Annotated in this window: 54 protein-coding genes (1 of these 54 running past the window's edge); 24 read left to right on the top strand and 30 right to left on the bottom strand. The window is 71.8% G+C overall.

Translation table 11 applies throughout. The annotated features are described in order from the left end of the window. Positions 1-125: 125 nt before the first annotated feature. From ACIBEJ_RS46260 to ACIBEJ_RS46270, 3 genes are all read left to right on the top strand, one after another. Complete coding sequence (locus ACIBEJ_RS46260; protein WP_397189371.1) at positions 126-1232, top strand: ROK family transcriptional regulator; 1107 nt, start codon at positions 126-128, stop codon at positions 1230-1232. A gap of 28 nt (positions 1233-1260) precedes the next feature. After that, positions 1261-1989 carry a heparin lyase I family protein gene (locus ACIBEJ_RS46265; RefSeq protein ID WP_397189372.1) on the top strand — a complete coding sequence of 243 codons (729 nt, stop codon included), beginning with the start codon at positions 1261-1263 and terminating at the stop codon, positions 1987-1989. Between the two features lie 222 nt (positions 1990-2211). Next, entirely contained in the window at positions 2212-3747 is a 1536-nt protein-coding gene (locus ACIBEJ_RS46270; RefSeq protein WP_397189373.1) for a long-chain fatty acid--CoA ligase, read from the top strand. A 59-nt stretch (positions 3748-3806) separates the two neighbouring features. Here ACIBEJ_RS46270 and ACIBEJ_RS46275 read toward each other — a convergent pair whose 3' ends face one another. Further along, a complete protein-coding gene (locus ACIBEJ_RS46275; RefSeq protein ID WP_397189374.1) occupies positions 3807-4595 on the bottom strand; it encodes a helix-turn-helix transcriptional regulator in 789 nt (262 codons plus the stop codon). Positions 4596-4703: 108 nt separating this feature from the next. Here ACIBEJ_RS46275 and ACIBEJ_RS46280 point away from each other — a divergent pair, with 108 nt between their 5' ends. The 3 genes from ACIBEJ_RS46280 to ACIBEJ_RS46290 all read left to right on the top strand — a co-directional run bounded on the left by ACIBEJ_RS46280 (position 4704) and on the right by ACIBEJ_RS46290 (position 8269). Continuing rightward, positions 4704-5273, top strand: a complete 570-nt coding sequence (locus ACIBEJ_RS46280; protein ID WP_397189375.1) for an RNA polymerase sigma factor — start codon at positions 4704-4706, stop codon at positions 5271-5273. A 2-nt stretch (positions 5274-5275) separates the two neighbouring features. Next, entirely contained in the window at positions 5276-5890 is a 615-nt protein-coding gene (locus tag ACIBEJ_RS46285; protein ID WP_397189376.1) for a hypothetical protein, read from the top strand. Between the two features lie 93 nt (positions 5891-5983). Continuing rightward, the gene (locus ACIBEJ_RS46290; protein WP_397189377.1) at positions 5984-8269 is read left to right on the top strand and encodes an FdhF/YdeP family oxidoreductase; all 2286 of its coding nucleotides are present in this window, start codon (positions 5984-5986) and stop codon (positions 8267-8269) included. An 18-nt stretch (positions 8270-8287) separates the two neighbouring features. Here ACIBEJ_RS46290 and ACIBEJ_RS46295 read toward each other — a convergent pair whose 3' ends face one another. After that, positions 8288-9088, bottom strand: a complete 801-nt coding sequence (locus tag ACIBEJ_RS46295) for an ABC transporter permease (RefSeq protein ID WP_397189378.1) — start codon at positions 9086-9088, stop codon at positions 8288-8290. Then, the gene (locus ACIBEJ_RS46300) at positions 9085-10029 is read right to left on the bottom strand and encodes an ATP-binding cassette domain-containing protein (protein WP_397189379.1); all 945 of its coding nucleotides are present in this window, start codon (positions 10027-10029) and stop codon (positions 9085-9087) included. The genes ACIBEJ_RS46295 and ACIBEJ_RS46300 overlap by 4 nt, the downstream gene beginning before the upstream one ends. 85 nt (positions 10030-10114) lie before the next feature. Between ACIBEJ_RS46300 and ACIBEJ_RS46305 the strand changes: the two genes are divergently transcribed. Then, positions 10115-10855, top strand: coding sequence for a TetR/AcrR family transcriptional regulator (locus tag ACIBEJ_RS46305; protein ID WP_397189380.1), 741 nt, complete (start codon positions 10115-10117; stop codon positions 10853-10855). Positions 10856-10930: 75 nt separating this feature from the next. Here the strand turns inward: ACIBEJ_RS46305 and ACIBEJ_RS46310 are convergent, their stop codons facing one another. The 3 genes from ACIBEJ_RS46310 to ACIBEJ_RS46320 all read right to left on the bottom strand — a co-directional run bounded on the left by ACIBEJ_RS46310 (position 10931) and on the right by ACIBEJ_RS46320 (position 14037). Continuing rightward, the gene (locus ACIBEJ_RS46310; protein ID WP_397189381.1) at positions 10931-11215 is read right to left on the bottom strand and encodes a hypothetical protein; all 285 of its coding nucleotides are present in this window, start codon (positions 11213-11215) and stop codon (positions 10931-10933) included. A 75-nt stretch (positions 11216-11290) separates the two neighbouring features. Next, on the bottom strand, positions 11291-11560 hold the full coding sequence (locus tag ACIBEJ_RS46315; RefSeq protein ID WP_397189382.1) for a hypothetical protein: 270 nt from the start codon (positions 11558-11560) through the stop codon (positions 11291-11293). A gap of 56 nt (positions 11561-11616) precedes the next feature. After that, a complete protein-coding gene (locus ACIBEJ_RS46320) occupies positions 11617-14037 on the bottom strand; it encodes a M4 family metallopeptidase (protein ID WP_397189383.1) in 2421 nt (806 codons plus the stop codon). Positions 14038-14441: 404 nt separating this feature from the next. On the opposite strand from ACIBEJ_RS46320, the gene ACIBEJ_RS46325 reads away from it, so the two are divergent. After that, entirely contained in the window at positions 14442-14849 is a 408-nt protein-coding gene (locus ACIBEJ_RS46325; protein ID WP_397189384.1) for a VOC family protein, read from the top strand. Positions 14850-14958: 109 nt separating this feature from the next. Further along, positions 14959-15192: a hypothetical protein gene (locus tag ACIBEJ_RS46330; RefSeq protein ID WP_397189385.1), complete on the top strand. Its 234-nt coding sequence runs from the start codon at positions 14959-14961 to the stop codon at positions 15190-15192. Here ACIBEJ_RS46330 and ACIBEJ_RS46335 read toward each other — a convergent pair. After that, complete coding sequence (locus ACIBEJ_RS46335; RefSeq protein ID WP_397189386.1) at positions 15179-15763, bottom strand: TetR/AcrR family transcriptional regulator; 585 nt, start codon at positions 15761-15763, stop codon at positions 15179-15181. The two genes, ACIBEJ_RS46330 and ACIBEJ_RS46335, sit on opposite strands and share 14 nt — an antisense overlap. Before the next feature lie 51 nt (positions 15764-15814). Here ACIBEJ_RS46335 and ACIBEJ_RS46340 point away from each other — a divergent pair, with 51 nt between their 5' ends. After that, complete coding sequence (locus tag ACIBEJ_RS46340; protein WP_397189387.1) at positions 15815-16558, top strand: SDR family oxidoreductase; 744 nt, start codon at positions 15815-15817, stop codon at positions 16556-16558. 1 nt (position 16559) lies between these two features. Here ACIBEJ_RS46340 and ACIBEJ_RS46345 read toward each other — a convergent pair whose 3' ends face one another. Both ACIBEJ_RS46345 and ACIBEJ_RS46350 read right to left on the bottom strand, forming a co-directional pair. Next, positions 16560-17219: a GntR family transcriptional regulator gene (locus ACIBEJ_RS46345; RefSeq protein ID WP_397189388.1), complete on the bottom strand. Its 660-nt coding sequence runs from the start codon at positions 17217-17219 to the stop codon at positions 16560-16562. Then, positions 17134-18255 (bottom strand): asparaginase, encoded by a 1122-nt coding sequence (locus tag ACIBEJ_RS46350; RefSeq protein WP_397189389.1) that lies wholly within the window; start codon positions 18253-18255, stop codon positions 17134-17136. Before ACIBEJ_RS46350 ends, ACIBEJ_RS46345 begins: the two co-directional genes overlap by 86 nt. A gap of 81 nt (positions 18256-18336) precedes the next feature. Here ACIBEJ_RS46350 and ACIBEJ_RS46355 point away from each other — a divergent pair, with 81 nt between their 5' ends. Genes ACIBEJ_RS46355 through ACIBEJ_RS46375 form a run of 5 tightly spaced genes read left to right on the top strand, consistent with a single transcriptional unit; the run spans position 18337 to position 23014 of the window. Then, complete coding sequence (locus tag ACIBEJ_RS46355) at positions 18337-19566, top strand: MFS transporter (RefSeq protein ID WP_397189390.1); 1230 nt, start codon at positions 18337-18339, stop codon at positions 19564-19566. Next, positions 19563-20906 (top strand): dihydroorotase family protein, encoded by a 1344-nt coding sequence (locus tag ACIBEJ_RS46360; protein ID WP_397189391.1) that lies wholly within the window; start codon positions 19563-19565, stop codon positions 20904-20906. Before ACIBEJ_RS46355 ends, ACIBEJ_RS46360 begins: the two co-directional genes overlap by 4 nt. Positions 20907-20962: 56 nt before the next feature. Continuing rightward, positions 20963-21310, top strand: coding sequence for a VOC family protein (locus tag ACIBEJ_RS46365; protein WP_397189392.1), 348 nt, complete (start codon positions 20963-20965; stop codon positions 21308-21310). Between the two features lie 58 nt (positions 21311-21368). Then, positions 21369-21980, top strand: a complete 612-nt coding sequence (locus ACIBEJ_RS46370; RefSeq protein ID WP_397189393.1) for a TetR/AcrR family transcriptional regulator — start codon at positions 21369-21371, stop codon at positions 21978-21980. Then, positions 21977-23014, top strand: a complete 1038-nt coding sequence (locus ACIBEJ_RS46375; RefSeq protein WP_397189394.1) for an FAD-dependent monooxygenase — start codon at positions 21977-21979, stop codon at positions 23012-23014. Before ACIBEJ_RS46370 ends, ACIBEJ_RS46375 begins: the two co-directional genes overlap by 4 nt. Positions 23015-23019: 5 nt before the next feature. Here ACIBEJ_RS46375 and ACIBEJ_RS46380 read toward each other — a convergent pair whose 3' ends face one another. After that, positions 23020-23568: a TetR-like C-terminal domain-containing protein gene (locus tag ACIBEJ_RS46380; protein ID WP_397189395.1), complete on the bottom strand. Its 549-nt coding sequence runs from the start codon at positions 23566-23568 to the stop codon at positions 23020-23022. 26 nt (positions 23569-23594) lie between these two features. Between ACIBEJ_RS46380 and ACIBEJ_RS46385 the strand changes: the two genes are divergently transcribed. After that, a complete protein-coding gene (locus tag ACIBEJ_RS46385) occupies positions 23595-24716 on the top strand; it encodes an FAD-dependent oxidoreductase (RefSeq protein ID WP_397189396.1) in 1122 nt (373 codons plus the stop codon). Here the strand turns inward: ACIBEJ_RS46385 and ACIBEJ_RS46390 are convergent. Further along, positions 24679-25119, bottom strand: coding sequence for a carboxymuconolactone decarboxylase family protein (locus ACIBEJ_RS46390; RefSeq protein ID WP_397189397.1), 441 nt, complete (start codon positions 25117-25119; stop codon positions 24679-24681). The two genes, ACIBEJ_RS46385 and ACIBEJ_RS46390, sit on opposite strands and share 38 nt — an antisense overlap. A gap of 98 nt (positions 25120-25217) precedes the next feature. Between ACIBEJ_RS46390 and ACIBEJ_RS46395 the strand changes: the two genes are divergently transcribed. Next, positions 25218-27992, top strand: coding sequence for a tetratricopeptide repeat protein (locus tag ACIBEJ_RS46395; protein ID WP_397189398.1), 2775 nt, complete (start codon positions 25218-25220; stop codon positions 27990-27992). Positions 27993-27994: 2 nt separating this feature from the next. Here ACIBEJ_RS46395 and ACIBEJ_RS46400 read toward each other — a convergent pair whose 3' ends face one another. Next, a complete protein-coding gene (locus tag ACIBEJ_RS46400; RefSeq protein WP_397189399.1) occupies positions 27995-28981 on the bottom strand; it encodes a hypothetical protein in 987 nt (328 codons plus the stop codon). 218 nt (positions 28982-29199) lie between these two features. Between ACIBEJ_RS46400 and ACIBEJ_RS46405 the strand changes: the two genes are divergently transcribed. Further along, a complete protein-coding gene (locus tag ACIBEJ_RS46405) occupies positions 29200-29925 on the top strand; it encodes a MarR family transcriptional regulator (protein WP_397189400.1) in 726 nt (241 codons plus the stop codon). Between the two features lie 261 nt (positions 29926-30186). On the opposite strand, the gene ACIBEJ_RS46410 is transcribed toward ACIBEJ_RS46405, so the two are convergent. Continuing rightward, positions 30187-30399: a hypothetical protein gene (locus tag ACIBEJ_RS46410; protein ID WP_397189401.1), complete on the bottom strand. Its 213-nt coding sequence runs from the start codon at positions 30397-30399 to the stop codon at positions 30187-30189. A gap of 130 nt (positions 30400-30529) precedes the next feature. Between ACIBEJ_RS46410 and ACIBEJ_RS46415 the strand changes: the two genes are divergently transcribed. The 3 genes from ACIBEJ_RS46415 (at position 30530) to ACIBEJ_RS46425 (ending at position 33745) form a co-directional block, all read left to right on the top strand. After that, entirely contained in the window at positions 30530-31969 is a 1440-nt protein-coding gene (locus tag ACIBEJ_RS46415) for a GEVED domain-containing protein (protein ID WP_397189402.1), read from the top strand. A 100-nt stretch (positions 31970-32069) separates the two neighbouring features. Beyond that, complete coding sequence (locus ACIBEJ_RS46420) at positions 32070-33218, top strand: S8 family serine peptidase (RefSeq protein ID WP_397189403.1); 1149 nt, start codon at positions 32070-32072, stop codon at positions 33216-33218. A gap of 257 nt (positions 33219-33475) precedes the next feature. Then, complete coding sequence (locus ACIBEJ_RS46425; protein WP_397189404.1) at positions 33476-33745, top strand: hypothetical protein; 270 nt, start codon at positions 33476-33478, stop codon at positions 33743-33745. Between the two features lie 224 nt (positions 33746-33969). On the opposite strand, the gene ACIBEJ_RS46430 is transcribed toward ACIBEJ_RS46425, so the two are convergent. The 4 genes from ACIBEJ_RS46430 to ACIBEJ_RS46445 form a co-directional block, all read right to left on the bottom strand. Further along, on the bottom strand, positions 33970-34521 hold the full coding sequence (locus ACIBEJ_RS46430; RefSeq protein WP_397189405.1) for a C40 family peptidase: 552 nt from the start codon (positions 34519-34521) through the stop codon (positions 33970-33972). Positions 34522-34592: 71 nt separating this feature from the next. Next, positions 34593-34895, bottom strand: coding sequence for a hypothetical protein (locus tag ACIBEJ_RS46435; protein WP_397189406.1), 303 nt, complete (start codon positions 34893-34895; stop codon positions 34593-34595). Next, on the bottom strand, positions 34886-36127 hold the full coding sequence (locus ACIBEJ_RS46440) for an NAD(P)-binding domain-containing protein (RefSeq protein WP_397189407.1): 1242 nt from the start codon (positions 36125-36127) through the stop codon (positions 34886-34888). Before ACIBEJ_RS46440 ends, ACIBEJ_RS46435 begins: the two co-directional genes overlap by 10 nt. Then, positions 36124-37128 (bottom strand): ATP-grasp domain-containing protein, encoded by a 1005-nt coding sequence (locus ACIBEJ_RS46445; RefSeq protein WP_397189408.1) that lies wholly within the window; start codon positions 37126-37128, stop codon positions 36124-36126. The genes ACIBEJ_RS46440 and ACIBEJ_RS46445 overlap by 4 nt, the downstream gene beginning before the upstream one ends. A 488-nt stretch (positions 37129-37616) precedes the next feature. Between ACIBEJ_RS46445 and ACIBEJ_RS46450 the strand changes: the two genes are divergently transcribed. Beyond that, complete coding sequence (locus ACIBEJ_RS46450; protein ID WP_397189409.1) at positions 37617-39464, top strand: glycosyl hydrolase; 1848 nt, start codon at positions 37617-37619, stop codon at positions 39462-39464. 134 nt (positions 39465-39598) lie between these two features. Here the strand turns inward: ACIBEJ_RS46450 and ACIBEJ_RS46455 are convergent, their stop codons facing one another. Genes ACIBEJ_RS46455 through ACIBEJ_RS46490 form a run of 8 tightly spaced genes read right to left on the bottom strand, consistent with a single transcriptional unit; the run spans position 39599 to position 48477 of the window. Then, positions 39599-40696 carry a glycosyltransferase gene (locus ACIBEJ_RS46455; RefSeq protein ID WP_397189410.1) on the bottom strand — a complete coding sequence of 366 codons (1098 nt, stop codon included), beginning with the start codon at positions 40694-40696 and terminating at the stop codon, positions 39599-39601. Continuing rightward, positions 40693-41796, bottom strand: coding sequence for a GNAT family N-acetyltransferase (locus ACIBEJ_RS46460; protein WP_397189411.1), 1104 nt, complete (start codon positions 41794-41796; stop codon positions 40693-40695). The genes ACIBEJ_RS46455 and ACIBEJ_RS46460 overlap by 4 nt, the downstream gene beginning before the upstream one ends. Further along, positions 41793-42437 carry a hypothetical protein gene (locus tag ACIBEJ_RS46465; protein WP_397189412.1) on the bottom strand — a complete coding sequence of 215 codons (645 nt, stop codon included), beginning with the start codon at positions 42435-42437 and terminating at the stop codon, positions 41793-41795. Before ACIBEJ_RS46465 ends, ACIBEJ_RS46460 begins: the two co-directional genes overlap by 4 nt. Beyond that, positions 42434-43564 carry a glycosyltransferase gene (locus tag ACIBEJ_RS46470; RefSeq protein WP_397189413.1) on the bottom strand — a complete coding sequence of 377 codons (1131 nt, stop codon included), beginning with the start codon at positions 43562-43564 and terminating at the stop codon, positions 42434-42436. The genes ACIBEJ_RS46465 and ACIBEJ_RS46470 overlap by 4 nt, the downstream gene beginning before the upstream one ends. Continuing rightward, the gene (locus ACIBEJ_RS46475; protein WP_397189414.1) at positions 43561-44268 is read right to left on the bottom strand and encodes a polysaccharide deacetylase family protein; all 708 of its coding nucleotides are present in this window, start codon (positions 44266-44268) and stop codon (positions 43561-43563) included. Before ACIBEJ_RS46475 ends, ACIBEJ_RS46470 begins: the two co-directional genes overlap by 4 nt. Next, entirely contained in the window at positions 44265-45809 is a 1545-nt protein-coding gene (locus ACIBEJ_RS46480; RefSeq protein WP_397189415.1) for a lipid II flippase MurJ, read from the bottom strand. Before ACIBEJ_RS46480 ends, ACIBEJ_RS46475 begins: the two co-directional genes overlap by 4 nt. After that, positions 45806-47089, bottom strand: coding sequence for an O-antigen ligase family protein (locus ACIBEJ_RS46485; RefSeq protein WP_397189416.1), 1284 nt, complete (start codon positions 47087-47089; stop codon positions 45806-45808). Before ACIBEJ_RS46485 ends, ACIBEJ_RS46480 begins: the two co-directional genes overlap by 4 nt. Next, the gene (locus ACIBEJ_RS46490) at positions 47089-48477 is read right to left on the bottom strand and encodes an exopolysaccharide biosynthesis polyprenyl glycosylphosphotransferase (RefSeq protein ID WP_397189417.1); all 1389 of its coding nucleotides are present in this window, start codon (positions 48475-48477) and stop codon (positions 47089-47091) included. The genes ACIBEJ_RS46485 and ACIBEJ_RS46490 overlap by 1 nt, the downstream gene beginning before the upstream one ends. A 619-nt stretch (positions 48478-49096) precedes the next feature. Here ACIBEJ_RS46490 and ACIBEJ_RS46495 point away from each other — a divergent pair. Continuing rightward, on the top strand, positions 49097-50017 hold the full coding sequence (locus ACIBEJ_RS46495; RefSeq protein WP_397189418.1) for a hypothetical protein: 921 nt from the start codon (positions 49097-49099) through the stop codon (positions 50015-50017). A 512-nt stretch (positions 50018-50529) separates the two neighbouring features. Continuing rightward, complete coding sequence (locus tag ACIBEJ_RS46500; protein ID WP_397189419.1) at positions 50530-51525, top strand: hypothetical protein; 996 nt, start codon at positions 50530-50532, stop codon at positions 51523-51525. Between the two features lie 134 nt (positions 51526-51659). On the opposite strand, the gene ptsP is transcribed toward ACIBEJ_RS46500, so the two are convergent. The 5 genes in view from ptsP to ACIBEJ_RS46525 are tightly spaced (at most 12 nt apart) and all read right to left on the bottom strand, a layout consistent with a single transcriptional unit that may run on beyond the window. Next, a complete protein-coding gene (gene ptsP / locus ACIBEJ_RS46505; protein ID WP_397189420.1) occupies positions 51660-53261 on the bottom strand; it encodes a phosphoenolpyruvate--protein phosphotransferase in 1602 nt (533 codons plus the stop codon). Continuing rightward, positions 53254-53532, bottom strand: coding sequence for an HPr family phosphocarrier protein (locus ACIBEJ_RS46510; RefSeq protein ID WP_397189421.1), 279 nt, complete (start codon positions 53530-53532; stop codon positions 53254-53256). Before ACIBEJ_RS46510 ends, ptsP begins: the two co-directional genes overlap by 8 nt. 12 nt (positions 53533-53544) lie before the next feature. Then, positions 53545-54540, bottom strand: a complete 996-nt coding sequence (locus ACIBEJ_RS46515) for a zinc-dependent dehydrogenase (RefSeq protein WP_397189422.1) — start codon at positions 54538-54540, stop codon at positions 53545-53547. Continuing rightward, complete coding sequence (locus tag ACIBEJ_RS46520) at positions 54537-54953, bottom strand: PTS sugar transporter subunit IIA (protein ID WP_397189423.1); 417 nt, start codon at positions 54951-54953, stop codon at positions 54537-54539. Before ACIBEJ_RS46520 ends, ACIBEJ_RS46515 begins: the two co-directional genes overlap by 4 nt. Then, on the bottom strand, positions 54946-55199 hold the 3' portion of the coding sequence (locus ACIBEJ_RS46525) for a PTS lactose transporter subunit IIB (RefSeq protein WP_397189424.1). Its footprint extends 55 nt past the window's final position; only the last 254 of its 309 coding nucleotides appear in the window; the start codon falls outside the window, past its right edge; the stop codon is at positions 54946-54948. Before ACIBEJ_RS46525 ends, ACIBEJ_RS46520 begins: the two co-directional genes overlap by 8 nt.

The raw sequence follows: 55199 nt of genomic DNA on the forward strand, positions 1-55199 counted from the left end.
CCAGCGCGCTGACGGCCAGCACGCCCAGGCACAGGGCCTTCTTGCTCATGGGGGGCTCCCTTGGCGAGTTATTAAACCCAAGGTTGTTTAATAATCTACTCCGGTTTAGCATTACGATCACTTCGGTGGCAAGAGAGGGATTCATGATCGGTGATCCGGCGCTGCTACGCCGCCTCAACGTGGTCGCGGTGTTGCGGGCCTTGCATGCCGCCGACGAGCTGACCTTCACCGAGCTGGTGCGCAGCAGCCAGCTCTCCCGGCCCACCGTCGAGGAGATCGTCTCCGACCTGGAACAACAGGGCCTGGCCGAGGAAGTGCGGCCCGCCCCGGACGGGCCTCGCCCGGTCGGCCGCCCGGCCAAGCGCTACCGCTTCCGGCCCGAGGCAGGGCATCTCGCGGGCGTGGACATCGGCCCGCACAAGGTGCTCTGCCTGGTCACCGACCTGCGCGGCGACATCGTCAGCAGCGCCAGGGCCGAGGTGGACCCCGAGATGAGCGCCGCCGACCGGCTGGCCACCGCCCGCACCGTGATCGAGCGGGCCACCGAGGGACGCGAGCTGCGGGCGCTGGGCGTCGGCACCACCGGCGTCGTCTCCGGCGGCAGGGTCGTGGTGAGCGACCGGCTGCCCGACTGGCAGGGCCTCGACCTGGCCGGCGAGCTCGGCGAGGTCGGACGCCAGGTGCTCGTCGGCAACGACACCAAGCTCGCCGCCCTCGCCGAGCACTGGCGCGGCGCCGCCCGGTCGGTCGGCGACGTCATCTACCTCCTGGTCGGCCGCAGCATCTCCGTCGGCGTGCTGATCGGCGGCCGACTCCACCTCGGCCACCACGGCGGCGCCGGCGAGATAGGCGTGTTACGCGAGGTCGGCTGGTACACCGCGCTCGACCGCGTCCGCTCCTACGGGCCCGAGCGCCTGTTCGCCGCCGTCCGTGCCGGGGATCCGGAGGCGGCCACGATCGTGACCGCGTTCGTCAAGGACCTGGCGACCGGCGTCGCCGCCACCGTCCTGACCGTCGACCCCCAGCTCGTCGTCATCGGCGGCGGCCTGTCGCAGGCCGGTGACCTGCTCGCCGAACCGTTGCGCGCAGAACTGTCGCGCCTGTGCCTGTTCCCCGTCCAGGTGGAGACCTCCGTCCTCGGCGACGAGTCCGTGGCCCTGGGCGCGGTACGGCTGGCCCTCGACCGAGTCGAGGAAGAACTGTTCAGCGTCGCCGAAATGACCCCCGCCTGACACCCCCCAACCCACGAAGGAGCACACGATGTCGTTAACCCGCTGGTGTCTACGCACGCTGGCGCCACTCACAGCCGCCGCGCTCGTCGTCACCACCGCCACCGCGGGCAACGCCGCCGTCATCTGGGCCGGCACCGCCCTACCGGGCACCGGCACCTGCCCGGACGGCAGCATCGCCTGGCAGAACGACTCCCAGCACGGCAACGTCTTCCGCTTCCGCGTCAACGACAAGACCGGCCAGAACTCCGAGCGCTGCGAGATGGCCGTCGCGCGCCGCCTGCTGAACGACGGCCAGACCGTCTACATCGGCTGGAAGTCCCGGGTGAGCGCCCCCACGACCAACACCTGGAACTACATCCTGCAGCTCAAGTGCCACGGCACGAACGTGGCCAACCACCCCCTCACCCTGGGCGTCGGCGGCGGCCGGCTGACCCTGCGCAACGACGAGGACGTCAACGGCGTCCAGGTCGGCAGGACCGTCTGGTCCACCCCGCTCACGCAGGGCCAGTGGTTCTCCATGGTGCTGAAGGTCCGCTACTCGGAGAACCGCAGCGTCGGCCAGGTCCAGGTCTGGTACAACGGCCGCCTGCAGACCCTCGCGGGCGGCGGCACCACCCACTACGGCCAGACCTGGGACGGCACGGAGAACAACGTGCACTGGGGCATCTACCGCAGGTCCAGCGTGAACGGCACGCAGATCCACGACCTGTACCGCCCGCGCATCGCCACCACGATGGCCGAGGTCAACCCCGGCTGATCGGCGTCACCCGAGGCATTCGGCGAGGCGGAACCCGGTGCGCCGCGCGCACCGCCTTGTCGGACCCCGATGTCGGCACGTTCGTACAAGTGTGACCCAAATCCTCAAGGCATTCTGGACCGTACGAAGTTCCGTTCCAGGATGAGCAGGAGCGTCAGACCTGCGTACGCCGGGCGGAGACCGCCGGCCACGCCCGGCCCACGTTCCGAGGAAAGGGTCGCGATGCTCAATCTGTCGATCGTTCTGGAAGACAGCGCCCGCGCTGTTCCCGACCGCACCGCCCTGGTCTTCGGTGACCTCCGCCTGCCGTACTCGATGGTGGAGTCTGTGGCGAACCAGGTCGCCAACCTTCTGGTGTCGCGGGGGATCGGCAGGGGTGACAAGGTCGCGCTGCTCTGCCCGAACGTGCCCTATTTCCCGTTCGTCTACTTCGGCATCCTCAAGGCCGGGGCGACCGTGGTGCCGCTCAACCTGCTGTTGCAGCCGCGTGAGATCGCCTACCACCTGACCGACAGCGACTCCAAGGCGCTGTTCTGCTTCGAGGGCACCGCCGAGCTGCCCATGGGCGCGCGGGGGCGGGAGGCGTTCGAGGCCGTGGACGGGTGCGAGGAGTTCATCGTGCTGCCCGCGACGCCGCTGGCCATCGAGTCGGAGCACGGGGAGTCGTTCTGGGCGGCGCTGGACGGCATGTCAGGGGAGTTCGAGACGGTCCAGACCGAGCCCGGCGACACCGCGGCCATCCTCTACACCTCCGGCACCACCGGGCAGCCCAAGGGCGCCGTGCTGACCCACGCCAACCTGCTGCTCAACATCATGGTCAGCGACGGGATGTTCCCGGCCGACCCCGAGGGCGACGTCTCGCTGGCCGTGCTGCCGCTCTTCCACTCCTTCGGCCAGGTCTCGGTCATGAACGTGTGCCTGCGCAGGCGCGGCACCCTGGTGCTCCTGCCGCGCTTCGACGCCGGTGACGCTCTGGAGCTCATGCGCCGGGAGAAGGTGACCATGTTCGCCGGGGTGCCCACCATGTACTGGGCGATGCTCTCGAAGATCCACAGCGACGGCGACGAGGTGCCCAAGACACTGAGGGTGGCGGTGTCAGGGGCGGCCTCCTGCCCGATCGAGGTGCTCAAGGACTTCGAGGCCACCTTCGGCATCGCGATCCTGGAGGGTTACGGCCTGTCGGAGACCTCCCCGGCGGCCAGCTTCAACCAGCTCAGCCGGCCGACCAAGCCCGGCACGATCGGCTTCCCCATCTGGGGCGTGGAGATGCGGCTGGTGGACCGCGACTGGAACACCATCGAGGGCGAGGGGCCGGGCGAGGTCGCCGTGCGCGGGCACAACGTCATGCAGGGCTACTACGGCCGGCCGGAGGAGACCGCCGAGGTCATGCGGGACGGCTGGTTCCGCACCGGCGACGTCGCCACCCGCGACGAGGAGGGCTACTACTCCATCGTCGACCGCACCAAGGACATGATCATCAGGGGCGGCTTCAACGTCTACCCGCGCGAGATCGAGGAGGTGCTGATGACGCACCCGGCGGTCTCGCTGGTGGCGGTGGTCGGCATGCCGCACGACTCGCACGGCGAGGAGGTCAAGGCGTACGTCATCCTGACGCCGGGCGCGAGCGTGACCGAGGACGAGCTCATCGCCTGGAGCAAGGAGAACATGGCGGCCTACAAGTACCCGCGGGTCATCGAGTTCCGCGAGACCCTGCCGATCTCGGCCACCGGAAAGATCCTCAAGCGCGAGCTGCGCTAGACACACCCCTCCACCAAGCTGGTGAACGCCTGCGGGGACCGTTCACCAGCTTGGTCCCTTCACGGCAGCCAGTCGATCGCGGCGGCGAGCTCGGACGGAGTGTTGCCGAAGGTGTCGCGGAAGACGCGGGTGAAGTGCGGGCCGTCGGTGAAGCCCGCGCTGTGGGCGGCCGCCGTCAGCGTCTGGCCCCCGGCCACCAGGTCGATGGCGCGTTGCATGCGCAGCCACCGCACGTAGGGCCGCAGCGGGATCCCCACGTGCGCGCTGAACAGATGTGCCAGCCGGCTCGGCGACAGGTGCACCGCCTCGGCCACCGTGCGGATGCGCACCGGGCCCTTGGGCAGCAGCGTGGGGATCACCAAGATCGCCGCCTCGATCGCGGGATGCCGGCGCGCGCCGTCCGCGGCCGTGTGGCCGGTCCACGCCTCGACGGTCCGCAGCGCCGCCGTGGCCTCGGCCGCGCGCGTGTGCCCGGACGGCGGCGCGCCGAACCTGAACGGCCGGGCCTCCTCCGCCGACGCCGGCCGCACCGTGGGTGACCAGGACGCGGCCGTGTCGCCCGGCCCGAAGCGGGCGAGCAGGGCGCGGCCGGGCGAGCTGCGCGGGTCGAGGAGGGCGAGCAGGGTGTCGCGGGCGCCCTCGCGGATCTCGTGGCGGACGTCCTGCGGGATGATGGCGATCTTCGTGGTGAGCAGCGCGCCGTGGGCGTCGGCCATCGTGAACGGCTCCGCGGAGGCGAGCAACTGGACGGCATGGTGCGCGTGCATGCGGTTCGTGCCGACGGTGCCGCCGTAGAGCAGCAGTCCGGGCCGGAGCATGCACCAGCCGCGCCAGGTTTCCACGGTCACAACCGACAAGCCTTTCAAGCTTTTCCAGGGACGACCACTTCGCGTGAAGCTATTCCGGGTGGGGCGGTAAGTACAGGTGACCGTACACACCAGGAAAGGCCGGGACGTATGACGCTCGCCCGTGAGGAGGTCCACGTCGACGACGCGGCGCTCATCGAGAGGTCGCTGACCGAGCCCGAGGTCTTCGCCGTGCTGTTCGACAGGTACGCACCTTCGCTGCACCGCTACGTGGTCCGTCGGCTGGGACCGGGGGAGGCCGAGGACGTCGTCGCCGACACGTTCCTGGCCGCCTTCCAGCGCAGGGACGCCTACGACAGGGGCCGCCCCGACGCCCGCCCCTGGCTCTACGGCATCGCCTCCAACGTGATCGGCAAGCGGCGGCGTACCGAGATCGCCCTGTACCGCGCCTACCTCCGCACCGGGGCGCACCCGGCGGAGACCGCGAACACGCAGGTCGAGGACGGCGTCAACACGCTAGCCGTCAACCGGCCGCTGGCCAGGGCGCTCTTACGACTCAAACAGGTCGACCGGGACGTGTTGTTGCTGGTCGCCTGGGCCGAGCTGAGCTACCAGGAGGTCGCCGACGCGCTCGCCATCCCGCCGGGCACCGTCGGTTCCCGGCTCAACCGGGCCCGCGCCCAGGTCCGCCAGGCCCTGCCGCCAGAAGAAGGAGAGTGACCGTGAACGAGCTCAAGAGCATGTGGGCGACGATCCCGCCCGCCACGCAGGAGGATCTCGCCGGCGCCAGGCGGCGGCTGATGGACGGCATGAGCCCCCGCCGCCGCCGCTTCGCCGCCACCCCCCGGCTGGCGGTCGCGGCGGGGGCCGCGGCGGCGGTCGCGGCCGCCGCGCTGGTCGTCGGCACCGGTACGCCCGCCTATGCCGTGACCACGAACCCGGACGGCACGATCACCGTGGCCGTCAACGAGCTGCGTGACCCGGAGGCGCTGGAGGCCGATCTCCTCGCGGCCGGTGTCAGGGCCGACGTGACGTTCCTGCCCACGGACACATGGTGTGCGGAGACGCCCCGGTTCGACAGCGTGGACGGCGCCTACGGCGGGGACAAGCCGCACGAGCGGGGCGACGAGAAGGGATGGCGCTCGTTCCGGGCGACCAAGCCGATCTCCCAGCGGGAGCTCCTGATCTCCCCCCAGCACGTATGGCCGGGCGAGACCGTCGTCCTGGAGTACTCGGAGACCCCGGCGGGCCCCGCCCCCTGGCAGCTCGGCACCTGGCTGGCCAAGGCGGGCAGCACCGTGAAGCCGTGCACCCCCATTCCGCGGGGAAAGGCATAGTTCGCCCAATTCCTGCCAAGGAAACCCGAGCCAAGAAGTATGGAGTTGTCCAGGTTCTCGGGTGCCATCCGGGCATTGGGCTTAACTGGGGAAATGAGCGAAGAGCCCAGGGTGGGGCCGGAGCCTGACGGACCGCCGCAGTCCCGTCCCTACCATCACCCGGCCGCCGGCTGGGGAGCGGCCAAGGCCGTGGCCGAGTTCGTGGTGCGGGAGCGTGAGCTCGTCGAGGGTCCCCGCGCGGCGCTGCGCATGAACCACGAGAACGGCGGCTTCGACTGCCCGGGATGCGCGTGGCCGGACACCAAGGGCCTGAACCTGGACATCTGCGAGAACGGCATAAAGCACGTCACGTGGGAGATGACCGGCAAGCGGGTCGGCCGGGAGTTCTTCGCCGCCCACACCGTCGGCGAGCTGTCGGGCTGGAGCGACTTCGCGCTGGAGGACCAGGGCAGGCTGACCGAGCCGATGGTCTACGACGCCGCCACCGACCACTACGTCCCCATCGGCTGGGAGGACGCGTTCGCGCTGTTCGGCCGGACGGTACGCGCCCTGGACGACCCGAACCAGGCGGCGTACTACACCTCGGGACGGCTGGGCAACGAGGCCACCTTCCTCTACCAGCTCATGGCCCGCGAGCTGGGCACCAACAACCTGCCCGACTGTTCCAACATGTGCCACGAGGCCAGCGGCCGGGCCCTGCACGCCTCGCTCGGGACCGGCAAGGGCACCGCCGACCTCAAGGACTGGGAGAGCGCGGACGCGCTGTTCGTCATGGGGGTCAACGCGGCCTCCAACGCGCCCAGGATGCTCACCAGCCTCGCCGAGGCCTACCGCCGCGGCGCCCACATCGTGCACGTCAACCCGATGATCGAGGCGGGCGCCACCCGGACGATCATCCCGCACGAGTTCACGCGGATGGCGTTGTTCCGCTCCACCCGCACCAGCACCCTGAACCTCCAGGTGCGCAGCGGCGGCGACATGGCGCTGATGCGCGGCATCGCCAAGGCGACGCTGGAGCGGGCCGGGAGCGATCCGCATGCCGTGGACCAGGAGTTCATCGACCGGCACACGACGGGCTTCGCCGCGTACAGGGACCTGTGCGCGGCGACGCCCTGGGCGGAGATCGAACGGCAGAGCGGCCTCGCCCGCGAGGACATCCTCAGAGCCGCCCGGGTCTACCGCGGCGCCGATCGCAGCATCATCAGCTGGTGCCTGGGCGTCACCCAGCACGAGCACGGCGTCGACACCATCAGGGAGATCGTCAACGTGCTCCTGCTCCGCGGCAACCTGGGCCGGGAGGGCGCGGGCCCCTCGCCGGTGCGCGGGCACAGCAACGTCCAGGGCAACCGCACGTGCGGCATCGACCACCGGCCGCCGAAGGAGTTCCTCGACCGGCTCGCGCAGGTCTGCGACATCGACCCGCCGCGCGCCGACGGCCTGGACGTGGTGGCCACCATCGAGGCGATGCACCGCGGCGAGGTCAAGGTGTTCGTCGGCATGGGCGGCAACTTCGCCATGGCCGCCCCCGACACCCCCTACACCCACGCCGGGCTGCGCTCGTGCGAGCTGACCGTCCACGTGAGCACCAAGCTGAACCGCAGCCACCTCGTCCACGGCCGGCAGGCGCTGATCCTGCCGTGCCTGGGCCGCACCGAGAAGGACGTGCAGCGCAGCGGCGTGCAGCAGACCTCGGTCGAGGACTCGATGAGCATGGTGCACCTGTCGATCGGGATGAAACGCCCCGCCTCACCTCGGCTGCTGTCCGAGCCCGCCATCATCGCGGGCCTGGCCCGCGCCGCCCTGCCGGACAGCGACACCCCCTGGGACTGGTACGTCGAGGACTACGACCGCATCCGCGACTCCATGGCCCAGGTCCTGGACGGGTTCGAGGACTTCAACCGCCGGGTCCGCCTGCCCATGGGCTTCCGCATCAAGCAGCCCGCCCGTGAGCTGGTCTTCCTCACGCCCTCCGGCCTGGCCGCGTTCTCCACGGCCCCGCTGCCCGACGTCGTCCCCCCGCCGGGCACGCTCGTCCTCGGCACCATGCGCTCCCACGACCAGTGGAACACCACGATCTACTCCGACGACGACCGCTACCGCGGCATCAAGAACCTGCGCACGCTCGTCTTCATGAACGCCGACGACATGCGCGAGCGCGGCATCGGCCAGTTCGAGCCGGTCGACATCACCAGCACCGCCAGGGACGGCAGCACCCGCTCCCTGCGCGGTTACCTCGCCGTCCGGCACAACCTGCCCAGAGGCTGCGCGGCCGGATACATGCCCGAGATGAACGTCCTGTGCTCGATCACCGACCACAGCACCCAGAGCGACCAGCCGCTGATGAAACACCTCCGGGTCACCATCACCCCGTCCGCCTGAACCCCAGGGCGCCGCCGTTCACCTGCCCTTGCGGGTGTACGCGCGCAGCGACAGCGGCACGAACACCGCCAGCAGCGCGGCCGACCAGAGCAGGACGGCGGCCACCGGATGCGCCATCGGCCAGGCCAGGTCGCCGGACGGGGCGCCGGGGTTGCCGAACAGCTCGCGCGCGGCGGCGGTGAGCGCGCTGACCGGGCTCCAGTCGGCCAGGAACCGCAGCCATCCCGGCATGCCGTCCGTCGGCACGAAAGAGTTGGACAGCATCGTGAACGGCAGGAACAGCGGCGCGGCGACCTGGGCGACGAACTGCTCGTTCTTCACCACCAGGCCCACGTAGACGCCGACCCAGCTCAGCGCGTACCGCAGCAGCATCATCAGCAGGAACGCCCCCGCCGTGAGGACCGGGCCGCGGTGCGGCTGCCAGCCCACCAGCAGGCCCGCCGCCACCATGACGGCCAGGAGCGGCACGCCGATCAGGGAGTCGCTGCCGGTCTGCCCGAACGGCACCGCCAGGCGGGCCATCGGCATCGAGCGGAAGCGGTCCATCACGCCGCGGGCGGCGTCACCGGCCATGCGGGCCATGACCCCGGTCACCGCCGTGAACGTCACCATCGCGAACAGCCCCGGCATCAGGTACTCGCGGTAGTCGCCGCCGTCCGGCACCTGGATCGCGCTGCCGAAGACGTAGCCGAACAGCACGACCATGATGGCCGGGAAGACCAGGGCGCCGACGATCTCGCCCGGCTCCTGGCGCAGCCGTCCCAGCTCGCGGCCGACCAGGGTCAGCCCGTCGGCGAGGGTCCAGCGCAGGGTGGTCATCGGGCGATCTCCTCGCGGTCGGTGAGGCGCAGGAACACCTCGTCGAGTGTGGGGCGGCGCAGGCTGACGTCGACCGCGGCAACCCCGGCGCGGTCGAGTTCGCGCACGACGTCGGCGAGCCGGAGGCCGCCGCCGGGCAGGGCGACGCTGAGCCGGCCGCCGTCGGCCGTGGTGGGTTCGGCCCCGGCCAGGGCGTGCAGGGCGGCCGCCGCCGGACGCAGCGTGGCCGGGTCCTGGAGGATGACGTCGAGCCGGTCGCCGATCGTGGCCTTCAGTTCGTCGGGGGTGCCGGTGGCGATCACCCGCCCGTGGTCGACGACGGCGATGTCGTCGGCCAGTCGGTCGGCCTCGTCCAGGTACTGGGTGGTGAGCAGGACGGTGGTGCCGTCCGCCACGAGCTCGCGGACGCTGTCCCAGATCTCGCCGCGGCTGCGCGGGTCGAGGCCGGTGGTCGGCTCGTCGAGGAAGAGCACCTCGGGGCGGAGGATGAGGCTGGTCAGCAGGTCGAGGCGGCGGCGCATGCCGCCGGAGTAGCCGGCGACCTGGCGGTCGGCGGCCTCCGTCAGGCCGAAGCGGTCGAGCAGCTCGTCGGCCCGGCGGCGGGCTTCTGCCCTGGACAGGTGGTAGAGGCGGCCGAACATGCGCAGGTTGCCGCGGCCGGTCAGCTTCTCGTCCACGGCGGCGTACTGGCCCGCGAGGCCGATCCGGTCACGGACCTTGGCCGCCTCGCGGACCACGTCGTACCCGGCGATGCGGGCGTGCCCGGCGTCGGGGTCGGACAGCGTCGCCAGGATACGCACCGCCGTTGTCTTGCCTGCGCCGTTCGGCCCGAGCACGCCGCAGACCGTGCCTCGGGGGACGGCCAGGTCCAGGCCGCGCAGCGCATGGGTGTCGCCGAAGGACTTGCGCAGCCCTTCGGCGACCACGATCGGATCATCCACGGAACCCTCCACTGGGTACGTTGTACGCGGTTAGGCGGCCAGAGTAGATTACTGGGTACCATGTACGCAAGTAGGGGGTGCAGCGGTGACCGACGCCGAGTACGTGAACATCTGGATGCGGCCGGAACGCCCGGCCCGCGGGCCGAAGCCGGCGTACAGCCGTGACCGGATCGCCGAGGCGGCGGTGCGGATCGCCGACGCCGAGGGGCTGGAGGCGGCCACGATGCGGCGGATCGCCGCGGAGATCGGCGCGGGCGCGATGTCGCTCTACCGGTACGTGCCGAGCCGCGACGACCTCATCATGATCGTGGCCGACCGGTTGCAGGGCGAGATCGACGTCGAGGGGATGCCCTCGGGGGACTGGCGCTCGGACCTGACCCGCTACGCCCTGGAACTGCGCGCGATGTGGCACCGGCACCCGTGGATCGCCACCGTCAACCGGGCGCTCAACAGCTACGGGCCCAACCAGGTACGGCTGATCGAGCGGGTGATGGGCGCGCTCGACCCGTACCTCTCGATCGACGAGAACCTCGGGCTCATGGCCATCCTGAGCGGCTACGTGGAGGGCTCCGCCCGCGCGGAGGTCAGCGCGGCGGAGGAACTGCGCCGCAGCGGGCTCAGCGAGCAGGAGTGGCTGGCGCGCAGCACCCCGCGCGTCCGCCAGCTCGCGGAGAGCGGGGAGTACCCGATCTTCACCAAGATCGTGACGGAGGCGCGCCAGCACGAGCTGAGCCGCGACGACCGCTTCCGCTACGGCCTGGAACGCGTCCTCGACTGCGTCGCCGCGGCTCTCCCGTCAGACGCCCAGAGCCGCCGGGTCTGGTAGCCGATCTTCCCCAGGTAGCGATGGAGTCCGCGTCGCGTCCCCGGACGGCGGCTTTGGATACGCTTTCCGCCGCGGTCAGGCCGGCTGGCAGGTGAAGCCGCCCAGGTTCGCGGTGGTGGGGAAGTACAGGACCGTCTGGCAGAGGTAGCTTCCCGCGGCGCTGCCGCCGCGCAGGGTGACGGTCACGTCGGAGATGCCCAGGCCCCCGCAGTTGTGCCCGCTCACGTGGTAGGACGAGCCCATCGGGTGCACCGCGCCTCCGGTGCAGGAGTAGAAGCCCGCCGCGTGCGCGGGCGTCGCGATCAGAGGTACGGCCAGCAGTGCCGCGCCCAGCGCGGCGGCGAGGCGTTTGTTCCGCATGCCCACGACGGTACGAGCGCTCCGGGCACCCGCCCAGATGCGCCCGTCACCGCCGCATGTGCGTTCCTCACCGGCTCAGCAGCGCTGGCCGTTCAGGAAGTTCGGGTTGGGGATGAAGTTCACCGTCAGGCAGTGGTAGGTGCCGGAGGGGATCGCGACCGAGCCGCCACCGGGTCCGGGCGGGCCGGTGCAGCCGCTGGCGAAGATGACGTATCCGACCAGGTCGGAGATGAAGACGCGGTTGCCGCTCGCGCACGTGTAAATCGCCTGCGCCGACGCGAGCGCCGGCTGGGTGGTGATCACGCAGGCCAGGGCGGCGGTGACGGCCACGATGGTCTTTCGCACGGTGTCCCTTCCTGGAGGGATCCCGGCGCCCTGGGCGGGCGCCGGGATTGAGGGGGTCAGGAGCGGGTGATCTTCACGTCGTCCACGCCGGCCTCGATCAGGCTGGCCGTACCCGCGTCGGCCGTCTCGACCAGCAGGCGGACGGTCTGGCCCGCGAAGGAGGACAGGTTGACCGTCGCGGACTGCCAGGCGCCGGCCCGGTTGGCGGCCGAGCCGAGCTGCTGCAGCACGACCGTGTTCGTCGAGCCGGACACGACCCGTACGCGGAAGTAGTCGGCGCTGCTCGCGTTGTTGAGATGCGCCAGGTACCACGACAGGGTCAGCGTGAGCGTCCCGGTCGGCAGCGCGATCTCCGGCGAGCGGATGGTCGTGGCACCGCCGTCCACGTCGTAGGTGCCCGCACCGCTGCCGGCCAGGCGGCCGGTCACGAGGTCGTTGACGCCGCTGACGGTGGTCCCGAGCTGCAGGCCGATCCCGGAGCTCGTGGCCGCGGGGTCACCGCGCTCCCATGCGCCCGAGGTGGCGGTGTCGGTGCCGGAGGCGTTCGTGGTCCAGCCCAGCGAGGTCTCGAACGTGTCGTTGAAGACCACGTTGCCGGTCGTGCCGACGTTCAGGGTGAACGGGGCGGTGCGGTCGACCGAAGTGCCGTCACCGGTGACGATGACGTTGTAGGTGGCGCTGGGCGTGCCCGTGGGCACGTTGATCGTCATCGTGGAGTTGCCGCCCGAGGTGATGGTGGGCGGGTTGAACGACGCCGTCACGCCGGCGGGCAGGCCGGAGGCCGAGAGGGCGACCGTCTGCGCGGGCGGGGTGGTGGTCGTCGTGATCACGTTCACGCTGGTCGCCTGGCCTGGCTGTACGGTCGCCGACGTCGGGTTCAGCTCGATCAGGAAGTCGGGGCCGCCGCCGGTGCACGAGGTCGGCTCGCCTGCCGCGGCCGGCACGCTCACGGCCAGCCACGCCGCCTTGGTCGCGTTGTACTCGGCGCAGGAGCCGGGGAACGACTGGATCGCCGCCTCCAGCGACGCCTTGCGGGCCAGCGAGTGCGTCCACGTCGCGGTCTTGCGCAGCAGCGTGGCCATGAAGATCTGGCCGGCCTTGCGCGGGCCGAGCCCGGTCAGCGTCGTGGAGTTGCAGGTCGGGCTGGCCGGCTGGCCGTTGGTCGGGTTGGTGCCCTCGGCCAGGAGGTAGAACCAGTGGTTCTGTACGCCGGCGGCCGCGTGGACCTCCATGTTCGGCACGGAGGCCGAGTAGCAGTTGGGGTGGCCGGAGATCAGCGACGGCTGGTGCATGTAGCGGATCGGGCCGCTGCCGACCAGGTTGACCTCCTCGCCTACGCTGTAGTCGGGCGGGTCGAGGTTGGCGGGCAGGTTGGCGAACCACTCGGTCAGCGCGCCGAAGATGTCGCCGGTCGACTCGTTCAGGCCGCCCTTCTCGTTGCTGCCGGTCGAGCCGCCTGGGGTGGTCTGGAAGATGGCGTGGCCGTACTCGTGGGCGACGACGTCCATCGGGGTGACCTGGCGCTGGTTGTCCTGGGAGCGGCCGAAGTTCGTGTAGCTGCCGTTCCAGAAGGCGTTGACGGCGTTGAGGCCGACGCGGGCGGGGAAGCCGCCGCCGGTGCCGTTGATGCCGTTACGGCCCAGCCACTGGCTGAGCATGTCCCATTCCTTGCCCACGCCGAACAGCGCGTCCACGCAGGCGGTCTCCAGGTCCGTGCCGGAGCCGTTGCCCCAGTTGTCGTCGGTGCCGGTGAACGCGGCGCCGTTCTGGCCGCCACACCGGATGCCCGAGCGGTTCGGGTCGGTCATGGAGAAGCTGGTGCCCGAGCCCGAGGTGCCGATGGTGACCGGGTTGCCGTTGTAGTAGCTGTTGCCGATGCCCGCCATGACCAGGTCGGACTTCTCGATGACCTGGCCGTCGAGCGCGTCGACGAACACGTGCAGCTTCGTCTCGCGCCCGTTGTCCGTGCCGGAGACCTGCACCTCGTACGCCAGGCGCCCCGCGCCCTCGGCGAACACGCTCAGCCGGGGCAGGGAGACCGCGGCGATCTCGGGCACCAGGGCGCGCGCGACGTCGGCGGCCTTCTCGGCGCTGATCGCCGGCTTGGTCGCGACGTCCAGCGGCCGGGTCTGCGCGACGGAGGTGCTCAGGACGCCGCCGGAAGCGTTGGTCACGACGACGAAGTCACCGCCGCGCACCGGCAGGCCGGCGTAGGTGCGGTCGTAGGAGACGTAGTTGAGTCCGTTCTGGCCGGCGGTGACGCCCTTGCGGACGAAGGCGTCCTTGGGCGAGACGCGCAGGACGCCGGGCTCGGACTCCACCAGGCGGTCGGCCGCCTGGGCGGCGGCGGTGGCCGGGTCCGGAGGTGCGGCGGTCTGCGCCGCCAGGGCGGAGTGGCCCGAGGCGATCGAGCCCGACAGCGCCACGAGCAGGCTGGTGGTGCTCGCGACGAGCGCTAACGCGAGTCTGCGTTTCACGCGGTGCTCCTTCTGGGTGAGCGGCCGCGGCTGGGGGTACGTCGGCCGCCGGGGGGTGTGCGAGATCTCCCCAGAGATCTCGGCGTAGCTCCGCGGTGACGGAGCTTCCTGCATCTGACGTGAGATCTAAATGGCCGTCAATATGTGCGGAAATACTTGGAAATTCACTGACAACCGATGCTGTACCGGTCCAATGGTGATTTATCCGCTTTGATCAGGGTTTCTGGGTGGGGAACGCTGTGGCCGTAATGCGTTATGGCCTTTTCTTTGTGACCGTTTCTCAGAGGTGGCGTATTGACAAATAGGGGAGATGCTGCCAGATCGGAGCGAGAAGCGGACACACCCTGGCCGCTACCCCTGCGACGGTGGGGACATAGGCCAACCGATCGGCAAGGAGTCCCGACATGTCCGTTAACGCGGTCACCCATCTGAACTTCCGCGGCGACGCCCGCGCGGCGCTGACCTTCTACCAGTCCGTGTTCGGCGGCGAGATGGCCGTCGTCACCTACAAGGACGCCGGAGACGTCCAGAGCCCGGCTGACCAGGTGATGTGGGGCCAGGTGGACGCCGGTGGCGGCTTTCGCGTCATGGCCTACGACGTCCCGTCCCGCCTGCCGTGGGACCAGGGGGAGAACGCCTTCTTCGTCTCCCTGCGCGGGGACACGGCCGAGGAGGTCAGTGCGTACTGGGAGAAGCTCTCCGACGGCGCGAGCGTCTCGCAGCCGCTCGGGCCCGCGCAGTGGGCGCCGCTCTACGGGATGCTGAAAGACCGGTTCGGCGTCACCTGGGTCGTGGACGTGGTCAATTCCTGAGGCGGGGAAAACGCCGCTGGCCGGGGTGATCGAACGCGGTTAACGTGAGTTCGGATCACCCACGCGGCCTCGGCATTCGGCCTGGCCGGAAAGCCTGGGAGGGACGTTCATGAAATTAGGGCGAGGGGTTCTGGCGGCGGTGCTGGCCGCCGGTGTGCTCGCTGTCGGATCGACTCCGGTCCACGCCATTCCGCCGCCTCCGCCCGGGGGCGACAACCTCATCGTCTTCACCTATTACAGCGGGGACCAGGTCGTCGGGCAGCGCTGGTTCGGCTGCAGCCAGCCCGCCGGCCAGTGGGGGACACTGGCGGGAACGCTGAAGGTCTTCTTCACTCCCTGCTGAGCCGGTCGAAGGCGAATCCCAGGGCCTGCCGCATCAGTTCCGGCAGGTCCGCCCGGCCCTCGCTCTCGGCCCAGCGCACCAGTGCCACGTGTGTGGCGCCCAGGCAGGCGCCGGCGGTCGCGCGTACCCGGAACTCCTCGGCCGGGTCGGGCGCCGGGCCGCAGAGGGCGGTGACGATCGCGGACTGGGTGGCGTACTGGCTGTCCAGGTGGTGGGCGCGCAGCGCCGGGACGGAGATCATCAGGCGCAGGCGGGCCAGCAGCATCGCCTTCTCGGCCGCGACCGCCGAGGCCGCCATCTCGACGAGGGCCAGGCCGATCCGCCGGTGGAGCGACTCGGCCGCCGGGCGGGCGGCGACGGTGGCGGCGGTCACCTGGTCGTAGTCGTCGTACAGGACCAGGTCCTCCTTGGTGGCGAAGTGCCGGTAGACGGTCATCGCGGAGACGCCCGCGGCCTCCGCGACGCTCGTCACGGTGGTCGCGTCGTAGCCCTGGTCGAGGAAGAGGCGGATGGCGTGCTCCTGGATCGCCCGCCTGGTCTCGATGCGGCGCCGATCGCGTAGGCCAGTCATGTGGTAGACAATACCAAAGTGGTAGTCACTAACACTTTGTGGAGGTCCCCCATGACACGACTGATCGGCAAGACCGCGCTGGTGACCGGCGCCGCGCGCGGCATCGGCCGGGCCATCGCCGAACGGCTGGCCGCCGACGGCGCCCGCGTGGCCGTGCACTACAGCTCCAGCGAGGCCGAGGTGGAGGAGACGGTCGGCCGGATCGGCGAGCGGGCCTTCGCCGTGCGCGCCGACCTCGCGACCATGGACGGCGTGGCCGCGCTGGCCGACGCGCTGGCGGAGCGCGAGCTGGACATCCTGGTCAACAACGCAGCAGCCCCGCCCGCCGGGCCGATCGAGACGGACACGCCCGAACAGTTCGACCGGCTCTTCTCGGTCAACGTCAAAGCCCCATATTTCCTGATCCAGCGGCTCCTGCCCCTCCTGCGGAACGGCGGGCGGATCATCAGCGTCTCGACCGTCGCCACCCGCATGGCCTACCCCGCCCAGACCTCCTTCGCCATGACCAAGGGCGCGCTGGAGACCATGAGCCTCTCCCTGGCCCAGGCACTCGGCGGCCGCGGCATCACCGTGAACGTCGTCGCCCCCGGCGCCACCAGGACCCACGCCAACGCCTCCCTGTTCACCCCGGAGGCGTCGGCCTTCTTCGCCGGCCACACGGCCCTCGACCGGGTGGGCACCGCCGAGGACGTGGCCGACGTGGTGGGCTTCCTCGCCTCCGACGCGGCCCGGTGGGTGACCGGCCAGGTCCTGGACGCCAGCGGCGGCGTGCACCTGGGCCCGCGCCTCGGCTGACTCAGAACTCCTGGTGGGTGGCCTCGATCGCGGCCAGCGTGTTGCGCAGATGCTGCAGCGTGACGGCCACGATCCCGTCGAGGTCGCGCGCCCGGTAGAGCTCGACCAGGCGGCGGTGCTCGGCGTTGGCCTCGCCGACCTGCTCGGGCCGCGCGTCCAGCGACAGGCTGACGTACGCGGAGGCGCTGGCCCGCAGGCTGCGCAGCGTCTGGGCCAGCTTGCCCTCGTCGCCCTCGTCGGAGAGCAGGCCGTGGAAGCGCCGGTTGAGGTCCACCCAGACGGACAGGTCGGGCTCGGCGGCCATCCGCTCGCACAACTCGGCGGCGGCGGCCAGCCGTTCGTCGGTGATGGAGCCGAGCACCCGCCTGATCATCAGCGGTTCGAGCGCCATGCGCATCTCGTAGATCTCGCGGACCTCGTCCAGGTCGAGGCTGCGCACCACGGCGCCGCGGTGCGCGTCGAGGTAGATGAGACCCTCGGTGGCCAGGTCGCGCAGCGCCTCCCTGACCGGGGTGGTGCTGACGTCGAGATCGTTGGCGATCTCCCGCTGCAGCAGCCGGGTGCCGGCGGCGAGCTCACCCGAGAGGATGGCGGTGCGGATCCTCTCCCTGGCGTACTCGTGCGCCGTCCGCGATCGGTTCGGCTGCTTGTTGGGCAACACCTTTCGCCTCCGATCCGGCTGGACGCGGCCACGACAGCGCCCGTTCAGCATAGCCGCCGCCGCGCGTGACGATCGCCCGCGCGATCTCCTCCCCGGGCGTGCCCGAGGCCAGCAGCAGCCACAGGAGCAGCCGGGCCTGGCGCGGGTTGAGCCGTCCCGCGGTGATCACGCCCCGGCCGATCAGATCGGACTCCGAGCCGGGGAAGGCGTAGGCGGCGCGCAGGGTGCTCCCCCCTCCGGTACGGCTGGCGAGCACGACGGGAACCCTGGCCGCCGCCTTCTCGATGGTGTCGGCCAGCGCGGGTGAGACGTGGCCGACGCCGTAGGCGGCGATCACCACGCCGTCGAGCCCGGCGTCGAGCAGGGTCCGCAGCGCGCCGCCGTCGTCGCCGAGGTGCGTCTCCAGCATCGGGACGCGCGCCTCCCCCGACGGGTACGGCAGCGCCGCCCCCCTGACCGGCCCCCCGGCGAACCGGGCAGCCCCCTCGACCACCCGCCCCAGCAGCCCGAACTCACCCGACTCGAACGCCTGCAACGCCCCGGCGTGCGCCTTGCGTACCCGGTGCGCGGCATGGATCTCGTCGTTCATGACCACGAGCACGCCCCGGTCGCGGGCCCGGGGGTCGGCCGCGGTCCTGACGGCGGCGGCGAGGTTGGCGGGGCCGTCCGCGCCGAGCGCTCCGGCCGGCCGCATCGCCCCGGTGAACACCAGGGGCGCCTCCGCCCGCCACACGAGGTCGGCCAGATAGGCGCACTCCTCCATGGTGTCGGTGCCCTGGACCACGACGACCCCGTGCGCGCCGCCGCGTACCGCCTCTTCCGCCTCGCGCACGACGTCCAGCACGAGGACGGGGGTCAGCGCGGCGCCGGGGGTGCGGCCGAGGGTCCTCGCGGTGACCCGCAGGCCGCGCAGCGCGGGCGCGACCGCGTCCAGCAGCGCGTCGCCGCCGAGCGAGGGCGCGACGGCCCCGCTGTCGGTCGGGGTCATCGTGATGGTGCCGCCCAGGGACAGGACGCGGACCAGGGGGTCGGTCATGTGCACATCCTCCATTGACAGGTTATGGGTTGCATTTTATAACATCCACATACCTCGGGGAAGCCAGCCGATGGAGGAGTGATGACAGCGGAGAAAACTGAGGTGCCACAGGCCCGGCTGACCCGGACGGTGGCCCTCACGACGATGGCCATGCTCGGCGTGTCCTACATTTTGAACGCGATGGACCGGCAGCTCTTCCCGGTGCTGCTGCCCGACATCCGCGCCGACCTCGGCCTCGCCCTCTCCCAGGGCGGGCTGCTGGCGACCGTCTTCACCCTCGGCATCGGCCTGGCCGGCGTCCCGACCGGCATCCTGCTCGACCGGCTGTCCCGCAAGGGGGTCATGGCGGTCGGCATCCTGATCTACTCCGGGTTCACGCTGCTCACGGCGTACGCGGTGGGGTTCTTCGACATGTTCGCCTACCGGGCGCTGTCGGGCGTCGGCGAGGCCATGCAGATCACCGCCCTGTTCGCCGCCGTCGGGGCCTACTTCCACGCCTCGCGGGCTTTGGCGCTGGGCTACCTGAACACGGTGTTCGGGCTGGGCAGCGTGGTCGGGCCGTTCCTGGGCGCGAAGCTCGCCACCGCCACGGGCGACTGGGCCACGCCGTTCGTCGTCTACGGGCTGCTGGGCCTGGTGATGATCGTGGTCCTGTGGCTCGGCGTCCCGAAGGTCTTCTCGGAACAGGCGGAACCGGCCAGGAGTCACGCCGTCACCGGCCAGGACCATCTCCCCGCGTCGCTGCTCAACCGCGACACCGTGCTGCTGGCGGTCAGCGCGGGCGTGGTCGGCGTGATGCTCTACAGCTATCTCGGGATCTACCCGACCTACTTGCAGGAGGAGCTCGGCTTCAGCAAGAACGACGCGGGCTTCGCGGCGGCCATGTTCGGCTTCGGCGCCACGCTGAGCATCGTCGGCGGCTACCTCGGCGACCGTCTCGACCAGCGCCGCCTGATGCTCTTCTGCCTGGCCGGGCTCAGCGTGGTCGGCCTGGTCATGTTCCACGTCCCCGGCGGGTACGGCACGCAGTACGCCCTGTCGTTCGCCGAAGGCGCGCTGGCCAGCGGCGTCCTGTTCGTCAACCTGTACTCCGCCATCCAGCGCTCCGTGCGCCCCGAGCTGGCCGGGCGGGTCTCCGGACTTTTCGTAGCCTGTTTCTACATTCCATCGGCCTTCGCCGGATACCTGTTCACGGCACTCAAAGGGCAGTTCGGGTGGGGTGGGGCGGCCGTGGGCGTGCTGGGCATCCTGCCCGTCGTGGCCTTCACCGCGCTCCTTCTGGCCGGCAAGAAAAGGGGATCTCACCGATGACGCTGGACCTGCTGATCGCCGGTGGCATGGTCGTCACCCCGGACGGCCGCCGCCGGGCCGACGTCGGCGTGGCCGACGGCCGGATCGCGGTCGTCGGCGCCGACCGGCCCGCGGCCCGCCACGAGGTCGACGCGTCGGGCCTGCTGGTCCTGCCCGGCGGCGTCGACACCCACGTCCACCTCATGGACCCGGGCAGCACCGAGCGCGAGGACTTCCCCACCGGTACCGCGGCCGCGGCGGCGGCCGGGGTCACCACCATCGTGGAGCACAGCCACGGCGCGCCCGTGCGCACGGCCGACGACCTGCGCGACAAGCGGGCGTACCTGGCCGGGCGCTCCAACGTGGACTTCGGCCTGGCCGCCCACGCCTGGCCGGGCGAGGCCGCCGACGTCGCGGGCCTGTGGGCGGCGGGCGTCGCCTTCTTCAAGGTGTTCACCTGCACCACGCACGGCATCCCCGGCCACGACGCCGCCGCGCTGCGCGCCCACCTCCAGGCCACGGCGATGTCCGGCGCGGTCAGCCTGGTCCACTGCGAGGACGAGTCGCTGACCGCCGACGCCGAGCGGCTGCTGCGTCGCGCCGGCCGCACCGACCCCGGCCTGCTGCCCGACTGGCGCGACCGCGACGCCGAGGTCGTGGCCGCCGCCGTCACCGCGCTGCTGGTCAGGCGGGTGGGCGCGCGGGCCGTCGTCGCGCACGTCAGCCACCCCGAGGTCGCCGCCTACCTGGCCCGCGAGCGGGCCGGCGGCGCGCGGCTGGGCGCGGAGGGCTGCCCGCAGTACTTCCTCCTGCGCGAGGACGAGGTGCACGAGCACGGGGCGCTGCGCAAGTTCACGCCGCCCGCCAGGGCGCGCACCGACTCCGACGAGGCGCGGATGTGGGAGCTGCTGCGCTCGGGCACGCTGACGCACATGTCCAGCGACCACGCGCCGTCCACGCTGGAGCAGAAGGCCGCCGGCGACATCTGGAACGTCCACTTCGGCCTGCCGGGCCTCGACACCACCCTGCCGGTCCTGCTGGACGCCGCCGCCCGCGGCCACCTGAGCTACGAGGACATCGCCCGGGTGTACGCCGAGACGCCCGCCCGCACGTACGGCCTGTACCCGCGCAAGGGCCGGATCGGCGTGGGGGCCGACGCCGACCTGGTCCTGGTCGACCCCGGTGGCAGGCGCACGCTGGCCAACGAGGACATGCTGTCCAAGGCGGGCTGGACGCCGTACCACGGCCGCGCCGTCACCGGCCGGGTGGTGCGCACCTACCTGCGCGGCGCCCTGGTGGCCGAGGAGGGCAAGCCCGTGGCGGCCCGCGAGGGACGGTTCCTACCCGGCGCCGGCGCTTAGGATCCCGGCGGTGGGGCACCGCCCTTCGTGATCCGTCTACAGGTTGGGAGTCTTCGATGTCCGTGCGTCGTGTCATGCCCGTCATCCAGTCGGAAGCGGTGGGGGAGAGCAGGGAGTTCTACGGGCTGCTGGGGTTCGAGGAGGTCATGGACCACGGGTGGATCGTGACGCTGGCCTCGCCCACCGAGCCCGGGGCGCAGGTCAGCTTCATGACGGCCGACAAGACCGCCCCGGTCACGCCGGACGTGAGCATCGAGGTGGACGACGTGGACGCGGCCTACGCGCTCATGCGCGACAGCGGCGCCGAGATCGTCCACGACCTGCGGGACGAGGACTGGGGCGTGCGGCGCTTCTTCGTGCGCGACCCCAACGGCCGGGTGGTCAACGTCCTGAGCCACCGCTGACCGCAGTCTAGAATACGATCGTATTCATACGAGTGTATTCACAGATGGAGCGACAGCGGTGCCCAAGAGCGTCGATCACGGGGAACGGCGCCGCCACATCGCGGCGGCACTCCTGCGCGTCGTCGAGCGCGACGGCATGGAGGCGGTCAGCGTGCGGACCGTGGCGGCCGAGGCCGGATGCTCGGTGGGCGCCATCCAGCGCTATTTCACCAGCAAGGATGAGATGCTGCGGTTCGCGCTGGCCGAGGTGGTCGAGGCGTCCGGCGAGCGCCTGCGCAACGTCCCCCTGACCACCGACGGGCGGCGCTTCCCCGAGGCGCTGCGCGAGGTGATCCTCTCGGTCCTTCCGCTGGACCCGGTCCGTCGCGGCGAGGCCCTGGTCTGGGCCGCCTTCCACGCGCAGGCGGCGGCCCGCCCCGACTTCGCCGCGGCCGTCGCCGAGGTCACGCGGGAGGCACGCGGCCTGCTGCTCGAAGCCTTGCGGCTGGCGGAGGAGGCGGGGCGGCTGCGTCCTGGCCAGGACCACGAGGCGCTGGCCCAGCTCGTCCTGGCCGTCATGGACGGGCTGATGTGGGCGATCCTCGTGGACCCCGGCGGGGTGCGCGAGGCCCACCTGGGCGCGGTGGACGCCACGGTCGCCCTGCTGTGCGCGGAGGAAGGGAAACGATGAGGGTTCTGATCTGCGGCGCGGGCATCGCCGGGCTGGCCCTGGCCGTGCTGCTGGAGCGCGACGGGCACGAGGCGGTCGTCGTCGAGCGCGCCCCCGGGCCCCACGGCGCCGGGTACATGCTCGACTGTCAGGGGCCGGGCTTCGACGCCGCCGAGAGCATGGGGCTGCTGCCCGAACTGCGCGCGAGGGCCTTCACCCTGTCGGAGCTCGTGCACCACGACGACGAGGGCGCGGTGACCGGGCGGTTCGTCGACGACCGGCCGGGCAGTGACAGGATCCTGTCGCTGATGCGGGGTGAGCTGGAGGACGTGCTCTTCCGGTCGATGAAGGGCGAGGTCCGCTTCGGCCGTACCGTGCGGTCCTACGACGACGCCGGCGACGGCCTCGCGGTGACGCTGAGCGACGGCGCGGTGGAGCGCGCGGACCTGCTCGTCGGCGCCGACGGCATCCACTCGCGGATCCGGGCGATGACCTTCGGCGCGGACGGGCACACGCTGCTCGATCTGGGCTTCCAGACCGCGGCCTACGTCTTCCACGACCCTGGGACCGCCCGCGCGCTCGGCGACGGCCTGCACATGCTGGAGGCGCCCGGCCGGCAGGTCGGCGCCTATCCCGCGCACGGCGGGCACGTCGCGACCCTGTTCACGCACCGCACCCCGCCGGGCGCGCCGCTGCCCGCCGACCCGCGTGCCGAACTGCACAAGGTGTACGGCGGGCACGGCTGGCTGGTGCCGAGACTCCTGGACAACTGCCCGGCGCGGCCGTACTACGACCGCGTGGCCCAGATCGACCTGCCGGTCTGGAGCCGGGGGAGGGTGACGCTGGTCGGCGACGCCTGCCAGGCGATGTCGTTGCTCACCGGGCAGGGCGCGGGCATGGCGCTGGCCGGGGCCCACGCCCTGGCCGGGGCGCTGCGGGACGGCGGCGACCTGGAGGCGGCGCTGGCCCGGTACGAGCGGTCGGTTAGGCCGGTGGTCCTGCGGGTGCAGGCCGAGGGGAGGGAACTGGCCGAGGAGTTCGTCCCGCGCGCCTGAGCGGGTCAGCGGGGGGCGAAGCCGTTCAGGAGGGCCTCGACGACGGCGTCAACGGTGGGCAGTTCCTTCTCCAGGAGGCCGCGGTAGACGACCACGCCGACGAGCATGTCGCTGAGCAGCCACAGGTCGGCGTCCTCGCGTACTTCGCCCCGCGCGAGGGCCCGGTCGTAGATGGACCACGAGCGGTCCATCCTCGACCGCATGGACTCGCGCAGGACCTCGGCGATGGCCGGGTCGCGTCCCGCCTCGCCGTAGATCTGCCTGGCGACGTGGCCCATCGCCTGCCATCCCTCCATCGTCTCGGTGACGACCACGCGCAGGTCGCCGGCGAAGGACCCGGTGTCGGGCATCGTCACCGCGGCGTCCATGGCCGCGCCGAGCGCGTCGATGAGCAGGTCGCGCTTGGTGGCGTAGCGGCGGAAGACGCTCGCCCTGCCCACGGAGGCGGACTGGGCCACCTCGTCCATGGTGAAGTCCAGTCCCTTGGTGAAGAGCAGGGTGGCCGCCGCCCGCTTGATGCGGAGATCGACCTCAGGGTCCGGCTTGCGGGCCATAAGTGAGACTCCTAGTATCAGATACTATGCGTATCAGAATCCTCATCATAGGCGCGGGACCGGGTGGACTGGTCGCGGCGCGCTCACTGGCCGCCGCCGGGCACGACGTGGACATCCTGGAGCGGGCGCCGGAGCTGCGGACCACGGGCGGCTCCGTGACGTTGTGGCCCGGCTCGATCCGCATCCTGCGCGAGCTCGGGGCGGACCCCACCGACCTGGGCAGCAGGCTGACCCGGCTGGAAAGCTGGTCGCCGGAGGGCCGGCCGCTGATGACGATCGACCTGCTGCGCGCCGAGCGCAGACACGGCGCCCCCAGCGTGCACCTCGCCCGCAGGGACCTGGTCGAACGCCTGGCCGACGGGGTGCCGGTCCGCTACGGGAGCGAGGTCGTGGCGGTCGACCCCGACCGGGCCGAGGTCACGCTGGCCGACGGGACCACGCTGGCCGGCGACATCCTGGTCGGCGCCGACGGACGCAACTCCCCGGTACGCCGGGCCCTGGGCAAAGAGGACCCGGCCATCCGCACCGAATGGGTCACCTGGCAGACCTTCGCCGACGTACCCAGGGAACTGGTCGACACCGGGCGCTCCCTGGTCATCACCGGCGAGGAAGGCATGATGGGCCTGACCCCGGCGGGCCCCGGCCGGGTCCTGAACTGGTTCGAGGTGCGCACCGCGCCCGGCCGTCCCCTCTGGCTGGACGAGGCCGACCCGATCGGCCGGCTCAAGGAGCGGTTCGGCCACTGGAAGGGCCTGGTCCCCGAGGTGCTGTCCACGGTCACCGAGATGGAGCCGTTCGCGCACTGGCGGCACAGGGTGCCGGCGGTCTGGGGACGCGGCCCGACCACGCTGCTCGGCGACTCGGCCCACACGATGCCGCCCAGCCTCGCCCAGGGCACCAACCAGGCGGTGGAGGACGCCTGGCTGCTGACCCGCTCGCTGGGCGACCTGCGCGGCTACGAGCGGACCCGGTCCAGGCAACTGCGCCTGCCCGCCCGGCTGGCCGGTGACGAGATCGCCAACCAGCCGGGCAGGAAGATGCCCGGCGGGCCGATGAGCGCCGTGTACTCCTGGTGGATCCGTAAGTCGAGCGGCTACCTGTCGGCGCGCTCTACCAGGACCCCGCGACCTGGCGGATCGGGGCGTTGAGCCGGTTGAAGAGATTGGTCGTGGCGATCATGAGCAGGATCGAGGCGAGCTGCTGCTCGTCGAAGTGGTCGGTGGCGGCGTCCCAGACCTCGTCGGAGACGGAGTCGGGGCGGTCGGCCAGCCGGGTGGCGGCCTCGGCGAGCTGCAGCGCGGCCCGCTCGGCGTCCGTGTAGTACGGGGCCTCGCGCCAGGCGGCGACCAGGCCCACGCGATCGTCACTCTCGCCGAGCTTGCGCAGGTTCTTGAGACCGGCGTCGACGCAGAAGCTGCAGCCGTTGATCTGGCTGACGCGAAGGTGGATCATCTCCATCAGTTCCGGGGGCAGGCCCTGGGACTGGGCGGCCTTCATCAGCTCCATGATCGGCTTCATCGCGGCGGGAATGATCGTCGCGGGGTTCTTCATCCGGGCTTCCATTTTGTCCTCTTTCATCGCTGTTGCTGTGAGAACAGGCTGACCGCCGGGGTTGATACATTCGCTATGCGTAGACGATGGGGTGACAAATGGTGCGTTTTCAGCTTCTGGGGCCGGTGCAGTTCGTCGCCGACGGGGCCGTCCTTCCGGCCATCGCGCCGCGGCATCGTGCGGTCCTGGCCTACCTGCTCCTCAACGCCGGCCGGGTCATCAGCATCGACCGGCTGATCGAGGCCATGTGGGGCTACGACCAGCCCGACACCGCCCGCTCGCAGGTCCACGCCTCCATCACCGCGATCCGCAAGGCGCTGCGCGCGGCCGGCGACGGGGACCTGCTGGAGACGCGGGCCGGCGGCTACGTCGTCAACCCGGCGCAGGGGCAGGTGGACACGCAGGAGTTCACCGAGCTCGTCACGCTCGGCGACCTGCGCGGGGCGCTCGCCCTCTGGAACGGCGAAGCGCTCGAAGACGTGAACGCGCACTACGTCACCGGAGCCCGCGATCTGTGGAACGACCGGCGGCTCACGGCCTGCGAACGCCTGGCGGAGGCCGAGCTCGCCGCGGGCCGGCACGCCGAGCTGCTCGACGACCTGGCGGCCCAGGTAGCCGCCCACCCGATCAGGGAGAAGCTCAACGCCCACCTGGTCCTGGCCCTGCACCGATCGGGCCGGCAGGCCGACGCGCTGGCCGTGGCCCGCGCCTACCGCACGGCCCTGGCCGACGAGCAGGGACTCGATCCGGGGCACGCGTTCGCGGAACTGGAGCGGGCGGTGCTGAACGACGACCCGTCGCTACGCCTGGCCGAGCCGGCCGAGACGGCCGAGCCCGCGCCGCCGGTGCAGCCCGCGCCCAAGCGCACCTTCCTGCCTTACGACATTCCCGACTTTTCTGGGCGTACGGCCGAGCTGGACCGGCTGGCCGACGAGCAGGAGGCGGCCCTCGTCACCATCGACGGCATGGCCGGGATCGGCAAGACCACGCTGGCCGTCCACGTGGCGCACCGGCTCGCCGAACGGTATCCGGACGGCCGGCTCTTCCTCGACCTCCAGGCCCACACGGCGGGCCGTACCCCCGTCGAGCCCTCAGCCGCGCTGGAGGCGCTGCTGCGCCAGCTCGGCGTGCCCGCCGAACTGATCCCCGCGACCCCGGTCGAGCGCGGCGCGCTGTGGCGGGCCGAACTGGCCGGTCGCCGGGTGCTCGTCGTCCTGGACAACGCCCTCGACGCCGACCAGGTACGCCCCCTGCTGCCCGGCGGCGCCGACACCCTCGTGCTGGTCACCAGCAGGCGGCGGCTGGTCGGCCTGGAGGGCGCCCGCGCCCTGTCCGTCGAGGTCCTGGGCGAGCGGGACGCCGCCGAGCTGTTCGGCCGGATCGTCGGCGAACGCGCGGCGAACGAGCCCGACGCGGTCCGCGAGGTGCTGGAGCTGTGCGGCCACCTGCCGCTGGCCATCCGGATCTCCGCCGCCCGCCTGCAGCACCGCCCGCGCTGGACGGTCGCCTACCTGGCCGGCAAGCTGCGCGACCAGCGACGGCTGCTGGACGGGGTGTCGGCCGCGTTCAGCATCTCCTACGAGCAGCTCCACGAGGACGAGCAGCGGATGTTCCGCCTGCTCGGGCTGGTGCCCGGCCGTGACATCGACGCCAACGGCGCCGCCGCCCTGGCCGGCATCCCCGAGGACGAGGCGGAGGAACTGCTCGAAAGCCTCCTCGACGCCCACATGCTCCTGCAGCTCGAACCGGGCAGGTACACCTTCCACGACCTGCTGCGCGAGCACGCCCGCTCACTCGGCGCCGACGACGGCGCGATCCTGCAGTTGCTCGTCTACTACCTGCACCGCTCGCGCGCGGCGATGGACCGGCTCTTCCCCGACAGCGTCGTGCAGCGCGAGGGCATCCCGCAGCCGCAGTCGCCGATCCCGCCCATCCGCGACGCCGACGAGGCGCTCACCTGGCTCGACGCCGAGCGCTCCAACATCATCGTGACCGCGCTGCACGGGCCCGAGGTCTGCCTCGGCTACATGGGCCTGGCGCTGCGCCCGTACCTCGACCGGCAGGCGCACCACGACGACGCCCTGACCCTGCACCACCTGATCCTGCGCCGCAGCCGCAAGCTCGGCAGCGGCTTCGACGCGCAGGCGCTCACCGACCTGTCCTGGACGTACTGGCGGCTCGGCCGCTACGAGCAGGCGGAGGAGCACGCGAACCAGGCCCTGGAGGCGTGCGAGCAGCCGCAGGAGGAGGCGCGCGCCCTGCTGACCCTGGGTAACGTCGCACAGCGCCGCCGCCAGGACGAGCAGGCGGAGCAGCACCTCAAGCGGGCGCTCGACCTGACCCGCGTCGGCGGCGACCGATGGGGCGAGGCCCACGTCCTCGGCTACCTCGCGCTCGTGCTCGACCGGGCCGGGCGTCCCGAGGAGGCGCGCAGGCACCTCGACGTGGCCCTGGCGCTCCACCGCAAGCTCGGCAACCCGGGCGGCGAGGCGCTGGTGCTCAACCACCTCGGCGTCGTCCTTCGCCACCAGGGCCGGCTCGACCAGGCCCGCACCAGGCACGAGGAGGCCGCCGCGCTGTACCGCAAGCTCGGCAACGCCACCGACGAGGCGACCGCGCTCAACGGGCTGGCCGAGGCGGCCGGCGACCCCGCGCGGGCGGTCGAGGAGCACACCGCCGCGCTCGCGCTGGCCGACGCCTCCCGCAATCGTCCCGAACAGGCCCGCGCCCACGACGGCCTGGCCCGCGCGCACCTCAAGCTCGGTCACTCCGGCCAGGCCCGCGAGCACGGCCGCCTGGCCCTGGACCTCTACGGGGAGCTCGGCGTCCCCGAGGCGGACGACGTCCGCGCCCTGCTCGATCACGCCGGGTAGCCTCACCGGGCCACGTGCTCCCGCCGCCCATCGGGTACGGCTGCCGCCCGCCTGCCCGCGGCCACCGACAACGCGGCGGTCACGACGGTGACCAGCAGGACCGCCGCCAGGGCGAGAAGGGTCGCGGCGTCCGGGTGGATCAGCGACTGGCCGCGTGCCGCCTGCCAGGTCACCACCGCGACCAGCCCGGTGTAGCCGAGCGCGGCGCTGCCGACCAGCCGGGCGCGGACCTTCTCCGGGCGCAGCCAGCCCCGCCGGGCCGACCGCGCCGACAGCACCGCGGCGAGCAGGAGCAGTAGCTGGATGCCGTGCAGGGCGAAGAAGTGGGGGACGCGCATGTCGCCGCCGGTGACGCTCCAGCCGGTGAGGAACATGCCGTGTCCGTCGGGGTCGCCGGTGCCGTGGCCCTGGTACATGGGCACCTGCCTGCCGTTGGCGTCGGTGACCGTGCGCGGGGTGATCTGGGTGACCAGCCAGTAGACGGGCAGGAGCATCCCGAAGATGGCCAGCGCCAGCCCGGCGCGGATGGCCCGGTTCAGCGCCGCGTCGCCGGTGCGCTGGATCAGCACGACCACCCCGAGCACCAGTTGCCCGATCAGGATGATCATCACGCCGTAGGTGAGGATGGGGACCAGCGCCGCCGTGACCGGGTCGGTCAGGTCGGCGTTGAAGTGGCTGAACGTGCCGCGTGCCGCCTGGATCGTGATGGCGCCGACCTCCACGAGGGCGGTCACCGCGAACACGTGGCCCACCCAGCGGCCCACCCGCCTGCCCCTGGTCAGCTTGGTCGACAGCCAGGCCAGCGTGAGGGCGTACAGGCCCAGGGCGAATCCGAACTTGAGCGGCTTGACCCACACCGACTCGTTCAGCAGGGTCCGGTCGTCCACCACGAGGCCGACGGCCGAGGCCAGGGTGAGGCCGAACATGAACGTCGCGCACACCACCAGTGGACGGTGCCAGGTGCGCACTGGGGCGAGAGAGGTGGTCATCAAGGGCTCCGTTTCACTGATTTGCGAACACATGAAAGCTAACTTGCGTTCAATAATTCGTCAACGATAGAAGCTGTCTCAAAAGTCCTTCTTGCAGCTCAGATATGCTGAACTCTTGCAATGAGTCTGCCGCTGAACGCAAGCAATAAGTGACGTCACTTGCAATGGGGTGAGGTTGAACGCAAGAATGGGGGCGCACGCGACAGGAAGGCGGGGCGATGCCCGGAGGCAGGCTGACCCAGCAGGACCGGCAGCGGATCGCCGACGGCCTGGTGAAGGGGCTCACCTACACGGAGATCGCGGGCCTGCTGGACCGGCCCATCTCCACCGTCACGCGGGAGGTGGCCAGGAACGGCGGCCCCGGCGGCTACCGCGCGGGCCAGGCCCAGCGCGCCACCCAGAGCCGCGCCCGCCGCGGCAGGCCCGCGCCGCCATCGCCGCACGTCGAGGACGAAGCGGAACCGGGCCGGGACGCGGCAGCCGTTCGCGACGTGGAGGAGCGGTTCACCGGCGTGGTGGCCGCCACGGGCCTGTCCCGCATGACGGCCAGGGTCCTGACCTGCCTGTACCTGACCGACAGCGGCAGCCTGACCGCGGCGGAGCTCGTCCGGCGGTTGCGGGTCAGCCCCGCCTCCGTCTCCAAGGCGGTCGGCGAGCTGGAGCAGCAGCACCTCATCCGCCGCGAACGCGATCCAAGGCGGCGGCGTGACCGCTACGTCATCGACGCCGACGTCTGGTTCCGCGGCTGGACGGCCAGCGCCGGCCAGAACCTCGTGCTGGCCGACCTCGCCCGCGAGGCCGCCCGGGTGCTGGGCGTGACGACGCCGGCCGGAATGCGCCTCCAGGACATCGGCGACTTCTTCCGGCATGTGAGCCAGGCCATGATCGAGGCCGCGGAACAGTGGAGCCGGGACTACGCCGCCAGGAAACGCCGCGACTCCTGATCCCGGGCCGACACGGGGGCGGCGGATGGTGGAACGCGCGGGTGCGGGTCGATAACTTGGCCCGTCTGAAAAGCGGGCCGCGGTGCCTTACCCGGCCCGGTTCAAGGGCTCAGGTATGGGGGCAGAGCACCGCCGCCCCGCCTTGCCGTCGATATGTGGGCATTTCTGGATATGTGTGGCGCATCGCCGGGAACTGAAGATGTTTTTGATCTGGATATGCTTTCTGCCGGTTCTCCGTGAGTTCCGCGCTGGCAGGATTCGTCAGGGCGATCCGCCGTACTGGCGTCGCTGATCGCGCCTCAGCGAGGCCAGCTGATATCGGAGCTCACTTTCCCTGCTGATCCGCAGCAGTGCCTCCTTGGTCTGCCTCCGCAAGAGCGCGCGAAAGTACTGAACCTGCGTCGAGGACGGAAAGGTAATTGGTGTGGTTTCCGTATGGGGTGGATTGCGGCGTGTCGCGGTGGTCAACGTCATGGCGGCGATGCTAATCAGCGCGCCGGGCTCCCCGGGGGCACTTGCCGTAGATCAGGAAAGACCCTCGACGAGCCACGGGACGGGGGTTGCCGGCGCCAAAGCGTCGAAGGGCAAGGGCAACACCTGGACGATGGCGAACACCCTCGAACGTGCCCGCGGCGTCGCGCCCTCGGGCATCATCATGACCGTCGAGAAGAAGATGGCGTACGGCACGCGCGTCGCCAAGGCGGAGACGCTGCGCGCCGACCCCGGCGCCCCGCCCGACGAGTACCTGGACCCGGTCAACGCCAAGGCCGCCGCCGGCATCAGCGACCTCTACGAGGGGTTCGCGGTCCGGCCGAACGGCTGGAGTGACGTCGCCACCCTGACGTTCACCTTCTCCAGCCCGGTGCGCAACCCGCGCCTGCACGTGGCCGGCACCGGCGGCGCCACGGTGGACTCGGCGGGCAACCGCGAGGAGTACTGGACGGGGCTGCGGCTGTCGGGCGGCACCCCGTCGCCGCCGACGTTCAGCAAGGTCGCGGGCTTCCCCGGCTTCGAGGTCGGGCGGCAGGCCATCGTGCCCAACGCGGGCGGCCGCCAGCGGGAGACCACCTGCGGCGTCGTCTACATGTGCGGCACCGCGCAGGTCAACGGCATGGTCACCTCGTTCACGGTGGACGTGCGGGCGCGTAACGTGCGCAGGACGCTGCCGGCCGGCGACCCGTTCATGTGGGGCGTCTTCCGCGTCACCTTCGAGCAGGACGACTCCGACGCCCCCGGCTCCTACGGCGCCGCCTCCCACTCGATCTCCGACCAGGTGATCGGCGCCTCGGCCACCTCCGACCGGCCGGGAACGGTGAGCTTCACCCCGCGCAGGCTCGACGACGACCAGGACGACGCCGCCGCCTGGCTGCCCTCGTCCGGGCGGCTGGAGGCCACGCGGGACCGGCGCCTCCAGGTCGCGCTGCCGGTGCGCACCACGTCGTCCGGGGTGCTGGCCGGGTGGGTCGACTTCGACCGCGACGGCCGCTTCCAGCCGGGCGAGCGGGCCTCGGTCGTGCTGCCCGCGGGCTCCTCGCGCGCGGCCCTGACCTGGGCGTTGCCGCAGGACGCCAAGCCGGGACCGACCTGGCTGCGCCTGCGCCTGGCCGAGGCCGCCGCCGAGGTGAGCATGCCCACCGGCTGGGCGGCCACCGGTGAGGTCGAGGACCACCGCATCAATCTCCTGACCCCCGGTCAGCTCCGCGTCACCCACGCGGCGACCCCCGGCCGCGTCGGCAGGGGCGGCTCCCTGACCTTCACCACGCGCGTCCACAACACCGGCAGGACGGCCCTTCCCTACGACCTGTCGATGCGCCTGGACGACGTGCTCGACGACGCGCGGCTGCGGGCGATCAACCCCCGCCCCACCTCCCGTACGCGCTCCGCCCTCACCTGGCGGGGCCTGCTCGAACCCGGCGCCACCCGCGAGATCCGCGTACGCGCCCAGGTCAGGAACGGCGAGCGCGGCAACGGCAAGGTGGCCACGCGCTGGCCGGGCACGTGCGAGGACCGCGGGTGCGGCGCCTCGGTGAACGTGCGCGACTGACCGCCACCCCGAACAACCCCCAGACCATCACGTGAAACGCAGGCGCGGTGCGGGCCCCAGGGCCGGTGCCGCGCCTGCCGATCGTAGAAATGAGACGCATGTGATCTGGGCCAGATTCTCCGCAGCCTTCCTCGCCCTGTGCGTGGGGCTGCTCGCCGCGCCTCCCGTGCGCGGCGCCGTCGACCGCGACGTGTTCATCGTGGCGCTACGGCTCCCGCCGGACGGCGACGAGGCCGGCGTCGAGCGCCAGGCCGCCGTCCTGGCACAGCGCTACGGCGGCGAGGTTCACCACGTCTACGCCTCCGCCCTGCGCGGCTTCTCCGCCTCCATGAGCCGCGAGCAGGCGGCGGACCTGGCCGCCGACGGGCGCGTGGCCACGGTCGAGCACAACCAGGTGTTCAGCTCCCAGGCGGCCCCGTGGGGCCTCGACCGGGTCAACCAGCGCGGCCTGCCCCTGGACGGGATCGGCGTGCGGGGCGGCAGCGCCGCAGGGGTCACGGCGTACGTCATCGACAGCGGCCTGCGCCTGACCCACACGGAGTTCGGCGGCAGGGCGCGCGACGGCTACGACGCCGTGGACTCCGACTCCGTCGCCCAGGACTGCTACGGCCACGGCACCCACGTGGCGGGCATCCTCGGCGGCGCCACCTACGGCGTGGCCAAGGACGTCGACCTGGTCGGCGTGCGCGTCCTGGACTGCGCGGGCTACGGCACGACCGCCGAGATCGTGGCCGGGATCGACTGGGTGACCGCCAACGCCCGCCGTCCTGCCGTGGTGAACATCAGCCTGCAGAGCGGCCGCAGCTCGGCCATCGACCGCGCGGTGCGCAGTTCCATCGCCACCGGCATCCCGTACGTGGTCTCGGCGGGCAACCAGAACTCCGACGCCTGCGAGGCCTCGCCCTCGGGCGCCAGGGAGGCCATCACGGTCGGGGCCACCACCCGGGACGACGAGCGGGCCCCGTTCTCCAACGGCGGCCGGTGCGTGGACCTGTTCGCCCCCGGGGTCGCCGTGGACTCCGCCTGGTTCACCGACGACACCTCGGCCCGTACGGCGAGCGGCACCTCGATGGCCACGCCGCACGTCGCGGGAGCGGTGGCGCTGATGCTGGCCAGGAGCCCGCGAGCCACTCCCGCCGACATCGCGGCGGCGCTCATGGCGACGTCCACGAGAAACGTCGTATCGGGACTCCGGCGTGATACGCCCAACAGGCTGCTTTACGTCGGGGATACCGAACCGAAGCAGTGACCCAGGAGTGCGATATGGCCCGATTTGGCCATATTTAGGAGGGCAGTCTTCGGCCTTTCTTGGCGCTCAGAGAAAAGGCCGAATGACTGATTGTATTCCTTCTGCTGTGCCAAGGAATCCATGGCGGTCTTTGACTTTAATACGGCAAGGATCGGTGGAATTAGTATGCGTGGCGCGGCAAGGTAGTCATGCATGGCGCAGCTGCCAACTCAACAGGCGGCGCCACCAATTCCATTCGCACACTGGAGGAAGTAAACATGCTTCGTCGCATTGTCATCGGTGCGCTCGCCGCAGGCGCTTTCCTGGCTGCCTCGTCCACCGCAGCTTCTGCGGCCACGTGGGAGAAGGGCAACGACGACAACGTCGGCAACGCCCACAGCCCGGCGTCGATCGTCGTTCCGGTGCTCAACCACGCCCTCAACGGCAACGAGGTTGACGTCCTGACGATCGCGCACCTGGAGCGCATCAACCTGCAGCTCCTGACCAACAACACCAGCCTGACCGACATCGAGGGTCGGGACGGCTGAGCCGTACGCAAGACAGTCCGTGCGAAGTGCCGGTGCGCTGGCAGCAGTGACAGCGCGCCGGCATTCGCGCAGACCTCGAGTGACGGCAGGTCAGGAGGCCGCACGCGAACCGGCTGGTGAGCGGTAGACGGGCACTCTCCCTCACCTACAGTCGACGTTGCCCCTGGTGCGGCTCCCAACTCCCGAGGAGCCGGATCAGGGGCATTTTTTATTGCCCGCGCGGGTCAGCGGGGATCGCGCCGCGCGGGCCTGACCAGCCCGACGAAATTCCGCCGGTCGATGGTCTCTATGCGCACCACCTCGCCGGTGAATGGCGCGACGACCATCTGGTTCGCTTTGATCGCGACGCCGACGTGGTCGGGACCTGGGCGCTTGGAATCGGTCTCGAAGAAGGCCAGGTCGCCGACCTGAATTCGGGTCCTTGGAATCCGGGTTCCCGAGCGCCACTGTTCATAGGTGGTGGAACCGATTCCCACACCCGCCCGCGCCCACGCGTACTCGGTCAGTCCCGCGCAGTCGAAGCCTTTGACGCGTTTTCCCCTGCCGGTCCCGTAGCTGGGACCTGAGGCGCCGCCGCCGCCCCATGAATAGGGCGTGCCGAGCGTGCCGAGAGCGGTGTCGGCCGCCAGGCGGCCGCGGGCGAGGGCCGAGGAGCGCTCGCAGGCGCTCGAGTACCACGAGGCGCACCACTGGAAGAGCTCGGGAACGGGGTCCAGCGGAAACGGGGGGACCGCGCCCACGAAGAGAGCTCCACCGACGATGACCTCGATCTTCATGAGGGTGAAGGTGCCCGCGGGCGCGGTCGATCAGCCTCAAAGGCAGATCATGTACCGCAAAAAGGTACTTACTACTGGGCGGGGCCCAGGAGCGCGACGTGCGGGTCGCCGTGCAGCATCTCGCTGCCGGGCCCGGTACGCGCGGGCGGCGCCGTGACGGCGAAGTCGCTCGCCCTGACCACGGACACCGAGTGCCGCCCCGGGCTCCGAGGCTGCACCGTCACCGGGGTGCCCAGGGTGCGTGCGCGCACCGGGGTGTCGGCCGGCGAGGTGACGACGATGGTCGGGGTGGCGGTGGCGGCGGCCGTACCGGGGGAGGACAGCCAGGCGAGCGCGCACAGGCCCGCGGCGATCGCGTACTTGGTCATCGGCATGAGGGCTCCACGGTGACAGGTGCGGACCGGCGGCGGCCGGACACCCGCGCGACCAGCGCGGGGGCGATCGTGGCCGCGGCGAAGCGGGAGCCGTGCACGAAGCGCATGACCGGGCCGAACGTGGGCGCGGCCGCGAGACCCACGACGAACAGGCCGGGCACCGAGGACTCGAACGTCCTGCTCAGCACGGGCATCTGGTGCTGGTGCGCGACCTCGCCGCGCAGTCCGGGCTCCAGCACGCTGAAGCGGCGCACGTCGACCACGTAGCCCGTCGCCGCGATGACGCGGTCGGCGTGCAGGTGGAAGAAGCCGCCGGAGGCGTCCTGGAGGCGCAGGTCGACGCCCTCGCCGCCGGGGGCCGCCCGGCGCAGCCGCGCCCCGAGGCTGGTCGGGACGCTGGTGAAGCGGTCCCTGAGCCACCAGGAGCCGGCCGGGCCGAGCGTGGTGCGCACGATGCGCCGCCGCAGGCGGCCGGGCAGGTGACGGACCAGCGCGGGCCGCTCCGACCAGGTCCAGGACCGCCAGCCGGTCCCCAGCCCCGACCGCGGCGCCAGAAGGCGGGCCATGGCCGAGCGCTCCTCGACGGGCGTCTCGTTCCACTTCAGCGCCGCCGCGCGCGCGACCAGATGGGGGTACGCCCCGGCCTCCTGCAGCAGGCAGGCGGTCTCGATCGCCGACTGGCCGGCGCCGATCACCGCCACCTTCTCCCCGGCGTAGCAGCTCAGGTCGTTGAGCTGGCAGCTATGGGCCAGCAGCGACGAGGGCAGCGCCGCCAGCGCCGCCGGGATGCGGGCGAACGGCACGAAGCCCACCGCCAGCACGACGGCCCGCGCATGGACCTGCCTGCCCGTCTCCAGCGTGACGGTGAACGTCTCGTCGTGCTTGGCGACGTCCACCACATTGATCGGCGTGACGCGGTCCTGGACGGCCTGCTCGCAGAACCATTTCCCGTAGTCGACGAAACGCTCCACGGGAGTGGGCCGGGCATAGGCGTAGGGGAATCCGTGCGAACGGCAGTATGCCGCCAGCGTGAAATCCCCGGCCGGGTCGGCGAGATGCGAGGCGAAAGGCTCGGACTTCAGCAGCATGCCGGTCGGCATGTGCTTGTCCCAGGCGTTCATCGGCTGGCCGAAGACCTGGGCGTCAAGTCCGGCGCTGATGGCGTACGCGGCGACGGAAAGGCCGTAGGGCCCGGCTCCGATGACCGCGACGTCGACGGTTTCGGTGTTCATGGCATTCTTTCGATCGTTGGTCGGCATGCCCGCATGGCGCGTAGAAATGTATGTCGCACCATTCCTGTGAAGGGCTTGACATCATCTCTTGCGTACCACGCCAGCTCATCCGCCTGGCGTAGGGAGGACAGCCATCCCGGGCGGTGGCGGCCGTTTCCGCCAGGCTTTCTTGTCAGCTTCCGCAGGAGGTCGTAATTCTCCACGAGATACGTCCTGCCGTACTGCGGCGAACCGAAGTTTGAGGGTTGCCCGGTAAGGTCCAGATAGGCGGCCCTGATGACGTCGATGCGGTTGGAGTCGCCGAAGAGGCGGAACTGCGCGCCGACGCGGGGATTGAAGTCGAGAAGGTAGTACCTGCCGTCCCTGACGTCGTAGCGGAAGTCCATGTCGAGGATTCCGGCGTAGCGCAGGGACGTGGCGAGGGTCCTGGCGGTCTGGTCGATCTCGGGGTTGGGCAGCCAGCGGCCGAGCGTGGTGATCCCGGCGGCGGGGGGATAGGCGCGCTCCTTCCTGCCCGAGCCGGCGAAGTCGCACGTGGAGTCCGCGCGGAAGTAGCCGTGGAAGAACCAGTCGCCGTCGCGGACCGGCGGGATGTAGCGCTGCAGCAGCAGCTCGCTGTCGTGCTCGGCGGCCCGTGCGGTCAGGGTGCGGAGCTGGTCGGGCGAGCGCAGGAGCGTCGTGCTGCGCAGGCCGCGCGCGCCGGCCGCCAGCCAGGGCTTGGCCCACTTGGCCATCATCGGGAAGCCGTAGGCGCGCTCGGCGAAGCGCAGGTCGTCCGGGGTCTCGGCCACGTGGGTGTCGGGGTGGGCGACGCCGAGGTGGGCGCAGATGGTGGCGAGCGCGTGCTTGTCGGCGAGCTGGGCGGGGAGTTCGCCGGCCGGATTCGATATCCGGAATCTGGGGGAGAGGTCCTGTGCGTGCTGCGCCGTATAGATGGCGGTGATGTCGTCCATTGGCAGCAGGACCGGATTTCCGCCGATGCGGTCGGCGGCGGAAAGCATTGTGCGGAGAAAGCTCTCCTCCGTCGTGGGCGCGGCATCCCAGTGCCCGCAGCTCGAGAGATATTTCGACCGGGCCGCGGGACCGTGCGGCCCTTCGAGAACGGCATGCACCTCGACGCCCATGCGACCCAGCGACCGAATGGCGGCGAGGGTGCCGTGATGGAATGGGTTGCGGTCCATCCTGACGACCAGTGCCGGGGCCCTCGGGGCGACGGGCAGGCAGTTGCGGATATCGTTATTCCGCTTCTGTTGGGGAGCGTCCTTCACCGGTCTTTCCTATCACGGACACGGTGAATTGTTTTTCATGCGGGCGTTATTGTTTCTCCAATGTCGGGGACGAGTTGGTGCAGAAAGCTCTTTTGTGGCGAATCGGTCATCCTGTGCATTGCTTGCGAAACTCCGGAGGAGATTTGATGTTCTCGGGAGGTGAGAAGGGGAATGGAAGCTCGCAGTAATGCCTTGACGTGCAGGAATGGTGAGTTAGCCGCATGAGGACGCAAATGTTCCCCGGACTTAGGCACAGGGGCGCGCTCGGGGCCGCCGTTTTGCTCGTGGCCGCCGTCGCCGTACAACCGGACGCGGTCGCCGAGCCCGAGCGGCCCGGCGCCGTACCCATCAAGCAGCGGGCCGCGCTCGGCGTCTTCATGGGCTCCGACGCCCACGGAACCGCCCGCCTGCCCGACTTCGAACGCTGGCTCGGCCGCGAGGTCACCGTCGGCAGGACCTACATCCCCGGCGAGACGTGGGCGGCCTTCCACGGCCCCGACTTCATCCTGGAGCCCTGGACCCGGTGGCGCTCCGCCCGGCCCGGCAGGATCCTCGCGATCAACGTGCCCATGGTGGCGCCCAACGAGGGCGGGCTGACCGACGCCGCGGTCTCCGTGCTGCTGAACGCGGGCGCGGCCGGAGCCTTCGACCTCACCTTCAAGAAGCTGGCCGACCGGCTGGTCGACGAGGGGGCGGGGGACTCCATCATCGTCCTCGGCTGGGAGATGAACGGCACCACCTACTCCAGCCGCTGCGCGCCCGACCCGGTGGCGTGGAAGGCGTACTGGCGGCGGATCGTCACCAGCATGCGGTCGGCGCCGGGCCAGCGCTTCCGCTTCGACTTCACGGCCAACCGCGGGCGCGACGCCATCCCGTGGACCGAGTGCTACCCGGGCGACGACGTCGTGGACATCATCGGCATGGACAACTACGACCAGCCGCCCTCCGACGGCTTCCAGTCCTACGTCTCCCAGCCGTACGGGCTGCGCGACCACGCCGAGTTCGCCAAGGCGCACGGCAAGCCCATGTCCTTCCCCGAGTGGGGCCTGTTCCGGTACGGCGACCGCCCCACCTACGTGCGGCAGATGCTCGACTGGATCGGACGGCACAACGTCGCCTACCACTCGCTGTCGGACTACTGCCCGCACGGGGTGTGGCAGTGCTCGGCCAACCCGCGTTCGGCGGCGGGGTTCCGGAGCGTGCTGCAGCAGATGCTCCCGACCCCCGACGTCCCCACCCCGACCACACCCCCACTGCCCAGCGCCCCGGCCGTCCCACCGAAACCCGCAGTACCCAGCACCTCGGCCCTGCCCTCCACACCCGCACTGCCGAGCACGTCGGCCCTGCCGTCGAAGCCCGCACTGCCCAGCCCGTCCGGGTTGCCGAGCGCTTCGGCGCTTCCGGCCAAGCCCGCGCTCCCCAGTGCCTCGGCGCTCCCGGCCAAGCCGGCGTTGCCCAGCCCGTCCGGGTTGCCGAGCGCGCCCGCGCTGCCCAGCATGTCGGCCCTGCCGGCGAAGCCCGCCGTCCCGTCCACGCTGCCGAGCGCCTCCGCACTCCCGGCCAAGCCCGCCCTGCCCAGCGCCTCGGCGCTTCCGGCCAAGCCCGCCCTGCCCAGCGCTTCGGCGCTTCCGGCCAAGCCCGCGTTGCCGAGCGCGTCCGCGTTGCCATCAGCACCGGCGCTGCCCAGCGCCTCGGCTCTGCCGTCCGCGCCCGCGCTGCCCGGCGCGTCCACGCTGCCGTCCGCGCCTGCCATTCCGCTGGGCGCCGGTGACGGAGCGGCGACGACCGGGCCGGTGCCGCCGCTGGGGCCGACGTCCAGCCCCGTGCCGCCCACCATCGTCCCGCCGACCCCACCCACCATCACGCCGCCCACGCCGCCCACGCTCCCGGCCATCACCCTGCCGCCGCAGGTCGCCCGCGAGCCCATGCTCACCTGGCTGGTCGGCCTGTGGCGGAGCCTGCTGACGATGGTCGTGGTGCCGCCGCCGGTCGAGCTGGAGGTGCCGGGGAGCCTGCCGAGCCCGACGGTGCTGCCGCCGGCCGTACCGGGGGACGAACTGCCGACCTGAGCGCGAACGCCGCGGCGCAAAGGGCCAGCGCACCCCGACCGCGGCGGCGCTGAAGGTCACAGCACCGCTGCGGCGCTGAAGGTCACAGCACCGCTGCGGCGCTGAAGGTCACAGCACCGCGGCGGTGCAAAAGGTCACAGCACCGCGGCGGTCACCCCGGCCAGCGTCTCCATGGTGACCCGGGCGTCGAACTCCTTGCTGACCAGCGCCGCGACCTGACCCTCCCGCCACGCCGTACCGTCGTGGGAGGACAGGCGGGACGCCAGCGCGTGGGCCAGGCCCCTGAGGTCGCCGGCCGTCACCAGCGCGCCGGTCTCCTCGCCGACCACCTCGGTCAGCCCGGGGATGGCGAAGCCGACGACGGGACGCGCGCTGGCCATCGCCTCCAGCGCGGTCAGCGGCAGCCCCTCCCACCGGGAGGGCATCACCAGCACGTCGCAGGCCGCGTACCAGGGCCGTACGTCGGCGCTGGGACCGGCGAAGCGGACCCCGGCGGGGGCACTGGACTCCAGCTCGGCCTGGAGCTCGCCGTCGCCGACCAGGACCAGCTCGGCCTCGGGGCACGCGCGCAGCACCCGGGGCCAGGCGCGCAGCAGCAGGTCCTGGCCCTTCTGCCGGGTGAGCCTGCCCACGCACACGGCCAGGCGGGCGTGTGCGGGGATCCCGAGGTCGGCGCGGGCGCGTAGCTGCGCCTCGATGCCGGCGGGGACGAAGTGGTCGAGGTCGACGCCGTTGCGCACGACGACGAGCCGCGAGGTCACCCCTTGCGCCGCCCCGGCCCGCGCCTCGCCCTCGCCGACGCACACGATCGCGGCGGCCCAGCGGGCGGCGGCGCGTTCCCACGCGATCGCGGTCCTGGCGGTCGCGCCCCGGCAGGCCAGCCACGACCAGCCGTGCGGCTGGAAGAGCGTGGGCCGCCGGCCTCGGATGGCGAGGCGGCCGACCAGGCCCGCCTTGGCCGAGTGCAGGTGGACGACGTCGGGTTCGAGCTCGTCGAGGATACGGCGCAGCGCGACGGTCTCGTCCTTGCACGAGCGCACGGGGGAGCGGGCCGATTCCCAGGCCGCGTGCGCGATGCCCTGCTCGGCGAGCCGGGCGGGCAGCGTGCCGCGCGGAGGGCAGGCCACCGTGACCCGCCAGCCGCGCCTGGCCTGGTCGGCCGCGGCGGCGCTGACGTAGGCGGCCACGCCCGCCTCGACGGGCTGGCTGACGTGCAGGACGGAGATGGTCATGTGCCGGCCTTCGCTGAGAGGCGTTCCTTGAGCGTGCGGGCCGCGCGGATGCGGGCGCCGACCAGCGCCGCGTAGAGCGGGGCCCGGTGGGTCCTGCCGAAGAGCATGCGCCGGTTGCCGACCGCGCTGGCGCCCCACTTGGCCTTGTGCGGCTCGGCCCCGCGCAGCAGGCTGAGCTTCTCCAGCCGGCGCGCGTGCGCCTGGCGCAGCCCGTGTCGCAGCACCATGGCGAAGGTGTCGACGCGGGTACGCAGCCACGGGTCGGCCCCGTAGAGGTAGCCGCCGGCGAAGTCGGCGCCGATGAGGCAGAAGTCGGCGGCCACGAGCCGGTCGCCGACGCGGAACTCCGTCAGCGCGGCCCGCCCCGCGGCGATCAGCTCGGTGGCCGACCTGGTGAGGTGGGCCTGGAAGCGGGGGCTCAGGTGTTCCTTGTTGATGGGCCGTCCCGCCCATTGCATGGCGTGCAGGCGCAGCAGGTCCTCCATGGCCGCGGGCACCTGCTCGGGGGTCACCGCGTGGGTCGTGAGGTCCAGTTTGTCGATCTTGTAGAGGCCGCGGCGGAGCTTGCCCGCCGTCCGCGTGCCGAGCGCCGCGAGCTGCTCCTCCAGCGGTACGGCCGGCATGTACAGGCAGGAGGACCCCTCCATGAGCCAGCGCCGGCCGGGCCAGCCCGCGTGCAACGTCTCCAGGGCGGCGCCCGGCTGGGCCTCGGGGAAGTCCATGACGTCCCAGCCGGGCAGGCCGAGCAGCGCCTCGCCCGCGGTCCGGGCGAGGCCGTCGCGGTGGGCCTCGTCGAGCAGTACGTCGGTGTAGTCGGACAGGCCGGCGCCCAGCGGGCTCAGCACCCTGCAGCCCCAGCGCCGCGTGCGCAGCAACGGCAGCGCGGCCACCAGCCGCTCCCGGTCGCGCAGCAGCACGACGTGCAGGCGGGAGCGCCCGCCGTACCACTGCCACCAGGAGGTGAGCCAGGCGTGCGACTGGAACGGCGTGGACGTGGCACAGCGCTCGTACAGGGCGTCCCATTCGGGCTTCATGGCCTCGAAGGCGCGCGGGTCGGTGACGACGGTGTGCCGGCCGCCGACCAGGAGGCCGGGCTTCATGCGCCGACCGGGCGCTTGCGTGAGCGCTCGCGGGAGCGGGCGGCGGGCTCGTCGCGGGCGGCGCCCTTGCCGCGGTCCGGCTTGGCGGGCGTGGAGACGAGGTGGAACAGGCCGCCGAGCAGGAGTCCCGCGGCGCCGCCCACGGTGAGGTTGACGAGCGGATCGGGGCCCGACGGTTCCTCCGGCGCGACGGCCTGCGACAGCGTGGCGATGCGCACGCCGGTGTCGGCCGCGCGGGCGCCGGCATAGGTGATCATGGCCTGCGCCAGCGCGTTGGCCTGTTCCGCCGCCTGGGTGGCATCGGGCGCGGAGGCGGCCAGGCTGATCATCGGGGCGTCGGGGGAGGCGGAGACGCGTACCGCGCGCTGGAGTTCGCCGACCGTGCGGGCGGCGAGGCCGGGACGCAGGGCCGCGCTGACGACGGCCGGCTGCGTGGCGATCTTGGTGAACGCCTGGGCGAACTTCGTCGTCTGCTCGACGCTCGACGGCGCGTCGGCCACCACGACGACGTACGCCTGGGCGGTGTACACGCGGTCGGTCAGGGCGGTGTACAGGAGTCCCGCGCACAGGCCCAGGACGACGGCGCAGCCTTGCGGCCACCACCGCCGGGCGGCGGCGGACAGACGGCGGATCACGCTCATGGTTGCTCTCCCCAGGCTGGCGCGATGGTCTTCGATCGGGATCTTTGCTCGTGTACGCGCAGGTAAAGCGCTTCGATGCGGTTGACGTGACGGCCGATGCCGTAGTGGTCCACGGCCTGCGGCGGCGGCTGCCTCGTCGCGCCCGCCGCGATCAGCTCCTCGACCGCCCGCCGGTACGGCCCCGCCGCCGAGGGCAGCCGCCGCGCGTTCGGCGAGGCGCTCGCGGGCAGCTCGTCCAGGGCCGGGCAGGCGCTGTAGAGCACGGGCAGCCCGCACGCCAGCGCCTCGACGACGGCCAGCCCGAACGTCTCCTCCTGCGACGGCGCGGCGAAGACGTCCATGGCCGACAGCAGCGCGGGAACCTGGCTCGACTGCCCGGCCAGCACCATCCGGTGCGCGACCCCGAGCCGGCGCGCGTGCGCGACCAGGTTCGCCCGCTCGGGCCCGTCCCCGACCAGCAGCAGCATGGTGTCGGGGAGCCCGGCGACGGCCTCGATCAGCACGTCGAAGCGCTTGCCGGGCTCCAGCCTGCCCACGCCGCCCACGACGGTGAGGTGCGGCGGGATGGTCAGCCTGCTGCGGGTGGTCTCGCGCACGGCCGGGTCGAAGCGGAACGCGCGCGGGTCGATGCCGTTGGCGATCACCTCGATCCGCTGCTCCGGCACCCCCCAGCGGACCAGCCGCTGGGCCGCCGCCGACGACACCGCGACGGTCACGTGGCCCAGCCGTTCGCCGGCGCGGGCCAGCGCGCGCACCGGCGCGGTGATGGGCCGGCCCTCCAGGTGCCGCTCGCCGATGGAGTGCTCGCTGGCCACGATCGCGGCCACGCCGGACAGCCTGGCGACGAGCCTGCCGTACAGGCCGGCGCGGAACAGGTGGGTGTGCACCACGTCGTAGCCGCCCCGGCGGACCAGCCGCCAAAGCGGGCCGAGGACGCGCAGGTCCCGGTTGCCGGTCATGCCGAGGTGGTGGACGGTCACGCCTTCCGCCTGGATGGCCTGGCTGATCAGGCCCGGCTTCGTGAGCGCGGCGACCTCGGCGGTGACGTGGTGGTTGGCGACCAGGTCGCGGAGCTGCCGCTCCGCCCCGCCCGCCTCGAGCCCGGTGATGACGTGCAGCACCTTCATCGCCGGCGACCCCACTTCCAGTGGTGCAGGGCCCGCTTGACGCTCAGCCTGAGCCTCTGGTCGGCCTCGCTCACGTGGGTTCTGGGCAGGCAGAGCGGGTCCGCCTCGGCCGGCTTGATGCCGCAGGCGTAGGTGTAGCCGGCGGCGCGTACCGCCTCGACGGCCTCGCGGTCGGCGTGGCCGTACGGGTAGGCCAGGCCGATGACCTCCTGGCCGAGGATCTCCTCCAGGTCGGTGCGGCTGGTCTTGACCTCGTGGTAGAGGTCCCCGGTCGGGGCGCCGGCCAGCGACAGGTGCGTACGGGTGTGGGAGGCGACCTCGATGTCCTGTCCGGCCACCTGCCTGAGCTGGCCGGCGGTCATCAGCGGCTTGCGCGGTCCGAACGGGTCCCAGGCGTTGTCGCCGCCCAGGTGGCCGGTGACGGCGAAGACCGTGGCGGTGAAGCCGTGGCTCTGGAGCACCGGCAGGGCGTGGGCGGCGAAGTCGGCGTACCCGTCGTCGAAGGTGAGGCCGACGAGGCGCCGGGCCGTACCCTCTGCCTGGGCGCGCAGGAGGTCGCGCATGGACACCCCGCGCAGCCCCCTGCGCGCCAGCCACGCCATCTGCGCGGCGAAGCGCGCGGGTCTGACCGTGATGAGGTACGGATCCTCGTCGAAGTCGTCGACCGAGTGGTACATCAGGACCTGCTGCCTGGTTGGGCTCACAATCGCACTCCCCCTTCGCGCGACCTCAGCGCGTCGCCGAGGTCCCGCCTGGAACCGGTGAGTAGTGCCGCGGTGACGAAGACCGCCGTGGTGACGGCGGCCTCGCACGGCACGGCGACGATCAAGGAGAGGTCCGCGGTGGCGGGGCGGGCCAGGAAGGAGACGCCCGCGGCGACGGCCGCCGCCGCGCTCAGCCTGCCGACGGAGACGAGCAGCGCGCGTACGGGGAGGGCGGGCAGTTGCCCGCGCTGCTCACGCAGCCCGCCCAGCAGCAGCGCGGCCGTCAGCGTGATGCCCGCCGCGTTGGCGAGCGCGACCCCGCCCACGCCGAGCGGCCCCGCCAGGTACGGCGCGGCCACCGCGGTGAGCGCCAGCCCCGCGGTCATGGCGGCGGCCGGATACCAGGAGGGCCGCGCGGCGCAGAAGTACACCCGGCACAGCACGCCGACCACGGCCTGTCCGAGCAGGCCGAGGCAGTACAGGCGCATGCTCCACGCGGTCGCGGCGGTGTCGCCGGGGGTGAAGGCGCCGTGCTCCAGCAGCAGGCCGACCACGCCCGGCGCGTGCGCGGTCAGGAACGCCGTGGCCAGTAGCACGATCGCGGCGGCCACCCGGGTATCGGCCAGCACCCGCCTGGCGGCGGCCTCGTGGTCACCGGCGGCGACGGCGCGGGCCAGGATGGGCAAGGTGACCGTGGCCAGGATGAGCGAGGCCACCATGGGCACCTGGGCGATCTTCTGCGCGTAGTTCAGGTAGGAGATCGAGCCGGGCGGCAGCGAGGAGGCGACGAACCGCTCGACGAACACCTGCGCCTGGCGCAGCAGGGTGAAGGCGGCGATGGGGGCGAAGACCGCCCACGAGATCGACGTCGCGACGCCGGTCCTGACCGGCGTTCCCACGTGGCGGACGAACGAGGGCGCCTGGATGAGCGCCATCAGCAGCCCGCCGGCGGCCACGCCGCACGCCACCGAGGTGATGCCCCAGACGTCGTGGCCGATGGCGACGGCGGCGACGATGGCGGCGTTGTAGGCCAGGTAGATGGCCGCGGGCGGGCCGAAGATGCGCTGGGTGCGCAGCGCCGCGCTGCAGAAGCCGGCCAGGCCGAAGCCCAGCACGGTCAGCGAGGTGATCTGCGTGCACCGGGTGGCCAGGTCGTGCTCCTGGATGCCGGGCGCGAGGCCGCGGGCGACGAGCGGGGCGGCGGCGGCCGTGGCCGCGCTCAGCAGCACGAACGCGAGGACGGCCTTGGGCAGCACGGCCCAGACGACCTCGCGCAGCGGCCTGCCGTCCTCGACCGCGCGGCTGAAGTAGGGGATGAGCAGGAACGACAGCGCGCCCTCGATGAGCAGGGGCGCGGCCGTCTCGGGGATGGTCCAGGCGACCATGAAGGCGTCGGTGCCCGCGGTGGCGCCGAAGACGCCGGCCACGAGGAGGTCGCGGGCGAACCCGGACGCGGAACCGGCGATGACCAGGAGCATGGTGACCGTGGTGGCCCTGGCCAGCGGGCCGCGGGTCTCCTCGGTCGCGGCGGGGGCGCTCATGCCTCGTCCGCCGCGACCACCCAGGACAGCAGCAGGCCGATCATGATCGACATGACCACGGTGGGTGAGCCGCCCACGTCGGCGTAGACGAAGTCGACGAGCTGCCAGGTCAGGAAGCCCGCCGCGCACAGGCCCGCCGCCTTCTGGGCGGGGGTGCGCGCGCCGCGTGCCCGCCTGGCCGCCCACACCGCGAGCCCCGCCCACAGCAGGACGAACGCGGTGAGCCCGGCCAGGCCCTGCTCGCTGAGCACCAGCAGGTACATGTTGTGCGGCGAGCGCAGCTCCTGCCGCTGGAAGCCGTTCACGGGGTCGGCGGTGTCGCTGCTGGCCGAGACGTGCAGGGGCGCGTAGTTGTCCCGCCAGGCCGCGAAGCCGCGCGGGCCCACGCCCAGGAGCGGATGGTCGCGCCACATGCCGGCGGCCGTCTCCCACAGGCCGTACCTGTCGTTGACCGACTGGTCCGGCTGCGAGGCGACGGAGGCCATGGAGGCCAGCCGCTGGGTGACGGTGGACGATCCCCATCCGGCGGCGACCACGAGGCCCAGCGCGAGCGCTCCGGCGACGGCGGCGCCGACGGCCTTCCTGCTGCCGGACAGCAGGACCATGACGACCCCGGCCATGAGCCAGGCCAGCCACGCCCCCCGGCTGAGCGACAGCACGAGCGCCGCCATGAGGACGACCAGGACAAGCGCCGCGGCCACCCTCGGCCGGCCGCGCGTGGTCAGCGCCACCGCCAGCGCCACGATCGCGCCGTAGCTGACGACGGTCGCCATGCCCATGACGTCCACGGCGCCGAACGTGCCGATCGCCCTGATGCTCTGCCCGCCGTAGGAGGCCCCGCTGCCCGTGTAAGCCTGCCAGCACCCCAGCACGGCCTGCACCAGAGCGGCGCCCAGCACCGCGGCGGCCACCAGCCGCCGGTCGACTTCGTCGCGGATGACGATCGCCATGGCCAGCGGCACGATCACGAAGATCTCGAGGTAGCGCACGAACCCCGGCAGGGCTGCGACCACGTCCGCGCAGGCGAGCGTCGCCGCCGTCACCGCCACCGCGGGCGGAGCCAGCAGGTACGCCCGCCGCGGCAGCCGCAGCCGCCCCCTTGCCGCGTGGACCAGTGCGGCCACCACGAGGCAGCCGGCGGCCACGTCCGCGGCGGTCACGTTGAAGGACGGGTCGAGCTGGGCGCGTTGCTGCGGCACGCACACGAGCGCGACCGCCAGCACCGCGAGGAGGCCGGGACGCCGCCAGTCCAGCGTGCGCGGCAGCGAGGCGACGACCACTACGCGCCGCCCAGGCGCAGCACGCAGCCGATCGTCTTGAGCGCGATCTTCACGTCCAGGCCGAACGACCACGTGTCGATGTAGTGGTTGTCCAGCCGGGCGCGCTCCTCGATGGAGGTGTCGCCGCGCAGGCCGTGTACCTGGGCCCAGCCGGTGATCCCCACCGGGACCCGGTGCCTGCGGTCGTAGCGCTCGACCGTCTTCGAGAACTGCTGGACGAAGTACGGCCGCTCGGGCCGCGGGCCGACGATGCTCATGTCGCCGACGACCACGTTCCACAGTTGCGGCAGCTCGTCCAGCGACGTCTTGCGCAGGAAGCCGCCGAACGGGCCGCTGAGGCGGCTCTGGCTGACGGTCCACTGCGTGGCCGAGTCCCGCGCGCTGGCCGGCTTGAGCGTGCGGATCTTCAGCATGTCGAAACAGCGCCCGCCCATGCCGACCCGCCGCTGGCGGAACAGCACCCCGGGCCCGCCCTCCAGCCGGACGCCCAGCAGGCACAGCCCCAGCACGGGTGCGAGCGCGATCAGCGCGATGAGCGCCAGCGTCACGTCACACACCCGCTTGGCGATCCAGTACGGCCGGCGCTGCGCGGGCGGCCGCATGTCCACCAGCGGGAAGCTGTGTAGCTGGCGGCCGGGTGCCACGAAGTCCTGGACGAGGTCGTCGGGCCCGGGAGCGAGCATGATCTGGCAGCCGGTGGCCCTGATCTCCTGCAGCATGGCCCGCGAGATCGGCGGCTGCCCGGCCAGGATGACGACGCTGACGGCCGACCGGCGCAGCATCTGGGCGCAGGTGGAGTACGTGGCCAGCACCGGCAAGTCGTCGGCGGGGCCGTGGGCCGACGCGCTGGCGCCGACCAGGCCGATGGGCTCGATGCCGAGCTCGGGGTGCTGCAGGAGTGCCCTGGCCAGCCGTACGCCGTGCTCTCCCGTGGACAGGACCACGGCCTTGCGGGGGGCGCGGCGCCGGGCGGCGAGGTGGCGCCAGGCGCGGCCGGCCGCGTGGGCCAGCGTGAGCAGCGCGGCGTAGCAGAGACCGGTCAGCAGCCAGGCCGGGGACGGCGGCGCGGGCGTGGGCGCCCACCACCACGACTCCAGGCTCAGCGCGCACAGGGCGGCGCTCGCCCACCCGGTGAACCGCGCCCTGGACAACAGAAGGTGCAGGGTGAGCGCGATCGCCACGGCGGCGGGCACGTTGGTGAGCTGCCAGCCGGTGACGGCCGTCGCGGCCGGCAGGCAGGCGCCCGTCAGGCCGAGCCGCGCGGCTCGCCGGGCGAGGCCGCGTAGAGAGAGGTGGGGGCGGGGTGAGGCGGGAGCCTCGGGTGCCATCGCGGGCTCGGAATCCAGGAAGTCCTCGGTCGGTTCGCTGGTGCCAACAGCTAGGGTCATCTGTTGCCTCCAAGGTCGCGGTCACACGCCAGTGCTGCGGGATTGAGGGGTGGTGGCAGGGGCTGGCAGTCGTGGCTGTTTCTCTGCAGGCGCTTGTGCGAGGACACAAGAATGGCGTTCATTCGCGCCCCAAGATCGTTGAGATGGTATCGGCGCAAGCGTCGGAACCGGCCGATCGAAGGCTCGCGCGGGGTTCATGGGTGGGCAAATCTTTCGCCACCGCGGGACGCGCTGGAATTGTTCTGCGAGGGTCGGGAGTTATTCCATGCCCGCGCGGATCAAACGGACAACCTCTTTGTTCTCGGCAATCCGGCCAGAGCATGTCTTGTGCCGTGAAGCCGGACATGCCGCAAGGTGGAACGTCATCAATGCGGAAGGCGCGCATTGCGTCCGGCGAATTAACTGTGGTAATCGGCGGCTGTGAAAGGCAAAGCCTGTGCCCACATAGTTCAACGTCGTCGGATGAGGTCCGGACGCGGTGATAGAACTTTCCCGGTAGCTCGGCCGCGATTGCGCTTTGTGTGGTGTCCACAGGGCGCACGTCGCGGCTTTCGGAGTAATCGGTTCGTAGGTCATGCGTAATCGCGAACACGTCCGATCACAGCCCGGAAAGGCAATCATGAATCGCATAGTCAAAAGCACGGCCATAGCTGTGGCCTGCCTGGGAATGGCCGCGGCGCTGGCCGGACCCGCCCTGGCCAAGGCCAGGAGTGGCGGGGACCCGCTGGGCGGCCTCCTCGGCGGAGGCGGCGGCAGCAGCCTGCTCGGCGGGGGCGGCCAGAACCCGCTGATGTCCCTCACGAGCCCGCTCTCGGCGCTCACCCAGAGCAAGAACCCGGTGGACGGGGTCACCCGCACCGCCGACGGCACGGCTCGTTCCGTGGAAGGCGCCGCCCGCCTCATCCCCCAGGGCACCTTCCGCAACGGCCTGCCGCTGAACGACGCGGCCAACGCCGCGGGCGTGGAGCCGCGCAGCCCGTTCGAGCCGGCCCTCACCGGCGCGGAGAGCTCGCCGCTGGACTTCGGTCTGCTGAACGGGCGCGAGGTCGCTCGGCTGGAGCACGAGTCCGACCCGGTTCCGGGTGTCGTCAGCTCCCTGACCGGGCGCGCCGACGAGATCCTGCACGCCCCCGCGCTGAAGCCCGCCGCCGAGGTGGCGGTGCCGCAGGTCACCGAGCGCCTGGCCGGTCAGACCGACCACGCCGCGTTCATGGCGACGACCGCCGCCCACCAGGTCGGCGCCGTCTCCGCCCACGACCTGCTCAGCGGCCCGAACATGGCGCTCAAGTCCGCGATGCCGGAGGCGGTGGCCACCGAGCTGGCGCCCGTCCTGGGCAGCCCCGAGGTCAGGCAGCCGATGGCGCAGCGCGCCACCGGTCCGCGGACCGACGTCCCGCTCGACGAGATCGCCCCGCTCGTCGAAGGCCCGCTCGCCGCGTCGCCGCTGGCGCAGTCGAAGGGCGCCCCCGAGGCTGTGGGTGACGCGCTGGGGTCCTCGGTTCCGACCACCGGCGCCGTCGGCGAACTGGCGGCTCACTAAGAGTCACTCCCTCGTGCGTTGAAGGAGCCGCGAGACCCTTCGCCGCACAGAGCAGCCCCCCATCCGTCTTCCGCACCCGTCCGGCGTCACGGTGCCTTTCGCCGGGCGTGAACAGATCGGCTGCGGTCACGACCCGCCCGCGTCACTGTGCGCGGTGGGCTCTGACCAGATGTGTGGCGTGAGGTCTGCGTTTCCTGACGCGCAGCCCACCGAGCGAGGTGATGGTGCCCGCTTCACCGAAGCCCGGTGGTGACTCACGTGGACAACCGCCGACGGCCGTGCCCGAGCACGGCCGTCGGCCGTCCTGCTTTTCGGGGAAAATTCGCAGATGCCCGAAATAACTTCTTTCTCCCGCGCAAATCCCGTTTCATGACAGCGTCCATACCGTCTGTTTTCTATGGCGTCCAGACCCGAGGGTATGACCCGTCGGGGCGTCAGAGACGGAGATGTCGGACTAAGTCGATAAGCGCCCCGAACATGCATCGCGTACGGCAAGCGAGGAGCGGGCGGGAATGCGAAAAGTGCTCAGCAGGATCGGCAAAACCGGGGCGGCCGCCGGAATCGCCGTCTTTTGGCTTCTGCCACCCGGCGTGGCCACGGCCAGCCAGAGTTTCGCCGTCGATCTCACCACGGACGGCATGAGCCAGTTCAACGTCGCCCACACCACACGTGGCCTGCGACTCGGCCCCCAGCTCGCGGCCACCGCCACCGGTGGCGAGGAGCGCCAGGGCTTCTACGTCACCACCGCGATCGGCACACGTTCCCTGGCCAACCGCATCCGGCCGATCATGATGGCCGACCTGCCCCCCGGCTCCGACGTCCTGCTCGAACTGCGCGGCCAGACCCGGTCCTCCCGCTGGACGGAGTGGCGCGAGGCCAGGCAGGGCTCCGACGAGGTCGTGCTGCCCGCCTCCTCCACCCAGCTCCAGGCCAGGATCACGCTGACCCAGCGCGGCGCCGGCCAGGGCCCCGAGGTGTACGGCCTGCGCCTCCTGGTCGTCGACCCCGCCCGAGGCCGGCCCGAGGCCGTGACAGAGCCCGCGCCCAAGCCGCTGACCAGCCGCGTCTTCGCCACCCGGATCGGCCAGATCGGCGACAAGACCGCCAACGGCCACACGATCGCCACCACGGACCGCTTCGTCGCCCTGCCCTCACGAAGGGCGCTGAACGCCGACACCACGGAGCGCGCCTACGAGGTCAAGATCTGCTACGCCACCCGCTGCGTCATCGCGCCGATTTGGGACGTCGGCCCGTGGAACGTCCGCGACGACTACTGGAACAACGCCGCCACCCGCGACATGTGGGCCGACCTGCCACAGGGAAAACCACAGGCGCAGGCGGCATATCTCGACGGATACAACTCGGGGCGCGACGACAGATCGCGAAAAGTGCGCAATCCCGCGGGCATCGACCTGGCGGACGAGCTTTTCTGGCAGGACCTCGGAATGACCACGAACGACTGGGTCAACGTCACATATCTATGGACGGACGTGGAATCGCTGGTGTGAAACAGGGAGCCCGGCGCGGCACCGGGCTCCCATTTTCTTTCTGCGGACGGGGGAACCATCCAGAGTGGCGGTGGGGGCCACGCGGAAAACGGTAGAGCACGGCTGATCCTCGATAAGGCGGCTTTGCGATCTCTTTAGCGGGGACCGGGGTTATCCGGCCGCAGGGCGGCCTTGGCCAGGGTCCTGCACTCCTCCAGGGTGTGCCCGGCCAGCGCCGTGCGTACGGCGGGGACGCAGACCGCGGACATCGACAGGCTCGTCACGCCCAGCCCGACCAGGACCGGCGCCAGGCGCGGGTCACCGGCGGCCTCGCCGCACACGCCGACCGTCTTGCCCGCGGCGAGGCCCGCGGCCGCGCACATCTCCACGAGCCTGAGCAGGGCGGGCTGCCAGGGGTCGAGCAGGTCGGCCAGGGCGGGATGCTGGCGGTCGGCGGCGAAGGTGTACTGGCCCAGGTCGTTGGTGCCGATGCTGAGGAAGTCGACCTCGGCCAGGATCGCCTCGGCCAGGAGCGCGGCGGCGGGCACCTCGATCATGACGCCCACGCGGCGGATCCCGGCCGCGCGGGCCCGACCGGCGAAGTCCGCGGCCTCGCGCGGGGTGCTGACCATGGGCGCCATGACCGAGGGTTCGGCGCCGGTGGCGCGGGCGGCCTCGACGACGGCGGCCAACTGGGTGTCCAGGACCTCCTGCCGCAGCCGGTCCACGCGCAGGCCGCGGATGCCGAGCGCCGGGTTCTGCTCGGCGGGCAGGTCCAGGAACGGCAGCGGTTTGTCGGTCCCGGCGTCCAGCGTCCTGACGATCGCGCCGGGGACGGCCGCGAACACCTCCGCGTACGCCGCCACCTGCTCGTCGAAGGCCGGGGCGCTCCTGCGGTCCAGGAACAGCAGCTCGGTACGGAACAGGCCCACGCCCTCCGCCCGCGCCGCCAGGTCCGCGGCCGAGCCGATGTTGAGCAGCAGCTTGACCGGGTGCCCGTCGGCGGTCCTGCCCGGCCCGCTGCTGTGGGCCAGCTCGGCGCGTTCCGCCTCGGCCAGACGCCTGACCTCCTCGGCGGCCGGGCCGTCGAGGCCGGCGCGGACCTCGCCGGTGCTGCCGTCGACGCTCACCAGCGTGCCCTCCTCCAGCGCGAGGGCGCCGGCGCAGGCGACGACGGCGGGCAGGCCCCTGCTCTTGGCCAGGATCGCGGTGTGACTGGTCGGCCCGCCCTTCTCGGTGACCAGCGCCAGCACGTCCGCGCTCAGCCCGGCGGTGTCGGCGGGGGAGAGGTCCTCGGCCACCAGCACGAACGGGTGGCCCGGGTCGGGCACGCCGGGCATCGGCATGCCCAGCGCCGCGGCCACGGCACGGTTGCGCAGGTCGTCGAGGTCGGCGGCGCGCTCGGCGAAGTACCCGCCCGCGGCGACCAGGGCCGCCCGGTGCTCGGCGAACGCCGTGTCGAGGGCGTGGGCGGCGTCCATGCCGGCGACGACGTGCTCCTCGGCCGCCTGCAGCAACGTCGGGTCGGCGGCCATCATGGCCTGCGCCTCCAGGATGTCGCGGGCCTCGCCGCCGGCCCGTCCCGCCCGCCGGTCGAGCTCCGCCGCGACCGCGGACAGGGCGGCGGCCACGGCGGCCGTCCCCGCCCGCCTGGACAGAGGAGGTCCTGGTGGCGGGAGCGCGGGCGCGGCGGCCATGAGCAGGACGGGGCCCGCCGTACGCCCCGGGCTGACGCCTAGTCCGCGCAGGTCAGGCATCTGCCGCGTCCAGGTCGCGGGCCAGCATGGCGGCCAGCTCGTCCAGGGCGGCCTCGCCCTCGGGGCCGTCGGCGGCCGACAGCGTCACCTCGGTGCCCCGCACGGCGCCGAGCGACAGCACGCCCAGCATGCTGTTGGCCGGGACCTCCTTGCCCGAACCGACGCGGATCTTCACCGGCACGCCCAGCTTCGTCGCCGCCTGGACGAACAGCTTCGCTGGGCGCGCGTGCAGGCCCGCCTGCGCGGCCACGGCCACCGTACGCTCTGCCATGTCACTTCCTCCTTACGGCTCGATCGTGACCTTGATCGCCTCGCCCCTGCTGACCAGGGCGATCGCCTCCAGCACGTCATCCAGGCCGAGCCTGTGGGTGATGAGGTCGGCGACGGGAACCTGGCCTGAGGCGATCAGGTCCAGCGCGCGGGCGTTGTGAGCGGGACTCGACCCGTTCGCCCCGACGATGGTCAGCTCCCGGTAGTGCACGAGGTTGGAGTCCAGGCGGATGATCGGGTCGTCCTTGGGCAGGCCGCCGAAGAAGCTGATCCGGCCCTGCCGCGCGGCCATGTGGACCGCCTGCTCCTGGGCCGCGCCCGAGGCGGCCGCGGTGATCACCACGTCGGCGCCGCGCCCGCCGGTCAGCTTGAGCACCTGCTCCACGGCGTCGCCGTCGATCACCGCGTCCGGGTGGACCAGGGCGGCGGCCTTGGCCAGGCGGTCGGCGTTCACGTCCACGAGGAAGACCCTGGCCGCGCCGCGGGCGCGCGCGAGCCGTACGTGGAGGCAGCCGATAGGACCCGCGCCCATCACCACGACGTCGTCACCCTCGCTCACCCGCGCCAGCTCCTGGCCGTTGAGCACGCACGCGAGCGGCTCGGCCACCGACGCCTCGGCGAAGGACACCCCGTCGGGGATGGGGTTGACGCCGCCGACGGCGACGACCTTGTCCGGCACCGCCATGTACTCGGCGAAGCCGCCGTCGTAGTGGTAGCCCATCGACTCCTGGTTCGGGCAGACCGTCATCCGGCCGCGCCGGCACTCCGCGCACGTTCCGCACGGGATGGCCGCGATCACCTGTACGCGCTCGCCGGTGCCCACGACCTCCCCGGCGATCTCGTGGCCCATCACCCTCGGCGGCTTGATGTGGTGGTGGCCGAACTTGTAGATCTTCGCGTCGGTGCCGCAGGTCGAGCAGTTGCGCACCCGGATCACCAGGCCGCCCTCCGGCCGCGGCGCCTCCTCGATCCTGATGTCGCCTGGGGCGTGGAAACGGGCGACCTTCACGTGAGCTCCTTCATGACGGCGTCTACGTCGGGGGCCTCGCGCAGCGCGCGGGCCCGGTCGGGATCGAGCAGGATCTCGGCGAGCTCGGCCAGCAGCGCCACGTGGCCGTCCCCCTTGGCGGCGATGCCGACGCAGAGCGTCACCTGCTCGCCGTCCCAGTCGATCCCGCCCGGGAAGCGGAGCACGCAGATCGCGTCACGCAGCACGTGCTCCTTGGACATGCCGTGCGGGATGGCCACGCCCTCGCCGACGTACGTGGAGATGGAGCGCTCGCGCTCCAGCATCGCCGCCACGTACGGCCGCGCCACCGCGCCGATCTCGACCAGCACCTCGCCACACCGGGCGACTGCCTCCTCGCGGGTCGCCGCCCCTTCGTGCAGGAGTACGGCTCGCGCCTCCAGCACCTCACGCACCGACGGTCCCGCCCTTCTTGATGGTGTCCACGAGCTTGGTGACGGCCGGATCGCCGAGGAAGACCTGGAAGGGGATGATGACCTTGCCCGGCGCGCCGGCCTGGGCGCGGGCGGCGAGGCCGGCGTGGGTGAGCACCACGTCGGCGTCGTCCGGGATGGAGTTGACCGGAGTGTGCTCCACCTCGACGCCGGTGCCCTTGAGCTGCTTGCGCACGGTGGTGGCGAGCATGACGCTGCTGCCCATGC

Origin of the sequence: Nonomuraea sp. NPDC050790 (genome assembly GCF_044456745.1) — a bacterium.
Taxonomy (GTDB): Bacteria; Actinomycetota; Actinomycetes; order Streptosporangiales; family Streptosporangiaceae; genus Nonomuraea.

What these genes read in the sequence shown, in the direction of transcription:
- ACIBEJ_RS46265 (WP_397189372.1), top strand. Translation starts at nt 1,261, where the DNA reads ATGTCGTTAACCCGCTGGTGTCTACGCACGCTGGCGCCACTCACAGCC.
- ACIBEJ_RS46270 (WP_397189373.1), top strand. Translation starts at nt 2,212, where the DNA reads ATGCTCAATCTGTCGATCGTTCTGGAAGACAGCGCCCGCGCTGTTCCC.
- ACIBEJ_RS46280 (WP_397189375.1), top strand. Translation starts at nt 4,704, where the DNA reads ATGACGCTCGCCCGTGAGGAGGTCCACGTCGACGACGCGGCGCTCATC.
- ACIBEJ_RS46290 (WP_397189377.1), top strand. Translation starts at nt 5,984, where the DNA reads ATGAGCGAAGAGCCCAGGGTGGGGCCGGAGCCTGACGGACCGCCGCAG.
- ACIBEJ_RS46295 (WP_397189378.1), bottom strand. Translation starts at nt 9,088, where the DNA reads ATGACCACCCTGCGCTGGACCCTCGCCGACGGGCTGACCCTGGTCGGC.
- ACIBEJ_RS46310 (WP_397189381.1), bottom strand. Translation starts at nt 11,215, where the DNA reads ATGCGGAACAAACGCCTCGCCGCCGCGCTGGGCGCGGCACTGCTGGCC.
- ACIBEJ_RS46325 (WP_397189384.1), top strand. Translation starts at nt 14,442, where the DNA reads ATGTCCGTTAACGCGGTCACCCATCTGAACTTCCGCGGCGACGCCCGC.
- ACIBEJ_RS46330 (WP_397189385.1), top strand. Translation starts at nt 14,959, where the DNA reads ATGAAATTAGGGCGAGGGGTTCTGGCGGCGGTGCTGGCCGCCGGTGTG.
- ACIBEJ_RS46335 (WP_397189386.1), bottom strand. Translation starts at nt 15,763, where the DNA reads ATGACTGGCCTACGCGATCGGCGCCGCATCGAGACCAGGCGGGCGATC.
- ACIBEJ_RS46340 (WP_397189387.1), top strand. Translation starts at nt 15,815, where the DNA reads ATGACACGACTGATCGGCAAGACCGCGCTGGTGACCGGCGCCGCGCGC.
- ACIBEJ_RS46350 (WP_397189389.1), bottom strand. Translation starts at nt 18,255, where the DNA reads ATGACCGACCCCCTGGTCCGCGTCCTGTCCCTGGGCGGCACCATCACG.
- ACIBEJ_RS46355 (WP_397189390.1), top strand. Translation starts at nt 18,337, where the DNA reads ATGACAGCGGAGAAAACTGAGGTGCCACAGGCCCGGCTGACCCGGACG.
- ACIBEJ_RS46360 (WP_397189391.1), top strand. Translation starts at nt 19,563, where the DNA reads ATGACGCTGGACCTGCTGATCGCCGGTGGCATGGTCGTCACCCCGGAC.
- ACIBEJ_RS46365 (WP_397189392.1), top strand. Translation starts at nt 20,963, where the DNA reads ATGTCCGTGCGTCGTGTCATGCCCGTCATCCAGTCGGAAGCGGTGGGG.
- ACIBEJ_RS46375 (WP_397189394.1), top strand. Translation starts at nt 21,977, where the DNA reads ATGAGGGTTCTGATCTGCGGCGCGGGCATCGCCGGGCTGGCCCTGGCC.
- ACIBEJ_RS46380 (WP_397189395.1), bottom strand. Translation starts at nt 23,568, where the DNA reads ATGGCCCGCAAGCCGGACCCTGAGGTCGATCTCCGCATCAAGCGGGCG.
- ACIBEJ_RS46385 (WP_397189396.1), top strand. Translation starts at nt 23,595, where the DNA reads ATGCGTATCAGAATCCTCATCATAGGCGCGGGACCGGGTGGACTGGTC.
- ACIBEJ_RS46390 (WP_397189397.1), bottom strand. Translation starts at nt 25,119, where the DNA reads ATGAAGAACCCCGCGACGATCATTCCCGCCGCGATGAAGCCGATCATG.
- ACIBEJ_RS46395 (WP_397189398.1), top strand. Translation starts at nt 25,218, where the DNA reads ATGGTGCGTTTTCAGCTTCTGGGGCCGGTGCAGTTCGTCGCCGACGGG.
- ACIBEJ_RS46400 (WP_397189399.1), bottom strand. Translation starts at nt 28,981, where the DNA reads ATGACCACCTCTCTCGCCCCAGTGCGCACCTGGCACCGTCCACTGGTG.
- ACIBEJ_RS46405 (WP_397189400.1), top strand. Translation starts at nt 29,200, where the DNA reads ATGCCCGGAGGCAGGCTGACCCAGCAGGACCGGCAGCGGATCGCCGAC.
- ACIBEJ_RS46410 (WP_397189401.1), bottom strand. Translation starts at nt 30,399, where the DNA reads ATGACGTTGACCACCGCGACACGCCGCAATCCACCCCATACGGAAACC.
- ACIBEJ_RS46415 (WP_397189402.1), top strand. Translation starts at nt 30,530, where the DNA reads ATGGCGAACACCCTCGAACGTGCCCGCGGCGTCGCGCCCTCGGGCATC.
- ACIBEJ_RS46425 (WP_397189404.1), top strand. Translation starts at nt 33,476, where the DNA reads ATGCTTCGTCGCATTGTCATCGGTGCGCTCGCCGCAGGCGCTTTCCTG.
- ACIBEJ_RS46430 (WP_397189405.1), bottom strand. Translation starts at nt 34,521, where the DNA reads ATGAAGATCGAGGTCATCGTCGGTGGAGCTCTCTTCGTGGGCGCGGTC.
- ACIBEJ_RS46435 (WP_397189406.1), bottom strand. Translation starts at nt 34,895, where the DNA reads ATGCCGATGACCAAGTACGCGATCGCCGCGGGCCTGTGCGCGCTCGCC.
- ACIBEJ_RS46440 (WP_397189407.1), bottom strand. Translation starts at nt 36,127, where the DNA reads ATGAACACCGAAACCGTCGACGTCGCGGTCATCGGAGCCGGGCCCTAC.
- ACIBEJ_RS46445 (WP_397189408.1), bottom strand. Translation starts at nt 37,128, where the DNA reads ATGCTTTCCGCCGCCGACCGCATCGGCGGAAATCCGGTCCTGCTGCCA.
- ACIBEJ_RS46450 (WP_397189409.1), top strand. Translation starts at nt 37,617, where the DNA reads ATGAGGACGCAAATGTTCCCCGGACTTAGGCACAGGGGCGCGCTCGGG.
- ACIBEJ_RS46455 (WP_397189410.1), bottom strand. Translation starts at nt 40,696, where the DNA reads ATGACCATCTCCGTCCTGCACGTCAGCCAGCCCGTCGAGGCGGGCGTG.
- ACIBEJ_RS46460 (WP_397189411.1), bottom strand. Translation starts at nt 41,796, where the DNA reads ATGAAGCCCGGCCTCCTGGTCGGCGGCCGGCACACCGTCGTCACCGAC.
- ACIBEJ_RS46465 (WP_397189412.1), bottom strand. Translation starts at nt 42,437, where the DNA reads ATGAGCGTGATCCGCCGTCTGTCCGCCGCCGCCCGGCGGTGGTGGCCG.
- ACIBEJ_RS46470 (WP_397189413.1), bottom strand. Translation starts at nt 43,564, where the DNA reads ATGAAGGTGCTGCACGTCATCACCGGGCTCGAGGCGGGCGGGGCGGAG.
- ACIBEJ_RS46480 (WP_397189415.1), bottom strand. Translation starts at nt 45,809, where the DNA reads ATGAGCGCCCCCGCCGCGACCGAGGAGACCCGCGGCCCGCTGGCCAGG.
- ACIBEJ_RS46490 (WP_397189417.1), bottom strand. Translation starts at nt 48,477, where the DNA reads ATGACCCTAGCTGTTGGCACCAGCGAACCGACCGAGGACTTCCTGGAT.
- ACIBEJ_RS46495 (WP_397189418.1), top strand. Translation starts at nt 49,097, where the DNA reads ATGAATCGCATAGTCAAAAGCACGGCCATAGCTGTGGCCTGCCTGGGA.
- ACIBEJ_RS46500 (WP_397189419.1), top strand. Translation starts at nt 50,530, where the DNA reads ATGCGAAAAGTGCTCAGCAGGATCGGCAAAACCGGGGCGGCCGCCGGA.
- ptsP (WP_397189420.1), bottom strand. Translation starts at nt 53,261, where the DNA reads ATGCCTGACCTGCGCGGACTAGGCGTCAGCCCGGGGCGTACGGCGGGC.
- ACIBEJ_RS46510 (WP_397189421.1), bottom strand. Translation starts at nt 53,532, where the DNA reads ATGGCAGAGCGTACGGTGGCCGTGGCCGCGCAGGCGGGCCTGCACGCG.